Annotated in this window: 59 protein-coding genes and 1 pseudogene (2 of these 60 only partly in view); 35 read left to right on the top strand and 25 right to left on the bottom strand. The window is 49.4% G+C overall.

Features of this window, described 5'->3' with window-relative positions; translation table 11 throughout:
- The 9 genes from JC793_RS01280 to JC793_RS01240 form a co-directional block, all read left to right on the top strand.
- On the top strand, window positions 1–930 hold the 3' end of the coding sequence (locus tag JC793_RS01280) for an ABC transporter ATP-binding protein (protein WP_218427241.1). 999 nt of this gene lie to the left of the window's left edge; only the last 930 of its 1929 coding nucleotides appear in the window; its start codon lies beyond the left edge, outside the window; it ends in the stop codon at window positions 928–930.
- 872 nt (window positions 931–1802) lie between these two features.
- On the top strand, window positions 1803–2321 hold the full coding sequence (locus JC793_RS01275; RefSeq protein WP_218426220.1) for an Hcp family type VI secretion system effector: 519 nt from the start codon (window positions 1803–1805) through the stop codon (window positions 2319–2321).
- A 101-nt stretch (window positions 2322–2422) separates the two neighbouring features.
- Window positions 2423–4408: a type VI secretion system Vgr family protein gene (locus tag JC793_RS01270; protein ID WP_218427239.1), complete on the top strand. Its 1986-nt coding sequence runs from the start codon at window positions 2423–2425 to the stop codon at window positions 4406–4408.
- Window positions 4401–5336: a DUF4123 domain-containing protein gene (locus JC793_RS01265; RefSeq protein ID WP_218427237.1), complete on the top strand. Its 936-nt coding sequence runs from the start codon at window positions 4401–4403 to the stop codon at window positions 5334–5336. The genes JC793_RS01270 and JC793_RS01265 overlap by 8 nt, the downstream gene beginning before the upstream one ends.
- Window positions 5337–5360: 24 nt before the next feature.
- On the top strand, window positions 5361–5840 hold the full coding sequence (locus JC793_RS01260) for a hypothetical protein (protein ID WP_218427235.1): 480 nt from the start codon (window positions 5361–5363) through the stop codon (window positions 5838–5840).
- A gap of 188 nt (window positions 5841–6028) precedes the next feature.
- Window positions 6029–6673, top strand: coding sequence for a hypothetical protein (locus JC793_RS01255; RefSeq protein ID WP_218427234.1), 645 nt, complete (start codon window positions 6029–6031; stop codon window positions 6671–6673).
- A 431-nt stretch (window positions 6674–7104) separates the two neighbouring features.
- The gene (locus tag JC793_RS01250; protein ID WP_218427232.1) at window positions 7105–7596 is read left to right on the top strand and encodes a hypothetical protein; all 492 of its coding nucleotides are present in this window, start codon (window positions 7105–7107) and stop codon (window positions 7594–7596) included.
- Between the two features lie 70 nt (window positions 7597–7666).
- Window positions 7667–7930 (top strand): hypothetical protein, encoded by a 264-nt coding sequence (locus JC793_RS01245; protein WP_218427230.1) that lies wholly within the window; start codon window positions 7667–7669, stop codon window positions 7928–7930.
- A 60-nt stretch (window positions 7931–7990) separates the two neighbouring features.
- Window positions 7991–8260: a PAAR domain-containing protein gene (locus JC793_RS01240; RefSeq protein WP_218427228.1), complete on the top strand. Its 270-nt coding sequence runs from the start codon at window positions 7991–7993 to the stop codon at window positions 8258–8260.
- Window positions 8261–8550: 290 nt separating this feature from the next.
- Here JC793_RS01240 and JC793_RS01235 read toward each other — a convergent pair whose 3' ends face one another.
- A complete protein-coding gene (locus JC793_RS01235) occupies window positions 8551–9411 on the bottom strand; it encodes an SIS domain-containing protein (protein ID WP_218427227.1) in 861 nt (286 codons plus the stop codon).
- Window positions 9412–9676: 265 nt separating this feature from the next.
- Between JC793_RS01235 and murQ the strand changes: the two genes are divergently transcribed.
- Together murQ and murP are read left to right on the top strand one after the other, a co-directional pair.
- The gene (gene murQ, locus JC793_RS01230; protein ID WP_112548546.1) at window positions 9677–10588 is read left to right on the top strand and encodes an N-acetylmuramic acid 6-phosphate etherase; all 912 of its coding nucleotides are present in this window, start codon (window positions 9677–9679) and stop codon (window positions 10586–10588) included.
- 15 nt (window positions 10589–10603) lie between these two features.
- On the top strand, window positions 10604–12049 hold the full coding sequence (murP, locus tag JC793_RS01225; RefSeq protein ID WP_182105869.1) for a PTS N-acetylmuramic acid transporter subunit IIBC: 1446 nt from the start codon (window positions 10604–10606) through the stop codon (window positions 12047–12049).
- Window positions 12050–12119: 70 nt separating this feature from the next.
- On the opposite strand, the gene JC793_RS01220 is transcribed toward murP, so the two are convergent.
- The 3 genes from JC793_RS01220 to JC793_RS01210 all read right to left on the bottom strand — a co-directional run bounded on the left by JC793_RS01220 (window position 12120) and on the right by JC793_RS01210 (window position 13498).
- Window positions 12120–12473, bottom strand: a complete 354-nt coding sequence (locus JC793_RS01220) for a type II toxin-antitoxin system HicB family antitoxin (RefSeq protein ID WP_218427225.1) — start codon at window positions 12471–12473, stop codon at window positions 12120–12122.
- The gene (locus tag JC793_RS01215; protein WP_107679939.1) at window positions 12466–12744 is read right to left on the bottom strand and encodes a type II toxin-antitoxin system HicA family toxin; all 279 of its coding nucleotides are present in this window, start codon (window positions 12742–12744) and stop codon (window positions 12466–12468) included. The genes JC793_RS01220 and JC793_RS01215 overlap by 8 nt, the downstream gene beginning before the upstream one ends.
- A 151-nt stretch (window positions 12745–12895) precedes the next feature.
- Window positions 12896–13498 carry a LysE family translocator gene (locus JC793_RS01210; protein WP_046891955.1) on the bottom strand — a complete coding sequence of 201 codons (603 nt, stop codon included), beginning with the start codon at window positions 13496–13498 and terminating at the stop codon, window positions 12896–12898.
- 92 nt (window positions 13499–13590) lie between these two features.
- Between JC793_RS01210 and JC793_RS01205 the strand changes: the two genes are divergently transcribed.
- From JC793_RS01205 to JC793_RS01195, 3 genes are read left to right on the top strand one after another with little or no spacing between them, the layout of a single operon-like run.
- Complete coding sequence (locus JC793_RS01205; protein WP_107679937.1) at window positions 13591–14577, top strand: hydrolase; 987 nt, start codon at window positions 13591–13593, stop codon at window positions 14575–14577.
- Entirely contained in the window at window positions 14574–14792 is a 219-nt protein-coding gene (locus JC793_RS01200) for a YheU family protein (protein ID WP_046891934.1), read from the top strand. Before JC793_RS01205 ends, JC793_RS01200 begins: the two co-directional genes overlap by 4 nt.
- Before the next feature lie 21 nt (window positions 14793–14813).
- Complete coding sequence (locus JC793_RS01195; RefSeq protein ID WP_046891933.1) at window positions 14814–15689, top strand: phosphoribulokinase; 876 nt, start codon at window positions 14814–14816, stop codon at window positions 15687–15689.
- A 63-nt stretch (window positions 15690–15752) separates the two neighbouring features.
- On the opposite strand, the gene JC793_RS01190 is transcribed toward JC793_RS01195, so the two are convergent.
- Window positions 15753–16160, bottom strand: a complete 408-nt coding sequence (locus JC793_RS01190; RefSeq protein WP_015422409.1) for an OsmC family protein — start codon at window positions 16158–16160, stop codon at window positions 15753–15755.
- Between the two features lie 303 nt (window positions 16161–16463).
- Here JC793_RS01190 and crp point away from each other — a divergent pair, with 303 nt between their 5' ends.
- The gene (gene crp, locus JC793_RS01185) at window positions 16464–17096 is read left to right on the top strand and encodes a cAMP-activated global transcriptional regulator CRP (RefSeq protein ID WP_004240730.1); all 633 of its coding nucleotides are present in this window, start codon (window positions 16464–16466) and stop codon (window positions 17094–17096) included.
- A 67-nt stretch (window positions 17097–17163) separates the two neighbouring features.
- Here the strand turns inward: crp and argD are convergent, their stop codons facing one another.
- The 3 genes from argD to ppiA all read right to left on the bottom strand — a co-directional run bounded on the left by argD (window position 17164) and on the right by ppiA (window position 19906).
- On the bottom strand, window positions 17164–18384 hold the full coding sequence (argD, locus tag JC793_RS01180) for a bifunctional acetylornithine/succinyldiaminopimelate transaminase (RefSeq protein WP_218427224.1): 1221 nt from the start codon (window positions 18382–18384) through the stop codon (window positions 17164–17166).
- Between the two features lie 112 nt (window positions 18385–18496).
- Window positions 18497–19072 carry an aminodeoxychorismate synthase component II gene (locus JC793_RS01175; RefSeq protein WP_218427222.1) on the bottom strand — a complete coding sequence of 192 codons (576 nt, stop codon included), beginning with the start codon at window positions 19070–19072 and terminating at the stop codon, window positions 18497–18499.
- A gap of 267 nt (window positions 19073–19339) precedes the next feature.
- The gene (gene ppiA, locus JC793_RS01170; protein ID WP_046891930.1) at window positions 19340–19906 is read right to left on the bottom strand and encodes a peptidylprolyl isomerase A; all 567 of its coding nucleotides are present in this window, start codon (window positions 19904–19906) and stop codon (window positions 19340–19342) included.
- Window positions 19907–20462: 556 nt separating this feature from the next.
- On the opposite strand from ppiA, the gene yihA reads away from it, so the two are divergent.
- The 3 genes from yihA to JC793_RS01155 all read left to right on the top strand — a co-directional run bounded on the left by yihA (window position 20463) and on the right by JC793_RS01155 (window position 21859).
- The gene (yihA, locus tag JC793_RS01165; protein WP_046891929.1) at window positions 20463–21086 is read left to right on the top strand and encodes a ribosome biogenesis GTP-binding protein YihA/YsxC; all 624 of its coding nucleotides are present in this window, start codon (window positions 20463–20465) and stop codon (window positions 21084–21086) included.
- 170 nt (window positions 21087–21256) lie between these two features.
- Window positions 21257–21628, top strand: coding sequence for a Tse2 family ADP-ribosyltransferase toxin (locus tag JC793_RS01160; protein WP_046891928.1), 372 nt, complete (start codon window positions 21257–21259; stop codon window positions 21626–21628).
- 3 nt (window positions 21629–21631) lie between these two features.
- The gene (locus JC793_RS01155) at window positions 21632–21859 is read left to right on the top strand and encodes a hypothetical protein (RefSeq protein WP_046891927.1); all 228 of its coding nucleotides are present in this window, start codon (window positions 21632–21634) and stop codon (window positions 21857–21859) included.
- Between the two features lie 70 nt (window positions 21860–21929).
- On the opposite strand, the gene spfP is transcribed toward JC793_RS01155, so the two are convergent.
- Window positions 21930–21977: a small protein SpfP gene (spfP, locus tag JC793_RS19875; RefSeq protein ID WP_438361642.1), complete on the bottom strand. Its 48-nt coding sequence runs from the start codon at window positions 21975–21977 to the stop codon at window positions 21930–21932.
- 300 nt (window positions 21978–22277) lie between these two features.
- Here spfP and def point away from each other — a divergent pair, with 300 nt between their 5' ends.
- Entirely contained in the window at window positions 22278–22790 is a 513-nt protein-coding gene (gene def, locus JC793_RS01150) for a peptide deformylase (protein WP_046891926.1), read from the top strand.
- A 407-nt stretch (window positions 22791–23197) separates the two neighbouring features.
- Here def and polA read toward each other — a convergent pair whose 3' ends face one another.
- The 4 genes from polA to JC793_RS01130 all read right to left on the bottom strand — a co-directional run bounded on the left by polA (window position 23198) and on the right by JC793_RS01130 (window position 28249).
- Complete coding sequence (gene polA / locus JC793_RS01145) at window positions 23198–25996, bottom strand: DNA polymerase I (RefSeq protein ID WP_166706855.1); 2799 nt, start codon at window positions 25994–25996, stop codon at window positions 23198–23200.
- 346 nt (window positions 25997–26342) lie between these two features.
- Complete coding sequence (dsbA, locus tag JC793_RS01140) at window positions 26343–26966, bottom strand: thiol:disulfide interchange protein DsbA (RefSeq protein WP_046891924.1); 624 nt, start codon at window positions 26964–26966, stop codon at window positions 26343–26345.
- 18 nt (window positions 26967–26984) lie between these two features.
- A complete protein-coding gene (locus tag JC793_RS01135) occupies window positions 26985–27980 on the bottom strand; it encodes a serine/threonine protein kinase (protein ID WP_218427220.1) in 996 nt (331 codons plus the stop codon).
- The gene (locus JC793_RS01130; RefSeq protein ID WP_046891954.1) at window positions 27980–28249 is read right to left on the bottom strand and encodes a YihD family protein; all 270 of its coding nucleotides are present in this window, start codon (window positions 28247–28249) and stop codon (window positions 27980–27982) included. Before JC793_RS01130 ends, JC793_RS01135 begins: the two co-directional genes overlap by 1 nt.
- 300 nt (window positions 28250–28549) lie before the next feature.
- On the opposite strand from JC793_RS01130, the pseudogene mobA reads away from it, so the two are divergent.
- The 10 genes and pseudogenes from mobA to JC793_RS01085 all read left to right on the top strand — a co-directional run.
- Window positions 28550–29044 (top strand): annotated as a pseudogene (gene mobA / locus JC793_RS19480) (molybdenum cofactor guanylyltransferase MobA); the annotation flags it as partial.
- An 84-nt stretch (window positions 29045–29128) separates the two neighbouring features.
- Window positions 29129–29647: a molybdopterin-guanine dinucleotide biosynthesis protein MobB gene (mobB, locus tag JC793_RS19475; protein WP_243846948.1), complete on the top strand. Its 519-nt coding sequence runs from the start codon at window positions 29129–29131 to the stop codon at window positions 29645–29647.
- A 210-nt stretch (window positions 29648–29857) separates the two neighbouring features.
- On the top strand, window positions 29858–30160 hold the full coding sequence (locus JC793_RS01120) for an HdeA/HdeB family chaperone (RefSeq protein ID WP_004240743.1): 303 nt from the start codon (window positions 29858–29860) through the stop codon (window positions 30158–30160).
- A gap of 127 nt (window positions 30161–30287) precedes the next feature.
- Window positions 30288–30809 (top strand): isopentenyl-diphosphate Delta-isomerase, encoded by a 522-nt coding sequence (idi, locus tag JC793_RS01115; protein ID WP_218427216.1) that lies wholly within the window; start codon window positions 30288–30290, stop codon window positions 30807–30809.
- A complete protein-coding gene (locus tag JC793_RS01110; RefSeq protein ID WP_218427214.1) occupies window positions 30806–31207 on the top strand; it encodes a GNAT family N-acetyltransferase in 402 nt (133 codons plus the stop codon). The genes idi and JC793_RS01110 overlap by 4 nt, the downstream gene beginning before the upstream one ends.
- A gap of 630 nt (window positions 31208–31837) precedes the next feature.
- Complete coding sequence (ecpA, locus tag JC793_RS01105) at window positions 31838–32425, top strand: common pilus major fimbrillin subunit EcpA (protein WP_052927236.1); 588 nt, start codon at window positions 31838–31840, stop codon at window positions 32423–32425.
- 80 nt (window positions 32426–32505) lie between these two features.
- Complete coding sequence (locus JC793_RS01100; RefSeq protein WP_218427212.1) at window positions 32506–33183, top strand: EcpB family pilus assembly chaperone; 678 nt, start codon at window positions 32506–32508, stop codon at window positions 33181–33183.
- Between the two features lie 32 nt (window positions 33184–33215).
- On the top strand, window positions 33216–35762 hold the full coding sequence (locus tag JC793_RS01095) for a CS1-pili formation C-terminal domain-containing protein (RefSeq protein ID WP_166706850.1): 2547 nt from the start codon (window positions 33216–33218) through the stop codon (window positions 35760–35762).
- Window positions 35752–37398, top strand: a complete 1647-nt coding sequence (locus tag JC793_RS01090) for a hypothetical protein (protein ID WP_218427210.1) — start codon at window positions 35752–35754, stop codon at window positions 37396–37398. The genes JC793_RS01095 and JC793_RS01090 overlap by 11 nt, the downstream gene beginning before the upstream one ends.
- 15 nt (window positions 37399–37413) lie before the next feature.
- A complete protein-coding gene (locus JC793_RS01085) occupies window positions 37414–38085 on the top strand; it encodes a fimbrial biogenesis chaperone (protein ID WP_046891916.1) in 672 nt (223 codons plus the stop codon).
- A gap of 161 nt (window positions 38086–38246) precedes the next feature.
- Here the strand turns inward: JC793_RS01085 and cscK are convergent, their stop codons facing one another.
- Together cscK and JC793_RS01075 are read right to left on the bottom strand one after the other, a co-directional pair.
- Entirely contained in the window at window positions 38247–39170 is a 924-nt protein-coding gene (gene cscK / locus JC793_RS01080) for a fructokinase (protein WP_218427208.1), read from the bottom strand.
- A 159-nt stretch (window positions 39171–39329) separates the two neighbouring features.
- Entirely contained in the window at window positions 39330–40325 is a 996-nt protein-coding gene (locus tag JC793_RS01075; RefSeq protein ID WP_218427206.1) for a LacI family DNA-binding transcriptional regulator, read from the bottom strand.
- Between the two features lie 251 nt (window positions 40326–40576).
- Between JC793_RS01075 and JC793_RS01070 the strand changes: the two genes are divergently transcribed.
- On the top strand, window positions 40577–41836 hold the full coding sequence (locus JC793_RS01070; RefSeq protein WP_166706846.1) for an MFS transporter: 1260 nt from the start codon (window positions 40577–40579) through the stop codon (window positions 41834–41836).
- Window positions 41833–43266, top strand: coding sequence for a glycoside hydrolase family 32 protein (locus JC793_RS01065; RefSeq protein ID WP_218427204.1), 1434 nt, complete (start codon window positions 41833–41835; stop codon window positions 43264–43266). The genes JC793_RS01070 and JC793_RS01065 overlap by 4 nt, the downstream gene beginning before the upstream one ends.
- A gap of 57 nt (window positions 43267–43323) precedes the next feature.
- Here the strand turns inward: JC793_RS01065 and gorA are convergent, their stop codons facing one another.
- Together gorA and JC793_RS01055 are read right to left on the bottom strand one after the other, a co-directional pair.
- Entirely contained in the window at window positions 43324–44676 is a 1353-nt protein-coding gene (gorA, locus tag JC793_RS01060; protein WP_166706845.1) for a glutathione-disulfide reductase, read from the bottom strand.
- A 69-nt stretch (window positions 44677–44745) separates the two neighbouring features.
- Window positions 44746–45588, bottom strand: a complete 843-nt coding sequence (locus tag JC793_RS01055; protein ID WP_218427202.1) for a 23S rRNA (adenine(2030)-N(6))-methyltransferase RlmJ — start codon at window positions 45586–45588, stop codon at window positions 44746–44748.
- Window positions 45589–45777: 189 nt separating this feature from the next.
- Between JC793_RS01055 and JC793_RS01050 the strand changes: the two genes are divergently transcribed.
- On the top strand, window positions 45778–46167 hold the full coding sequence (locus JC793_RS01050; protein ID WP_046891949.1) for a DUF1090 domain-containing protein: 390 nt from the start codon (window positions 45778–45780) through the stop codon (window positions 46165–46167).
- A 46-nt stretch (window positions 46168–46213) separates the two neighbouring features.
- Here JC793_RS01050 and JC793_RS01045 read toward each other — a convergent pair whose 3' ends face one another.
- Window positions 46214–46606, bottom strand: coding sequence for a putative T6SS immunity periplasmic lipoprotein (locus JC793_RS01045; protein ID WP_348770432.1), 393 nt, complete (start codon window positions 46604–46606; stop codon window positions 46214–46216).
- A 258-nt stretch (window positions 46607–46864) separates the two neighbouring features.
- Between JC793_RS01045 and yhjD the strand changes: the two genes are divergently transcribed.
- The 3 genes from yhjD to JC793_RS01030 all read left to right on the top strand — a co-directional run bounded on the left by yhjD (window position 46865) and on the right by JC793_RS01030 (window position 49202).
- Window positions 46865–47857, top strand: a complete 993-nt coding sequence (yhjD, locus tag JC793_RS01040) for an inner membrane protein YhjD (RefSeq protein ID WP_052927207.1) — start codon at window positions 46865–46867, stop codon at window positions 47855–47857.
- Window positions 47858–47964: 107 nt separating this feature from the next.
- Window positions 47965–48171 (top strand): 2-hydroxymuconate tautomerase family protein, encoded by a 207-nt coding sequence (locus JC793_RS01035; protein WP_046891912.1) that lies wholly within the window; start codon window positions 47965–47967, stop codon window positions 48169–48171.
- A 2-nt stretch (window positions 48172–48173) separates the two neighbouring features.
- Window positions 48174–49202: a serine hydrolase domain-containing protein gene (locus tag JC793_RS01030; RefSeq protein ID WP_218427200.1), complete on the top strand. Its 1029-nt coding sequence runs from the start codon at window positions 48174–48176 to the stop codon at window positions 49200–49202.
- 218 nt (window positions 49203–49420) lie between these two features.
- On the opposite strand, the gene JC793_RS01025 is transcribed toward JC793_RS01030, so the two are convergent.
- The 7 genes from JC793_RS01025 to dppA all read right to left on the bottom strand — a co-directional run.
- Window positions 49421–51097 carry a M16 family metallopeptidase gene (locus JC793_RS01025; RefSeq protein WP_052927205.1) on the bottom strand — a complete coding sequence of 559 codons (1677 nt, stop codon included), beginning with the start codon at window positions 51095–51097 and terminating at the stop codon, window positions 49421–49423.
- A 163-nt stretch (window positions 51098–51260) separates the two neighbouring features.
- Entirely contained in the window at window positions 51261–51968 is a 708-nt protein-coding gene (locus JC793_RS01020) for a HAMP domain-containing protein (protein ID WP_107679917.1), read from the bottom strand.
- A 190-nt stretch (window positions 51969–52158) separates the two neighbouring features.
- The gene (gene dppF / locus JC793_RS01015; protein WP_147642632.1) at window positions 52159–53157 is read right to left on the bottom strand and encodes a dipeptide ABC transporter ATP-binding subunit DppF; all 999 of its coding nucleotides are present in this window, start codon (window positions 53155–53157) and stop codon (window positions 52159–52161) included.
- Window positions 53150–54133 (bottom strand): dipeptide ABC transporter ATP-binding protein, encoded by a 984-nt coding sequence (gene dppD, locus JC793_RS01010; RefSeq protein ID WP_107679916.1) that lies wholly within the window; start codon window positions 54131–54133, stop codon window positions 53150–53152. The genes dppF and dppD overlap by 8 nt, the downstream gene beginning before the upstream one ends.
- A 10-nt stretch (window positions 54134–54143) precedes the next feature.
- Window positions 54144–55046 (bottom strand): dipeptide ABC transporter permease DppC, encoded by a 903-nt coding sequence (gene dppC / locus JC793_RS01005; RefSeq protein ID WP_046891907.1) that lies wholly within the window; start codon window positions 55044–55046, stop codon window positions 54144–54146.
- A gap of 12 nt (window positions 55047–55058) precedes the next feature.
- Window positions 55059–56078 carry a dipeptide ABC transporter permease DppB gene (dppB, locus tag JC793_RS01000; protein WP_046891906.1) on the bottom strand — a complete coding sequence of 340 codons (1020 nt, stop codon included), beginning with the start codon at window positions 56076–56078 and terminating at the stop codon, window positions 55059–55061.
- 200 nt (window positions 56079–56278) lie between these two features.
- On the bottom strand, window positions 56279–57671 hold the 3' portion of the coding sequence (gene dppA, locus JC793_RS00995; RefSeq protein ID WP_107679951.1) for a dipeptide ABC transporter periplasmic-binding protein DppA. 221 nt of this gene lie beyond the right edge of the window; the window shows 1393 of its 1614 coding nt (coding positions 222–1614); the start codon falls outside the window, past its right edge; its stop codon occupies window positions 56279–56281.

Here is a 57671-nt window from a genome sequence, read left to right as displayed (position 1 = left end):
AACCTGGTGCCCGGTTCACGTATCGGCCTGCTGGGACGTAACGGTGCGGGTAAATCCACCCTGATAAAAATGCTTGCCGGTGAACTGGAGCCGTTGCAGGGTAAAATTGGTCTCGCCAAAGGCATTAAACTGGGTTATTTCGCCCAGCATCAGCTGGAATTTTTGCGGGCGGATGAATCCCCGTTACAGCATATGGTGCGTCTGGCGCCGGATCAGACAGAACAGCAGCTGCGCGATTATCTCGGCGGTTATGGTTTTAAAGGCGATCAGGTGACCGATAACACCGGCCGTTTCTCCGGCGGAGAAAAAGCACGTCTGGTGCTGGCAATGATTATCTGGCAGCGTCCGAATCTTCTGCTGCTCGATGAACCGACCAACCACCTGGATCTCGATATGCGTCAGGCACTGACTGAAGCACTGATCGAATTTGAGGGCGCGATCGTCGTGGTTTCCCACGATCGTCACCTGCTGCGATCCACCACTGATGATCTGTATCTGGTACACGATGGTCAGGTAGAACCGTTTGACGGTGATCTGGACGACTATCAGCGCTGGCTGGCGGACAGCCAGAAACAGATGCGCCAGAGTGCGGAACCGGCAGCGGAAAACGGTGAAGAAAAAAATACTGTCACCGCACAGGATCGCAAAGAGCAGAAACGCCGTGAAGCGGAATTCCGCCAGCAGACTCAGCCGCTGCGCAAAGAATCGGAAAAACTGGAAAAAACCATGAGCCGGTTATCAGATGCCATTGCCGCAGTTGAGGAAAAACTCGGTGACAGCGGCCTGTATGATCAGTCCCGCAAAGCCGAGCTGAACACCTGCCTTCAGGAACAGGCGCAGTTCAAAGCTGAACTGGAAGAGGCGGAAATGGCCTGGATGGATATTCAGGAAAACCTCGAAGCCATGACACAGGCGTTTGAAAATCAGTAAGTGATGAAGAGCGGCAGATGCCGCTCTCAGATCGTTAACTAACCCCGCTTTTCTGCGCGGGGTTTTCTTTTATGTGCGACTGAAGGTCACGATCGCGATATTTTTCAGTAACTTGTCATTTTCACCCGACGATGATTTCAGGTACATCCCAGCCTGCTATGACCCCGTATATCACCATAAAAAAATGATAAAGAAGTGCTGGCAGCGTCATCTTCTTAATGTTCTGCGCGGTGGCTGCCGGCAGGCACTGCATTAGCACTTTCATCAGACCACGGAACCCCGCAATAACTCAGCACACCTTCACCCCGGTGCACAGATATCAACTGAAGCAGATATTGCTGACGTTTTAATATATTAAAATAAAATAGTTATCTTTATATTTATAAAAACTGCAAATAAATCAGCATAATATTTCACTTTAACGCCTATGCTTTATTTTTCAGAACAAAAATACAACGGACTTTTCTTTTTTGTCAGTACTGTGATTTTTATTATTTCTGTTCAATGAGTTGCAGTGAATTTGTATTTTGTTACATATTTATTTTTGTGATCACAAGGTAAATTCCAATTTTCTTTTTTATTTTCATTGTGTTGAGTTTATATGTTAAAAAACATGAGTATTTGTGTTTTTTGTGATCTGATATATTTCACTGCATCAACCGACCATTCGTGCCCCTGCGGGTCAGATATCCTGTTTTTGCAACGATTTTAACTTAAGTGACTGATCCTGTGAGATACAGCTCCTCCTGCGGCCTTTACAGACCGGTAAGTGAAACTTATGATTTAAGCATTATCACCATGCGCACTGGCTGATGACGAAGTCACTCGTCCGGTAACGACTTGTTACCTGTTAATAAATAAGGAATTTTATCATGCCAACCCCATGCTATATCTCTATCGAAGGCAAAACCCAGGGCAATATCACTGCCGGTGCGTTTACCGCTGAATCCGTCGGCAATATCTACGTACAGGGTCATGAAGATGAGATGCTGGTACAGCAGTTTGACCATGTCGTTACCGTTCCGACCGACCCGCAGTCCGGTCAGCCATCCGGCCAGCGTGCGCACCGTCCGTTTAAATTCACCGTCGCGCTGAACAAGGCCGTTCCGCTGCTGTACAACGCCCTGGCCGCGGGTGAAATGCTGCCGAAAGTGCAGCTGAAATGGTACCGCACCTCGGTTGAAGGCAAGCAGGAGCATTTCTTCACCACCTCACTGGAAGATGCGACCATCGTCAACATCGACTGCAAAATGCCGCACTGCCAGGATCCGCAAAAAACGGATTACACCCAACTGATCGAAGTGTCACTCTCTTACCGCAAAATCGACTGGGAACACACCGTCGCAGGCACCTCCGGTGCTGACGACTGGCGTGCGCCAATCGAAGCGTAATGAATACAGCCCGGCAGGTATCAGATCGACCGGGCTGGTTTTCTTTTCTCTGCGGACACAAAAGCCATCGCTGTCCGTGACAGTTACTGTACGGAGGCGTTGTGATACCTTCCATTTCTGATCTGCTGCCGGGGCGTTCCGGACTGGTCTTTACCTGCAAAATCGGGCGATTGCCGGAAAACACCTTTCAGGTCACTGAATTTACACTTAATGAGGAAATATCCTCGTTATTTACTTTGTCGGTTTCCGTCGTCAGCCTGCTGCCGTCAGTCCGTTTTAAAGAATGTCTCGGTATGGCGGCCTCACTGACAGTGACCCGTAACGGCACCCGCATCCGTACTGTGCAGGGATTGCTGGCCTCCGCTGAACAGGGTAATACTGACGGCAACAAAACCTGGTATCACTTTCTGATCCGCCCTGAAATGTGGATTATGACGCTGAATCAGGACAGCCGTATCTTCCGGCAACAATCAGTTCCGGAGATTCTGGCCATTCTGCTGAAAGAAGCGCATGTCAAAAACGACCTGAAATTCTATCAGGACGAGTTACACCAAAAGCGGGAATACATTACTCAGAAGCGGGAATCTGCATATGAATTCTGGTGCCGTCTGGCCTTCGAGGAAGGAATTAATTTCTGGTTTGAGGACGGCCCGAAACTGTTTTACAGCGATAACCATCTCGGCATGACCGCCGGTATTCATCTGACCTACAACCCGCAGGCCGATACGGATATTACGGACAGTACCGCGTTCTCCTGGCGTTATGCTGAACAGTTGTGCGGTGACATTCAGATCCACAAAGATTACAACCCGCAGAGCCCGTCCTACCCGCTGCAACATCAGGTGACCGGCGAAGTGCATCAGCAGCACAGCACCTTTGAAAGTTACGGGCGTTTTCAGCAGGATGCGCCGGGCAAACCGTTCACGCAACTGCGCTATGAACAGTCACAGAATCACCGTCAGACCGGGACGGCTGGCACCAACTGTTTTGCCCTGAGACCCGGCAAGGTTTTCTCCCTGAAAAATCACCCCTCCGCCGACATGAATGCGGCCTGGCAGGTGATCAGCGTCAGTCATCACGGTGTACAGCCGCTGGCAGATAACAGCGGCGGTGAAGGAACCACATTCAGCAACACCGTGCAGTTTATCCCCGGCACACAGGAATGGCGCCCGCCGTTCCGCTATAAACCCACAGCAGACGGCGACGAGCTGGCAACAGTGGTCGGCCCGCCCGGCGAAGAAATTTACACCAATGAACAAGGCGCGGTGAAAGTCTATTTTCACTGGGATCGCCGGGGAAATCCGGATCATAGTGCCTCCTGCTGGCTGCGGGTAGCACACGGCTGGAATGGTGATGGTTACGGTTTTATGTCGATCCCGCGTATCGGTCAGGAAGTGATTGTTTCCTATCTGAACGGTGACATTGACCGGCCGGTTATTACCGGTTGTATGTATAACGGGCGAAACCGTCCCCCGCTGAATCTTCCGAAAGATAAAACCCGCACCATTTTCCGCAGTAAAACGCATAAAGGCGATGGGTTTAATGAATTACGGTTTGAAGATTTAGCCGGTCAGGAAGAGATATATGTTCACGCTCAAAAAAATCTGGCGATAAATGTACTGAATTCCCGGGGAGAGCGGATCAACTACGACAGAACAACCAGTATCGGGCATAACGATGAACTGGTCGTCGCCGGTAACCGTACGGTGACTGTTGAGGGAAGCCGGGCTCATAAAACAACAGGCAACTATCAGGAACAGGTTGATGGTGATAGCCACCGGATTCTGGCCGGAGATTGCGTGGAGCGTATACAGGGTGCTGTCAGTACCGATGCGAATGGTGACATCACGCTGCAAAGTAAAGGAAAAATAACGCTGAAGGTCGGCGGCAGTTTTGTGGTTATCCACAGTGGCGGTGTTGATATCAAAGGGCCGGTTATTAATCTGAACTCAGGCGGAAGCCCCGGTGATGTGTTACAGGCAACCAATCCTGCGGTGCTGAAAGCAGCTGCAGCCAGTGGTGCAGCCTTTGTGGCGCATTGTCCGCTGAATGAGGAGAAAACACCGGAGGAGACGGATAATGACTGACCCGGAAATCTGTTATGCGGTTATCGATGCGGCATCAGAGCCGGACGTATTTTCACTGCTGGATGAATACAATCCGCCGGCGTGCTGCCTGTACAGTGAGCCGCTGCAGCCGGAAATGGCGGATTTAGCCCCTTATCTGGTTGAGGTGTCGGATGATGTCCGGAAATGGCTGGATACCCGGCAGACGCCGTGGGGGATTTATCTTTATTCCGCGGTGGCGATGCGTGAGTTACGCCACCACCTGCGGAAATTCACCATGGTAATCATCCCGGGTCAGGAAAAACCAGTCTTCTGGCGTTTTTACGACCCGCGGAATATCCGGGAAATCTTAGCCACATTTGATGACTGGCGTTTACATACTTTTCTGGGGCCGGTGACCAAACTGGAAACCAGTTTGTGGGGGCATAAAAAATCTGACCGGTTTGAAAAACAGAGAAAACGTTATCCTGAACAGGCAGCCATGCGCGGCATGTTTATGAAATTTTCCGCTGCTGATTATGCAAAAATCAATACGGTATTTGAACAGAGGCTGGCAAAAAAAATGGCGGTTTATTTTTTAATGTATGAGGCAAACAGTGACAATAGCGGTGTTACGTTATCTGTCACTGAAATAATGAGCCGCACATTGACGAATGATCGTTTCGATTATGAACCGTTACCAGCGGGACTGTCACCGTCCGGCCTTGGGAGATACCTGGCCCTGTCTCAGGATATCATTGCTTTTTTTAACGGATTATCGGTTTCAGAGGAAGAGTCTTATCTGTATTTCTGCTATGCCCTGGCCTTTTTCAGGATAAAACGGTTCAGTGATATTCCGCCGGAGTGGCTGTCTTTTTTATCGGGATCAGAGGGTGACGGTAATTACAGAATCTGTAAGTTACTGATATCGTTATTCGATGCACTTCCTGATATCTATCATTCATCATGATGTGCTGACTTAACAGGGAATACCATGTCAAACACAAAAGAAAACAGAACGGCCAATATCTCAGGGGCGTGCCAGACGTGCAAAATTCCGCCGGCCTGCACACTGGAGGCAAAACTAAAGTTTAAGGACGAGGAAAAAATATACCGGCAGGATAAAAATTTTAATGTCCGTTTTTTCCATCTGATTGATTTATCAAGCGGTGTACAGTCTTCTGATGATAAACACCGCGAGGAAATGAGTGTTCCCGTTGAACTGACTGCTACTGCTAAAAAATGCATTTCCGGAAACCACAATTGCCCGATCGGCAAGGTTTATGCTGAACGTTTTTCCGGTCCGGTCATCAGTTTTGATAATGCCGCGCCTTATAAAGGAAGGCTGGCCTACCTGAAAAGATATAAAGGCCTTGAAAACGAAATATCCCCGCTGACTGACCTATTTGATTTGCTGGACATAAAAGCATTTTCAGACAGCGGCCGTTACCGGAGGAATACCGGCTGGTATTAACGGAGTGTAACGGGCGACCATTTCATACCATCGCACCGTATGATTTTGAGCAGTATAAGATATGGTATGAATTAAACAAAAAAGAACTGGCAAAGTCTCCGGAAAAAATCCTTTACCCGGTATTATCGTATGCCGGTAAACTGATAAACCCGGTCGGTACCTTTAAGGATATCTTATTTAAACAGGGAGTGAGACAACTTTGCAGAGCAAAGTTTATCATTGCGATTAACCGCTCCGTTGAAGCCAATATAACGCTGAAGTTCAGTAACAAACAGGAAGCCGGTGATGTCTCAACCGGCCAGTATATACAAAAAACGGGCGTCAGCATAACAGGTGAGTTGATATCCAAAGCCGGTGCCAGTGAAGTCTCACTGAAAACAGAATATGAATTAACACAATCGTATCAGAAGAATGCCGGTGATTTTAATTTACTGAAAAAAACTAATGATTTAATTAATCTTTTTGTGGAATCAGTATCAAAAGGCGATAAGGATAAAGATGCGTTTCCGATTCTGGGTTTTGAGCTTACTAAGCCGGTAATGAGCATAAAAGGGAAAAATGAACTGGTTCTGAGTAAAGAAAAGGAATTAATTTCCAGACTGTCGTGCGATGTCGGGCTAGACCCGCTGATTGGTCTCAAAATAAAACTGGATTTACTACAAAGTTTTATTTCTTTATTTCCGGCCCGGTATGGCGTTACAAAAGCCAGGGAAGTCCTGGCTGCCGATGAAAAAAAAAGTAAAAAAAGGGGAGGACGGCGCATTTTTATTAGCAAAAATCGATATTGTTTTAGAATTGGCTTCGAAGTTTACCTTTTCTTTCAAAACGGATGATACCGGAGACTGGGGATATATCAGTCCGATTCTCGGGTTTAATGTGAAAGTCAGCGGTACAGCCAGTCTTGAGGGCGGCGCCCGCTGGAACGGTCTCAGTGGTTTTTTCAATGCCGACGCGGCGATGTCCGCAAAATTTTACTTTGAACTGGACAAGGAAAATAACGGTAAGAAAGGCCTGAGAGCAATTTATTACCATGACGGATTATCCGCAGAGGTCACGACGGGGTATTCGGGCGGGTTTGCAGAAAGTGACGGCAATGAATCAGGAGCAAGAAGTGACAATACAACAATTACACCAAAATCAAAACCGGAAAAATGGGTTATTATTCCCAAACTTAAAAGAACAGAGTCGGAACATTTTATTAATTTTGGCGGTTAACCTTTTTTCAGTTTTTATCATATCCGGCCATGCCCGGGCAGGTGACATCATGAAAACAAACTACGCGGTATCATTCAACTCCGAAGCCGCTTTCTGTTGGATAAAAGTAAACGAAATATTGATCATGGATAGTCGGAAATCCTCAACAGGTACAATGTTTGCCGGGCAGACCATCAGCGGGCTACTGGAAAACGGGGAAAATACGATTACGGTTGCAATGTTGGATGAGCCGTTCAATCAGGATGGTTCCGGATTAACCCCCGATATGGCCTGTAAAGTCACGGTAGATAAATTATATCCCGGCAATAAGTCAGAACCAGTAATAACGACGGTATTACTGGTCAATAATGATAAACAAATTGTGCCTGATAACCCGGATGATAAATCAATTGTGAATTTCGGCGTGTCGAATCGTCATTTTGAGGATGGTGCAATAGAGGTGACAAAAAAAATTCCGCGCCGATGGCCTGCCGGACTGGCGCTGGACTACAGCCACACCGGTTACGGAACAGGATATCCCCAAAATCAAAGCGTTTTATGAAGAGCTTCACCGTGCGTTCAGACGACAGGACTTAGCAAAAATACGAAAAATGACCGGCGGAGCATGGGAGATGTTAGCAACCACGCAGGGCGGCACGCCGGACAGGATGTGGGATTCCATGGATTTTCAGCACTATTTTGATAATGGCTATAGAGCGGTTCCGGTTAACTGGGATAAATACGAATTACATACGTATAAAAATGATCAGCTCTTCCGGTATGAAGTCGGTTATTCCAGATTATCACCTATCAAGCTTGAAAATAAAGAAGGCCGCCGTTTTAACTACAATCCATACCTTTCTATCATTGATGGTAAGGTAACTGTTGTTCATTAACATAAAAGAGAGCCATTATTTTACATAATATAATGGCTCTTTTACTGAATAAGGAACTGTATGCCTTCTGTCATTCTTATCGGAGATACCGGTACCGGCCATGATAGCTATAAACCGACGAAAGTGATATCCGGCTCCCATACCGTCAGCGCGGATAGCAAAGGCATTGCCCGGCTGGGTGATTCTCTGGAATCTCACGGCAATCACAGCCGGACTATTGTCAGCAGTTCCGGGAGTGTTTTTGTTGACGGAAAACCCGCCGCGAGGAATGGTGATAAAATTAATTGCGGAGGTGTATTGGTGGGAGATTCAACAGTTAAGGTTGGATAGTAAAAACGACGATATGAGGCACACCAAACCGGAAAAATAAATGGATACGGAGTAGCGGAAATAGTCAGGTAAATTCAAAATCAATGACAGCATCTACTTCGCGGACGAGGTGATCTTCAGAAACCAATTCGTCAGGAGTCACTATTTCAGACTGATATTGCTGCGGGGCGGGTTCTTTAAGCATGGTGGTCAGCCCGTTTTTGCACTGACCTTATCAGATCAAAGTCCCGGCATCTCTGCCAGAGACGGTGTCAGCAATCTGAGAATAGCATTTCCGCTCTCTTTTCTTATCAGCCGTCCAGGCTGTTAATCATGGTGCGGGCATTAATCACCAGTTGCCGGGCCTGTTCTTCCCGCCGCTGTAACAGCGCCATAAACAGCAGATCCGTCACCGTATTCTGTGCTGTCCGTGAGGAAATGGACGAACTGCGCCACTCATTTTCCTCCGCGACCGTTTCCAGCACATAATCCGCCATTTTCGCCAGCGGTGACTGACGGTTGCCGGTAATCGCAATCAGCGTGGCATCCTGTTTTTTCGCCGTGGCTGCGGTGACCAGCATATCCTTGCGCTTGCCGCTGAATGACAACACCACCAGCACATCCTTTTCGGTCAGCGTCTGGGAAAAGGCGATCTGGATATGGTGATCCGCTTCCGCCAGTGTCATCAGCCCGATTTTCTGGAGCTTATAGGCCAGGTCTTTCGCCGTCAGCCCGGAGCCGCCGATACCGGCAACCTGAATGCAGCGGGCATGATCCAGACACGCGACAATCTCTGCCATCTGTTCAAGATCGATCCGTCGTGTGGTTTCCGTAATGGAATGCTGTTTTTCCTGCGCCAGTTTCTGGGCAATCACCAGCAGCGGGTCATGTGCCTCTATCCGGTTATGCAGCGCCTGCTGCTGATTAGCCGCCAGTACCCGGTTACGGCCAATCTCTTCACTGATAGCCACCTTCAGTGCCGGAAAACCCTTAAATCCCATTTTCTGACTAAACTTCACAATAGCAGACTGACTCACCCCCACCCGCTCAGCCAGTACCTGAGAGGAGAGTGTTACCGTCTCTTCCGGCTGTGCCAGGATAAAATCAGCAATATGCTGCTGATTCGCCGCCAGCTCTGCTTTTGCCCAGCTGATTTTTGTCAGGATCGCCATGCGTGTCTGTTTTCCTTATCCGGATAATAAAAAAGGAATAAATTATTTCAAAAATTAATGCCGAATTATTCCTGATAAACAACGGCTCTGAATAATAAAAAATACATTTATATTCAATGCAATACTTAAAAATAAAAGATGGCGGGATACAGAAATATTCCTGCTATACCATCATAGTTGAATAGATCGCTCTGTGATAACTCTCACATAAAAAGAATAATTAATTCTCTAGCATGCCGATTATATCTTATACAAAGGATCACGCATGAAGATTGACTTAACCTCTATGATTACCGAGAGCCGCAACCCGGCCAGCGCGGATATCGACAGTCTGCCGACACTGGATATGCTGCGGGTGATTAACCGCGAAGACCAGACCGTCGCGCTTGCCGTGGAAAAAACCCTGCCGCAGGTGGCACAGGTCGTGGATGCCGTCGCGCAGGCATTCCGTCTGGGCGGACGGCTGATTTATATGGGCGCGGGCACCTCCGGCCGCCTCGGGATACTGGATGCCAGCGAATGCCCGCCGACCTTCGGCACCCCGGCTGAGCAGGTGGTCGGTCTGATTGCCGGCGGTCATAAAGCCATTCTGAAAGCCGTTGAAAATGCAGAGGATAACCGCGAACTGGCCGTGAGTGATCTGAAAGCGCTGAATTTCAGTGAGAAAGATGTACTGGTCGGGATCGCCGCCAGCGGCCGCACCCCTTATGTACTGGGAGGCATGGAATACGCGCTGTCCCTCGGCGCAACAGTTGCCGCCGTCAGCTGCAACCCGGACAGTGAAATGAGCCGCCTGGCCGGTATCGCCATCACACCGGTGGTCGGTCCGGAAGTGATCACCGGTTCCTCCCGCATGAAAGCCGGGACCGCCCAGAAACTGATACTCAATATGATCACCACCGGAGCGATGATCCGCTCGGGGAAAGTGTACGGCAACCTGATGGCGGACGTGGAAGCGACCAACGCCAAACTGGTTGAGCGGCAAAAACGTATTGTGATGGCCGCAACGGAATGTGACAGAGCGACCGCAGAACAGGCACTTACCGCCTGTGACGGACACTGCAAAACCGCCATCGTGATGATCCTGGCACAGCTGAGTGCCGGTGACGCCAAAGCCCTGCTGGCACAGCATCAGGGGTTTATCCGTGACGCGCTGACCGGTGCGGCACACTCTTAACGCAAGGTAATCACCATGGCCAAAATCAGTCAGTCAACCATCATACAGATTCTGGATGCCATCGGCGGTCCGGGTAACGTGGCACAGAGCGGAAACTGTATGACCCGCCTGCGTCTGACACTGCACAACACACAGCTGGCGGATAAAATCGCTATCAAAAAAATTGAGGGCGTGCTGGGTGTGATTGAAAGTGATGAGCAGTTCCAGATTGTGCTGGGACCGGGAAAAGCACAAACCGCCGCAGAACTGATGCAGAAACATCTGGATGACTATGTTCCCGGCAGTGAACCTGACAGCCGCAGTCTGAAAGAAATTGCCGCCGATCAGAAACAGCATCTGAAAGAGAAACAAACGAACCCGGTACAGCGTTTTCTTGCCAAATTTGCCACGATTTTTACCCCGCTTATTCCGGGTTTTATCGGCGTGGGTCTGCTGCTCGGCTTTGCCACACTGTTTGAGTCGCTCTGGGTCACCGGAAATCCGGCCCCGAACAGCACGCTGGTTGAAGTACTCAGTTACATGAAGGTCTTCGGCAAGGGGCTGTTTACCTTTATGGGGATACTGATTGGTTATAACGCACAGAAAGCCTTCGGCGGTTCCGGCGTCAATGGCGCAATTATCGCGGCGCTGTTTATCCTCGGTTATGATCCACAGGCAACCAAAGGTTTCTACTCCGGTATGGAAACCTTCTTCGGCCATGGTATTGATCCGCGCGGTAACATTATCGGTATTCTGATCGCCACCATCACCGGCGCATGGGTGGAGCGGCAGGTACGGCGCTTTATTCCGGCAAACCTGGATATCATTCTGACATCCGCCATCACCCTGCTGATTATGGGTGCACTAACCTTTATTGTGATTATGCCGATCGGCGTCTGGCTGTTTGACGGCATGTCCTGGCTGTTTATGCATCTCAACGCCAATCCGTTCGGGGCGGCAGTTCTCGCCGGTCTGTTCCTGATTGCGGTGATGTTCGGTATCCATCAGGGTTTTATCCCGGTGTATACCGCACTGGTCGGCACTCAGGGTTTTAACTCCCTATTCCCGATCCTTGCCATGGCGGGTGCCGGTCAGGTCGGTGCGGCGCTGGCACTGTATATCCGCGCTAAAAAAGACTCGGTTCTGCGTAATCAAATCCGCGGGGCGATTATCCCGGGTTTCCTCGGCATCGGCGAACCGCTGATCTACGGCGTGACCCTGCCGCGCGTGAAACCGTTTATTACCGCCTGTTTCGGCGGTGCGGCGGGCGGGTTCTTTATCGGACTTATTGCCTGGTTCGGCTATCCGGTCGGGCTGAATACGGTTTTCGGACCATCGGGAATTATCGCGATTCCGGTCATGACATCCGACAGCGGTATCTTCATGGGGATGGCGGTCTATACCGGCGGGTTGCTCGTCGCCTATCTGGCCGGATTCCTGCTTACCCTGCTGTTCGGCAGTAAGAATGTGGATTTAAGCTGATTTCACTGTAGTGATACAAAAACAGACCGCAATGCGGTCTGTTTTTCATGATTATTCAAACAGGATAAAATCAGCGGGAAATAAGTGCCTGCTCCAGTAACTGAACAATAAACTGATTTTTTGAGACCGAATTCGCTGTTGTGGCAGCATTCAGCCGCGCCTCAAGCCAGCCCGGATAACGCAGCGTAAAGGCCTTTAATTTATCAGTCTCTTTAAAAGGCTCAATGCCTTCTTCAGTACAAGATTGTATAAACTCCGCCAGAGACACTGCACCTTCTTTTTTCAGGCCTTCAATGCTGTCAGATACAAAATCGCAATACCCATTTACATCCAAAAACTTACCGCGGAATGCCTTAATTTCATCCTCATAAGTTACGGATGCAGGGTGACCTTCGATAGTCATGATATTTGTGCTCTTAATCATGTTCCACCCCAATATGATTCTCAAACCACTCTTTCAGACCCGCCACCGCCCCTTTGTCCATCACATTTCCGGGATGGGGCTGATGAGTCAGGTACACGGACCCCATCAAAACAAACCTCCGGCGGGAACCGTTGCCGTTTTTCACTTTACCGCCAAGATTACCAATCAGGCTGCTGACATCATCCCATTTTATTCCTGACTTTGGTGGTGTTGTCAGTATATCAGCCATCGTTTTACGGTGCCTGGCACTCAGCGTGCTGACCTTAATCATTACTTATCCTGCCGGTATCATTCAATGATATCACTCTATGCAGGAGTAGCATGACGTCAACTCATGATATCACATGAAATAGTGAGGCAGATTATTGTGAGCCATTTTTCATTCAGCTTCTGTTTTTGTTCCGCAGGTTATATTATGTCGGCTATTCAAGCCAGATGAGCGGCACACAGGCGGCGGTGAGTAACCCCATCACAATGTTGAAGGTGAACCAGGTATTGCGGCTGCGCAGAAAACGGCCGATAAAGGCACCGAATCCGATCCAGATAAACCCGGCAACCAGATTCACTGAGACCATCACGATACTCATCACCCCGACAGACAGCATATAGGCGTCACCGCTCAGGCTGTAACTGCCGACAGCGCCCAGTCCCATCAGCCAGGCCTTGGGATTGATAAACTGTAACAGCGCGCCCTGATACCAGGTAACGGCTTTACTGACCTGAGGTTCATTAAGAGGCTGATAAGGTGCGGTGGCCAGTTTTTTGGCAAGCCACAGAAGGTAAAGACTGCCCGCAATTTTCATAGCAGTATGCAATTTCGGATAAATAAGTAAAATAGCCGCAACGCCAAAGGCGGAAAGGTATAATACCGTCTGCATACCGAGCATAATACCGGCCATCAGCACCAGTGTGCGGCGGAAACCGTACTGCGCACCGGAGGCAGTCAGCAGCAGATTATTAGGCCCCGGCGTGACTGCCGCAATAAACATAAAAACAGAAAGTGAGATAAAAAGGTGTGCAGTCATGAATAATCCGGCAACATGGTCATTTCCTTTACCGGAAATTACCAGCATGTTTTTCATTAAACAAGAGACGTTTTTTCATTACGAACCAAACTATGTCTAGTCATTTTCAACCGATTTCCTGGGCAACGAATCCGCACCTGCAAACACTGCTGCCCCGGATTTTCCGCCGGAAACCGGCGATAAAACCATTCTGGCAGCGCCTGACGCTGCCGGATAATGATTTTATTGATCTTGCATGGAGCGAAGACCCGGATACCGCACGCCACAAACCACGCCTGGTCATTTTTCACGGCCTGGAGGGCAGCTTCCGCAGCCCTTATGCGCACGGTATCCTGGCAGCAGCCGCCCGTCAGGGCTGGCTGGGCGTTGTCATGCATTTTCGCGGCTGCAGCGGCGAGCCGAACCGATCGAAACGGATTTACCACTCCGGGGAAACCGGTGATGCCCGTTATATGCTGAAGTGGCTGCAGGATACCTACGGCAAAGTGCCGACCGGTGCGGTCGGTTATTCACTCGGCGGCAATATGCTGGCCTGTTATCTCGCCGAGGAAGGTGAAAATGCAGCGGTGGATGCAGGTATTATAGTTTCTGCCCCGCTAATGCTGGAACCCTGCTCCTTCAAAATGGAAAAAGGGTTTTCCCGTTTTTATCAGTGGTATCTGCTTAAAGGACTGAAACGCAATGCCACCCGCAAGCTGGTGCGCTACCCGAATTCGCTGCCGACAAATCTGCTGCATATCCGTGCAATTAAACGTATCCGGGAATTTGATGACATTATCACCTCGCGCATCCACGGATTCCGGGATGCCTCTGATTACTACCGCCGGTGCAGCGCCCTGCCGAAACTCCCGGCCGTACGTAAGCCGATGCTGATCATCCACGCCAAAGATGATCCCTTTATGGCTCAGGAAGTGGTGCCGGATCTGTCACAGTTGCCGCCATGTGTGGAATATCAGATGACCGAACACGGCGGTCATGTCGGCTTTGTGACCGGCAGCTGGCGCCGCCCGCGCTTATGGCTGGAAGAACGCATTCCTGAATGGCTGGCACCGCATCTGACCGCGAAGGAGACAGAATGATTATTCCCTGGCAGGATATCGCGCCGGAAACACTGGAAAGTATCCTGGAAAGTGTGGTGCTGCGCGAAGGCACCGATTACGGCGAACATGAAAAATCACTCAGTGATAAAGTGGCGGATCTTTACACGCAACTCAAAAACGGCGACATTGTGATCGTCTGGTCGGAATTACACGAAACACTCAACATCATGCCGTCGGCAGAATTCCGCGGCTGATTCAGCCGGAGGAAATGCCGCATGTCACGGACCCACCCGATTATCGCCGTTACCGGCTCCAGCGGAGCCGGTACCACTACCACCAGTCAGGCTTTCCGTAAGATTTTCCAGCAGCTGGATGCGGTTCCGGCCATTATTGAGGGTGACAGTTTCCACCGTTACACACGACCGGAAATGGATGCCGCCATCCGTAAAGCCCGCGAACAGGGACGTCACATCAGCTATTTCGGGCCGGAAGCCAATGACTTTGCCCTTCTCGAAAGTACATTCCGTCAGTACAGTGAAAACGGCAGCGGTGAGCGCCGTAAGTACCTGCATACTTATGATGAAGCAGTGCCCTATAACCAGCTTCCCGGCACCTTTACCCCCCGTGAGGCACTGCCTGCCGGTACAGACGTGCTTTTCTACGAAGGTCTTCACGGCGGCGTGGTCACACCGGAACATAATATTGCCGGACACGTGGATTTGCTGGTCGGCGTAGTGCCGATAGTCAACCTGGAGTGGATACAGAAGTTAGTCCGCGACACCAGCGATCGCGGGCATTCGCGGGAGGCGGTGATGGATTCTGTCGTGCGTTCGATGGATGATTACATCCGCTATATCACCCCGCAGTTTTCCCGCACCCACATTAACTTCCAGCGGGTGCCGACGGTGGATACCTCGAATCCGTTTTCGGCCAAATCCATTCCGTCACAGGACGAGAGCTTTACCGTGATCCGCTTCCGCGGCCTGAAAAAAATCGATTTTCCCTATTTGTTATCCATGCTTCAGGGGTCGTTTATTTCCGCCTCAAATACGATTGTTGTACCCGGCGGCAAATTAGGACTGGCAATGGAATTAATAATGGCGCCCCTGGCAGAGCAATTATTACAGGGAAAACAAATAAACAAGCGATAAAAAAACCGGGTAATAATGTATTACCCGGTTTATGTTCAAAAATAAAAATAATCTTTCAAAAAATTATTCAATATTTTTCACTTCAAAACTATGTGTAATGTTAACACTTTCGCCTAACATTAATGAAACAGAACAATATTTTTCAGCGGATAATTGCACGGCACGCCCGACAACGTTTTCTGTCAGGTCACGGCCGGTTACAATAAAATGCAGATTGATGTGAGTGAATAAACGCGGCGCGGTTTCACGACGTTCAGCAGTAAGTTTTACATCACAATCAATGACTTGATTACGGCCTTTTTGCAAAATAGAGACGACATCAATGGCGCTGCAGCCGCCGGTTGCCATCAGTACCATCTCCATCGGGTTCGGGGCTTTTTCACCGGCATTACCGTCCATTGTAATCTGGTGTCCTGACGCGGATTCCCCTAAGAAAGTCATGTTCTCAACCCACTTTACACGCGCTTCCATTTTTATACCCTCATCATCAATATAATTCACGACAGACTACCCTTTCATTCACGGGCTGGCAATCTATCTCATAGTTTATTATGCTGAAGCGAGACAGTGGAAGACAGGACTGTTTTCCTGTGCTAAAAACACGGCAAGGATTTATCTATGGCTAAGATCAATATCTTTCCGTGTGGATTATTATACTATTTTAATAAACTAACTTGCCGGAAATTCAGCAAGTTAATATGATAAGCTAAGACTTTATATAATTGCAGAGCGTAAACAACGGTTTGCAATAACTAACAACAGAGGATAACGCGAATGGTTCTCGGCAAGCCACAAACAGACCCCACGCTTGAATGGTTTTTGTCTCACTGCCATATCCACAAATATCCATCCAAAAGCACGCTTATTCATCAGGGCGAAAAGGCAGAAACACTCTACTACATTGTAAAAGGTTCTGTTGCGGTACTGATCAAAGATGAAGAAGGCAAAGAGATGATTTTATCCTATCTCAATCAGGGTGATTTCATCGGTGAACTCGGATTATTTGAGGAAGGTCAGGAACGTACGGCGTGGGTACGGGCAAAAAGCGCCTGCGAAGTTGCAGAAATCTCGTACAAAAAGTTCCGCCAGCTTATCCAGGTTAACCCGGATATCCTTATGCGCCTTTCCGCGCAGATGGCAAGCCGCCTGCAAACCACATCAGAAAAGGTCGGAAACCTTGCATTCCTTGATGTGACAGGCCGCATCGCCCAGACATTACTGAACCTGGCAAAACAGCCGGATGCGATGACGCACCCGGACGGTATGCAAATCAAAATTACCCGTCAGGAAATCGGCCAGATTGTGGGATGTTCCCGCGAAACAGTCGGCCGTATTCTGAAGATGCTGGAAGATCAGAACCTGATCTCCGCACACGGTAAAACCATCGTGGTATACGGCACCCGTTAATCCGGACAGCCTTTATCACCAAAACAGGCGCAATTGCGCCTGTTTTTCTTTTCTGAATTTTGCCTTTTTACTGCATTTCCCGGAAGTCATTCAGGGTCTTTGCCAGTCGTTTCATTCCCTCATCCACATCGGCTTTTTCAATAATCAGCGACGGCGTAAAACGCAGGACATTGCTACCGGCATTCAGCAGCATCAGGCCATTTTTGGCCGCGAGTCCCAGCAGTGTTTTTGACTGATCGCGGAAGATACCTGTCAGTTCGGCACCTATCAGCAACCCTTTACCGCGGATTTCCGCAAACGCGCCAAATGTGCTGTTCAGGGATTGCAGAGCATCAGCAAACCACCGGTGACGTTCATTCACTCCTGCCAGCAGCGCCGGGTCATTAATCAGATCAAAGGCGGCATTGCCGACAGCGCAGGCCAGCGGATTGCCGCCATAGGTGGTACCGTGGGTACCGGGCACCATGACCTGAGCTATCTCCTGTTTTGTCAGCATCGCACTGATCGGAAAACCACCGCCCAGCGCTTTCGCAGTGGTCAGAATATCCGGCTCAATGCCGTAATCCATATAGGCAAACAGTTTTCCGCTGCGCCCCATCCCGCTCTGCACTTCATCAAAGATCAGCAATGCCTGATGTTTATCACACAGATCACGCACTTCCTGCATAAAAGCAGGAGTGGCAGGCGTGATCCCCCCCTCACCCTGGATAGGTTCCAGAACCACGGCACAGGTGTGATCGTCCATCACCGCTTTGACAGCATCGGGATCGTTGAAAGGTACATGAATAATATCTGCCGGTTTCGGCCCGAAGCCATCGGCATATTTTGGCTGACCGCCGACAGAAACAGTGAAAAATGTCCGGCCGTGGAAGCCATGGTGAAAAGCAATAATCTTGGTTTTATAAGGATGATGACGGGTCAGTGCATAATGACGTGCCAGTTTGAATGCGGCTTCATTCGCCTCCGCGCCGGAGTTGGCAAAGAAAACCCGTTCCGCGAACGTGTGTTTTATCAGCTTCTGCGCCAGTGTCAGTGCCGGTTCATTGGTGAAAATATTGCTGACATGCCAGAGCGATTCACTCTGGGCTTTCAGTGCCGCGACCAGCGCCGGATGACAATGCCCCAGTGCCAGTACGGCAATACCACCGGCAAAATCGACATATTCGGTGCCGTTCTGATCCCATACACGGCTTCCCTGTCCTCTGACAGGAATAAAATCAGCCGGTGCATAAATTGGCAGCATTACTTCATCATAAGTGCCGCGCGTTACCGCATTCTGTTTTGTCATCGTTCCTTACCTGATCTACCCACAAGTGAAAATATAATCACCAAATATGAATAAAAAATCAAATTAAAACGAATGAAAAAACAGAACCGGGGATAAAATAATCGATAACTGATTAGTATTTCAGGAAATTATTCAGGAGTTCATGCCCCTGTTCACTGAGAATACTTTCCGGATGGAATTGCACACCTTCAATCGGCAGGGTTTTATGGCGGATACCCATGATTTCATCCACATTACCGTCGTGCAGGCTCCATGCCGTGACTTCAAAAGAGGCCGGCAGTGTTTCCGGGGCAATCACCAGTGAATGGTAGCGGGTGACGGTCAGCGGACGGTTCAGCCCTTTGAACACCCCCTGCTGATTATGATGGATTGCGGTGGTTTTGCCGTGCATGACTTTACGTGCCTTCACCACCTGTGCACCAAACGCCTGACCGATAGCCTGATGCCCGAGACAAACCCCGAGGATCGGGATCTCACCGGCGAAATGGCTGACGGCATCCAGTGAAATACCGGCTTCAGACGGCGTACAGGGACCCGGTGAGATCACCAGGTGAGACGGCGATAATTGCTCAATATCACTGAGGCAGACAGCATCATTTCGTTTAACCTGTACATCTGCACCTAACTCACAGAAGTATTGATACAGGTTATAAGTAAATGAGTCATAATTATCGATAATTAATAGCATGATTAATCTATATCCAACTGATATATTTATCTTTTTTATTTTCAAACTGCTGCGTCAGGCACACGTTGACAGCGCCCGGCAACCACAGGGGATTGCACAGTCAGCTTCATGAAGCGGGCTATAATACCACAGCCGGACAGAGAAAATAGCCCGAATGCGGCATGGTACCGCAGAGGCAGATATCGTCGGATTCAGACTATCAGGGAGTTTGACATGCTTACGGGGAATATCCGGAAATATTCCCCTTAGTCTGCACGAAAATACGGTTTATTTTACGATAGTTGCAGAAATAATTTTGACCGGTGTTGACGGCACATTCTGGTAAGGACCGATATTTTCAGTCTTCACTTTTGAGATTTTATCGACAACATCCATGCCGTTCACGACTTTACCAAACACGGCATAGCCGAAATCACGCTGGCCGTGGTCGAGGAATGCATTATCCGCCACGTTGATAAAGAACTGGCTGGTTGCGCTGTCTTTATCTGCGGTACGCGCCATCGCAATGGTTCCGCGCAGATTACGCAGGCCGTTATCCGCTTCATTTTTGACAGGCGGACGGGTCTGTTTCTGATTCATATCCGCCGTAAAGCCGCCGCCCTGCACCATAAAGCCCGGGATGACGCGGTGGAATGTTGTATCGTCATAGAACTTATCTGAGACATACTGTTTAAAATTTTCCACAGTTTTCGGCGCTTTTTCATTATCCAGCGCAATTTCAAAATCACCTGCGGTGGTGGTAAATTTAACATGCGTCTGCTCCGCCGCGAACGCCAGCGAAGTTGCACTGAGGGTACAGGCTGCCACAAATGACACTAAAACTCGTTTTAACATTCCCAATTCCTTTCAACGAAATAAACTTACACTAATCTTAACGATTTTAATGGGCAATGGCGCGAAGTGCCACCGATTTACTTTAATTTACTTTCACGGCAGGGATGAAGAATTAATATAAGAATTTTTCACGTATTTGTACTGATGATATTTCGCTCACGGCCCGTAATTAAGCAAAATACGGCGAAATTTTTCATCCTGCTGATACATTTATTGCATTTAACGTGTAAATATAAATATCACACTGATCTTTATGGATAATTTTCATTTATTGATAAAAAACTCAACTTATGCCAAATAAAAAATAACATCCGGTCTTGTAACCAATAATAAACCGCCCTGATTTTTTATCTTTTTACGCGTAAATATCAGTGTCTTTTCTGCCGGAAACACTTTGTTTTCTCCGGATTATATCCGCTGCCACCCCCTATCCTATTATTGTTGTCACTTTTTTCATTTCTGAAAATAAACAGGCGCAGTAATCTGTCTGCCGCAGTTCTTAAACAACATGCATTAGGCTATAATCATCCCGGTTTCGACCTGAGGAGAACAGATTTTGACCATTAAAACGCACAACTACCAAGTGACCCATTTTGTCATCAGCGCACCGGATATCCGCCATTTACCGGAAGATACGGGGATCGAAGTGGCGTTTGCCGGTCGCTCCAATGCCGGAAAATCCAGTGCACTGAATGCACTGACACAGCAAAAAAGCCTGGCACGGACCAGTAAAACACCGGGACGTACCCAGCTTATCAACCTGTTTGAAGTCACTGACGGCTGCCGTGTGGTTGACCTGCCGGGCTATGGATACGCTGAAGTTCCGGAAGCGATGAAACGGAAATGGCAGGCCGCACTGGGCGAATATCTGCAAAAGCGCAACTGTCTGCGCGGTCTGGTGGTACTGATGGATATCCGTCATCCGCTTAAAGACCTGGATATGCAGATGATTGAGTGGGCAGTGGCAATGCAGGTGCCGGTACTGGCATTACTGACCAAAGCCGACAAACTGGCCAGCGGCGCACGCAAAAAGCAGCTGATGGCGGTTCGCGATGCTCTGGCAGAACTGAGTGACACCGGCGATATTCAGGTGGAATACTTCTCTGCCCTGAAAAAAATCGGCATTGATAAGTTACGTCTGAAACTGGACACCTGGTTCAGCGAAAGCGACGCAGAGTGATCCCCTCCCGAAACAGATGGTTATTACTGACCATCTGTTCTTTTCTGTAATCATCATCCCTTAGCCAAAAGACCGAAAAAAGCCGCTCTGCCGGCGATAATCTGTCCGGCCTCTCTCTTCCCTGCTATACACAATCTGATGATATGTTCACAAACATAAGGATGTGTTTTATGCGGGAAAAAACATTATATATTTTGGCCGACGATTTATACCGTATGGGCAACAGTAGTTCGTCCCGGCTGGCAAATGTCAGAAGGAGCGATATTAATACCAGAGAAATTGGTGAAACGGATTTCATTGTTGCTGATAATAACGGTGTGAGTGTATTTACCAAAGAAGGTCTGGATGAGTGTCCGCTGACCGGGTGGGTGTGGGAGTTAAAAGCAGGTACTATCCTGCCTGCCGGCCTGACTATTGTTAAACGGGGTTCAAAGGGCCATCATATGATTGTGCCGGCGGAAAATATGCCGCTGACAAAATATATCAGCCTGCTGGAAAGTGTGGCCATGTTCTGTGAAAAACAATATATGAAGAGAGCATAACAGATGCGGGTACTCGAACTCAAAATCGACAGAAGCACATTTAACTTACTGTGGAAATCACTCCATGCCAGGGAAGAAGCACTCCTTCGCAGAGTTGAGGAATACGGGGAAGATTCAGATGAAGGCGCTGATGCCCTGAATGATATCATGGCACTCCGCCTTTACCGGAACGAACTCCGGGAAGATGCCGAACCGGTTTTTGATGCGAATGCCTTTCTCACTGACGATTAACCTTTCCCCGCCTTTATTCAGGACAAAAAAATGCTCCGGTCAGAAGTTGTCTGACCGGAGCAGCTAATATTCAGCTAAATCCGATTACGTGAAGTAAAAGGTCTGAAAGATAGAACATCTTACCTCTGTACCCTACACAAATAACTTTACAGCAAATTTACGGACAAAAAAACCTTTTTTGTAATTTTTTTTCAGATTACGCACGATTCAGCTTGTCATAAAACCGTAAAATTCATCTCAAATGTTCTTTAATTACATATTTATGCGATCTGGATCTATAGGCAGTCCGGACCTGTCCGCACAAAATAGCAACAAAACAGCACAAATGATGCCGTTTTAATACCATACTGTTATGATAGTCTGAGCGTATCCGGGAGTACGCCTCCCCATTATTCCGAATTATATTAGTGAGTTAGCTATGGCATTACTGACATTACGGCATTTTCCTGATCCCTGCCTGCGGGAAACGGCCCAACCGGTCACGGTTTTTGATGACGACCTGAAAACATTTGTTACTGATATGACAGAAACCATGTATGCCGAACGGGGCATCGGCCTTGCTGCGCCGCAGGTGGGCGTCTGTAAACGTGTGATTATCGTTGATGTCTCTGAAAACCGGGATCAGCCGATGGCGCTGATTAATCCTGAGTTTATTCAGTGTGACGGAGAAATGATGATGATGGACGGTTGCCTGTCCCTGCCGGAGAGTTATACGGAGACACAGCGCTATTCTTCAGTCACGGTCCGCTATCAGGATGTGAACGGTACAGAACACACTCTTGAGGCAGAGGGATTACAGGCAGGTTGTCTCCAGCATGAAATCGACCATCTCAACGGTAAGCTGTTTATCGACCATCTCTCGCCGCTGAAGCGCCAGCGCATTGAGAAAAAAGTGAAGAAAACCCTGAAAATGCGGGAAGAAAACGCATAACAGGAAAATCCCCCGGAGCACAATCCCTTTACGTTATAGATTTAGTTTGTGGCTGAAAAATGATACCGGATGCTAAGGCTAAATCATTCGGTTTGCAGCAAGCAGAAGGAACCAGAGCACAATGCCTTTACGCTATAGATTTCGGTCTGTGGTAAGGCGGCAAAGGAAGAAATCCGGGGAGCATACATCAGTATGTGACCCGGATTTCTGAGTGCGGCCAACGCAGTCACGGACTGAAAGATGACGCGTAATCCAACAAACACGATTCAGAGCACAATGCCTTTACGCTATAGATTTCGGTCTGTGGCAAGGCGGCAAAGGAAGAAATCCGGGGAGCATACACCAGTATGTGACCCGGATTTCTGAGTGCGGCCAACGCAGCCACGGATTGAAAGATGACGCGTAAATTAGTGGGCTTCGTCCCAATTGGCACCGACTCCCGCTTCCACTTTCAACGGCACATCCAGTTTCATCGCTGCTTCCATCAGCCCGCGGATCTTCTCTGCCATCTCTGCCTGCTGTTCTTTTCTGACTTCAAACACCAGTTCATCGTGCACCTGCATAATCATCAGTGCATCGATGTTCTCTTTTTGCAGCCAGTCATCCACGGCGATCATCGCTTTTTTGATGATATCCGCTGCGGTACCCTGCATCGGGGCGTTGATCGCCTCGCGCTCAGCAGCCTTGCGGCGCATACCGTTACGGGAATTGATTTCCGGCAGCCAGAGACGGCGGCCTTCCAGTGTTTCCACGTATCCTTTTTCTGCCGCATGTTCACGGGTGCGGGCCATATACTCCAGCACGCCCGGATAGCGTTCAAAATAGAGATCCATATAACGCTGTGCTTCACCACGCGGGATGCCCAGCTGGCGCGCAAGACCAAATGCGCTCATGCCGTAAATCAGGCCGAAGTTAATCGCTTTCGCGCTGCGGCGCTGATCAGACGTTACTTCTTCCAGCGGCACACCAAACACTTCTGCGGCAGTTGCGCGGTGGATATCCTTGCCTTCGGCAAAAGCTTTCAGCAGCCCTTTATCCTGTGACAGATGCGCCATGATACGCAGCTCAATCTGCGAATAGTCCGCCGCCATAATGCAGTAGCCGTCACGGGCGATAAACGCCTGACGGATACGGCGTCCCTCATCCGTCCTGACAGGAATATTCTGCAGATTCGGGTCACGGGAAGACAGGCGGCCGGTTGCCGTCACTGCCTGGTGATAAGAGGTATGCACACGGCGGGTTTTCGGATCCACCATCAGCGGCAGTTTATCAGTATAAGTGGTTTTCAGTTTGGACAGACTGCGGTGCTCCAGGATCACACGCGGTAACTCGTGGTTATCCGCCAGCTCTTCCAGCACTTCCTCATTGGTTGACGGTGCGCCGCCCGGGGTTTTCTTCACCACCGGCAGATTCAGTTTTTCAAACAGAATGGCCTGTAACTGCTTCGGTGAAGAAAGATTGAATTCTTCACCGGCGATGGCAAATGCCTGTTTTTCCAGCTCATCCAGACGGGCTGTCAGTTGTACTGACTGTGCCGCCAGCACATTGGCGTCGATCAGAACCCCTGTCCGTTCCATACGGGAAAGCACCGGCACCAGCGGCATTTCGATATCCTGATAGACATGCAGCAGGGATTTTTCCGCCTCCAGCTGCGGATAGAGCGCCTGATGCAGCAGCAACGTGATATCCGCATCTTCCGCCGCATAATTAGCGGCTTCTTCCAGCGGGATCTGATTAAACGTCAGTTGCTTTTTACCTTTCCCGGCGATCTCTTCAAATGTCGTGGTTTTATAATTCAGATGGCGATCGGCCAGGCTGTCCATATCATGACGCCCGGCAACACTGTTGAGCACATAGGATTCCAGCATGGTGTCGAAAGCGATACCGCGCAGCTCCACATCGTAATTTTCCATAATCCCGCGATCAAACTTCAGGTTCTGACCGATTTTACGGATTTTTTCATCTTCCAGAATCGGTTTCATCACCCGCAGCACCTGCTCAGTCAGCAGCTGATCCGGCGCATCCAGGTAATCATGGCCGATCGGCACATAAGCGGCATGACCTGCTTTTGCAGCAAATGACATCCCGACCAGACGCGCAGAAAGGTTATCCAGACTGTCGGTTTCGGTATCAAAGGCAAATTCACCGGCTTCACGCAGGATATCCGCCCAGCGGTTCAGTGCCGCTTCATCGAGGATAGTTTCATAGTTTTCATTGCTGATTTCCGGCACAGCCACCGGTGCTGCCGGAGGTTGTGCTGCGGCGGCGGCACTCACCGCTGCTTTTGATGGCGCACTGCGGGTGCTTTTCTTCGCCAGCCAGCCTCCGTTTTCCAGATCACTTATCCAGCGTTTGAATTCATACTGCGTGAACAATGCATGCAGCTTATCCAAATCCGGCTCTGACAGCACAAGGGTATCCCAGGTACGATCGAGCTCCACATCGGTTTTGATGGTCGCCAACGTGTAAGAGAGATACGCCATCTCTTTGTTGGTTTCCATCTTCGGCGCGAGGGTTTTGGCACCACGGAAGCTCAGCCCGGCAATTTTACTCAGATCTGTATAGATATCATCCAGACTGCCCAGCCCCTGTAACAATGCCTGCGCCGTTTTCTCACCGACGCCCGGCACGCCCGGGATGTTATCGGAGGAATCGCCCATCAGCGCCAGATAATCGATAATCAGTGACGGCGGAACACCATACTTGGTTTCCACTTCCTCCGGCCCGAGAATGGTGTTATTCATGGTATTGATCAGCGTGATATCCGGCGTCACCAGCTGTGCCATATCTTTATCACCGGTGCTGATCAGTACCGCACGGCCTTCGGCTGCCGCCTGTTTCGCCAGTGTCCCGATAACATCATCGGCTTCCACACCGGAGACAGATAACAGCGGCATGCCCATCGCGATAACCATGTCATGCAGCGGCGCTATCTGCTCACGCAGGTCATCCGGCATCGGCGGACGATGTGATTTATAGGCTTCGAACAGTTCATCGCGGAACGTTTTACCTTTGGCATCAAATACCACGGCAACATGGCTGGGTTCATACTGCATCACCAGGCTGCGCAGCATATTCAGCACGCCGTACATGGCACCGGTCGGTTGCCCGGCACTGTTGGTCAGCGGGGGGAATGCGTGGTAAGCACGATAGAGGTACGATGAACCATCGACTAAAATCAAGGGGTTGTCTGCAATCTGAGCCATAATTGCCTTCACAGTATTAAATGGAGTCTTGCGGGTAGCATGCCACAGACTGCGGCATCCGACGACTATTATCGGCCGCAGCCGTTAATCTTCCCGCACATCAGAACAGGACGGGTACGCCGGTAAAATAAAAAATAACAAACTGTGGATAACTTTGTGGGTAAATTTATGAACCCTATGTAAATCACTGTCTGCAGCGTGATATACCTGAATCTCGTTCAAAAAAATCAATAGGTTATAAACGAATAGCGCAAGATAATCTGCCGCTGTAATCACTTGATTAATGTGGATAGTAAAAAAGCAATGGCGTTACCGCCATTGCTTCCGGGAGATACAGATTCTGAGATTAGTTCTGCTTAAGCAGATAATTGACCGTATCAGAGAACGCTTTACCGTATTCATTCACATCTTTGACTTCCAGACCGGCGTTGTTGATCTGGTATTTGCCTTTCACAAAGACGGCCGGAACACCGCGTAATTTGTAATCTGCCGCCGCTTTCTGCTGCTTGGCGATCAGCGATTTCACAAAAATGCTGTTAGCGGCGGAGTCATAATCCTCACCGGTCACACCCGCTTTGATAAAGGCTTCACGGACATCAGCAGGGGTTTTGATTGTGCCGGTTTTCTGAATGCCTTCAAACAGGATCGGCGTGACTTTATCCTCAACGCCCATCGCCATTGCCACAGCCCAGGCTTTGGTCATTTCAGGACCCATCGGGCCACCGAGGAAATCAACATGATAGCGCTCATGTTTCGCGCCTTCCGGCAGGTTTTTGCTGATGGATTCCGGCACTTTGAAGTTTTCTTCAAACTGGTAGCAGTGCGGGCAGTAGAAGGAGAAAAACTCCACCACATCCGGCTGATTTGTTACCGGTGTGCTCAGCTCGTTATACTGCTTTCCGGCCACCGGGTTTGCAAAGACACTGAATGACATCGCAAATCCGATCAGCGCTAACCAAAGTTTCTTCATCTTTATCTCTCCTGAAAATCAATAAGGCAGATAACGTGTCAGCGGAGGCTCCGCCAGCACAGCTATCTGTTCAGTCATCAGTGATTGCTGCTGTGACCAGAAATCACTTTCCGCCATCCATGGAAAAGCTTTAGGAAAAGCGGGATCCTGCCAGCGGCGTGCCACCCAGGATAAAAAATGAACCATGCGCATGGCGCGCAGCGGTTCAATCAGTGCCAGCTCGCGCGTATCAAAGTCACAAAACTCCTGATAGGCATCGAGCAGAATGTCCAGCTGATAACGGCGCGAGTCGGTATCCCCGCTGAGCAGCATCCACAGATCCTGCACTGCCGGGCCGTTGCGGGCGTCATCGAAATCCACCAGCCACGGCTCATCACGCCATAAAATATTACCGGGATGACAATCCCCGTGCAGACGGATGGAATGCCAGTCATCGTGCCAGCGGGCAGATGTCTCGCGGATCAGAGTATCCAGCGTCTGTATAAAATCGCTCCGCCGCGCCGGCGGGATCAGCGGACACTCCGCAAGAATCTCACGCGGTGTCAGCAGATATTCCTGCAATCCGATCGTCGGCCGGTGCACAAAACAGCGCTCCCGGCTTATCTGGTGCAATCTGCCGAGCAGACGTCCGGTGCTTTCCAGCTGATCAAGATTATCCGTTTCATACGCCCGCCCGCCGACCGACGGGAACAGTGCAAACAGATAACCGTCCTGTGACAGCAGCGTATCACCGTCAAACGCCAGCGGAGCCGCAACCGGCAGCCCGGCGTGTGCCAGTGTCAGCGTCAGCTCGTGCTCCTCACGGATTTGAGCCTCATTCCAGCGCGCCGGACGATAAAATTTCACCACATAGCGGGTGCGGTTTTCATCGGTAAACTGATAGACACGGTTTTCATAGCTGTTCAGCTCGGTCAGACCGGAATCTAACCAGATACCGTAACGGCTCAGACTGTCGATCAGGCGATCAGGCCGGAAATCCTGAAAAGTGAAAACCGGCGGAGTCGTCGTCTGCATTACTCTTTGATGATGCCGCGGGCACGTAACAGCGCCGTTTTAAAATCGTCTTCGTAATCTTTTTTCAGACCCGGAATCGCGTCTGTTGCATCAGAGCCGCGCATTTTCAGGTGATAAATAAGAATATCATCGGTCAGATCTGACAGTTCGCCCTCAAACCCGGCTTCATCCGCCAGTTTCTGCAGCATCTGCATCAGGTTCAAATCAGAATGTTGCTGCCAGACCGGCTGCAGGAGTTCGATAACCTCATTAAGGCGATGACATTTCATAATAAATTCCTTATAAGCAAGATCGTAACACATTACCAATTATCCGCCGCTCCGGAAAGAACAGGACTGTCAGGATGCGTAAATATTGGCTGTCTGTAATAACTGCGGCATATTATCCGTGATTATCACAACCATTGCATTGTTATTTGCGGACACAGATATTTGCGGACACAGATATTTGCGGACATAGGTATTCGCGGACATAGATATTTGCGTACATCGATATTCGCGCTCACTATACCGGAATCCTTGTTAAGATAAGTTCAGAATATTTATCAGAGATTGTCAGAGAAACTGAAAATGATGATACAACTCAGCGGCTGTATTCTTGCCGGCGGCCGGGCCACCCGGATGCAGGGACGGGACAAAGGCCTGGTATTACTGGGCGGGCAGCCGCTTTATCAGCACAGTGTAAAACGGCTCGCTCCGCAGACAGATGATATTTTTATCAATGCCAACCGCAATGCCCGGGATTATCACGCCACCGGCCTGCGGGTAGTGGCGGATACACTGCCGGACTTCCCCGGTCCGCTTGCCGGGATGCTGGCCGGGCTTGAAAATGCCCTGCACGACTGGGTGCTGTTTGTGCCCTGTGATGTGCCGCAGTTCCCGGCGGATCTGGCGGAAAAACTCTGGCAACAGAAAGGCGATGCCCTGTGTGCCTATGCCTGTGATCACCAGCGGGCGCATCCGGCCTTTGCGTTGTGTCACCGTTCGCTGATCACCCCGCTGAAAGAATACCTTACCGGCGGCGATCGCAAACTTCTCTTGTTTATGGATAACATCGGCGCAAAAGCCGTCACATTTGATGCAAATCCCGGCGATTTTATTAATCTCAATACCCTCGCGGAGTGCCGCGAATGGGAAAAACAGCACCGGCTGCCGCATCCGGTTCCGCTGCTGGCTGTCACCGCCTACAGCGGCACCGGTAAAACCACCCTGCTGAAAAAACTGATCCCGCAGCTGCGGGAAAGCGGACTGCGTATTGGCCTGGTTAAACACACTCATCACGATATGGATGTCGATACCCCGGGAAAAGACAGTTATGAGCTGCGAAAGGCGGGAGCTTACCAGACCCTGGTGGTCAGTCAGGAGCGGTTTGCGCTGATGACAGAAACGCCCGGCGGTGCGGAGCCTGACCTGATGCAACTGGCCGCCCGCTTTGATACGCGGGAGCTGGATCTTATCTTGGTGGAAGGGTTTAAAGGTGAATCCGTGCCGAAAATCGCCCTGTTCCGCGATGTGACTGACCGCCCGTATCAGACATTACTGGATGAGTTTGTCATTGCCTTTGCCTCTGATAAGCCACGGCAGGATGTCACGGTGCCGCAACTGGATATCAACAATGTCACTGCCATCCGCGACTTTATTGTCAGCTGGCTGGAAAACAATCCGTAACCGCCACTCATATCGGGACTGACATAAAATCGTGTTACCCGGCCCGATATGAGTTTCATCTGCATGCTCATACTTTTTATCCTGAAAAAACCATTTAATCTTATTATTTGCGTTTTAAAAACGGAGAAATATTGAATATGACGTTATTTGATCTATTCTGAAAACGTATTTGTTGTATTTCCCGAAACAAAAAAATGAGGTTTATTTATCATGAAAAAGTATTTCGTCACCGCGTGTCTGGTTGCTGCAAGTGCATTTTCCTCAGTGGCTCTCGCTGAACCTGCTGATATTCAGGTTCCGGATAAAATGACCTGTAAAGAATTCGTGAATCTGAACCCGCAAAGCTGGGCGCCGGTTGCCCTGTGGGTGATCAGCAAAGATACACAATACCCGGGCGGTGACTTCGTGGCACTGTCAGAAAAAGGGATTGCGGAAGCACCAAAAATTGTTGAATTCTGTAAGAAATTCCCGGAAGGCACACTCCAGGATTACCTGGCTGCCCGCAATAAATAATCCCCCCGAATAAATAATGAAGCGCCGGAGATATATTCCGGCGTTTTTATGCCACTATTCCGGCAAACTTTCCGCTGCATATTTGCTACAGTATATCTTTCAGCCGCTTTACCGGATAAAAGATATAATGAGTGATGAACTGATTCTGGTCGATGAACATGATAATACCGTCGGGTACGACGAAAAACTCCGTGTTCATCAGCTCGGGTTACTGCACCGTGCATTTTCTGTGTTTCTGTTTAACGATGCAGGTGAACTGCTGATCCAGCAGCGTGCGCTCAGCAAATACCATTCCGGCGGATTGTGGGCTAACAGCTGCTGCAGCCATCCCCGGCGCGGGGAATCGCTGGCGCAGGCCACACAGCGTCGTTTGCAGGAAGAGTTAGGTATCGCCTGTCCGTTACAGCCGGCCGGTCATATCATTTACCGCGCGGAAGTCCCGCCGTCACTCATTGAGCACGAGTATGATCACCTGTTCACCGGTAACTATAACGGAACATTTTCCCTGAATCCGCAGGAAGTGGCCGCCGTGCGCTGGATATCCCTCACCGAACTGAAAAAAGAGTTACAGAGCCATCCGCAGCAGTTTGCCGAATGGTTTAAAGTCATCGCCGGAAAATTTCCGCCATTACAGATAGCAATCTCATGACACTGATTACTGAAGAACGCGTACCTTCCGCACAGGAGTACTGTGCGCTGCGTATTAAAGCCGGATTATCGGCAAAATCACTGAAAGCCGCAGAGGTCGGGCTGCCTAACAGTTTATATATGGTGACGATCCGTGATGCCGGAACGCTTATCGCCATGGGACGCGTAGCCGGTGACGGTGCCTGCAATTTTGAGGTTGTTGATGTTGCCGTTGACCCGGCGTATCAGGGAGCAGGACTCGGCCGTCAGATAATGGCATGTATCGATAGATATCTGGCATCTGCCACACTGGAAGGCTCCTATGTCTCGATGATCGCCGATAAACCCGGTTTCTATGAAAAACTCGGCTGGAAATCTGTCGGCCCGGCATCAGAGGGGATGTCGAAGAAGTTCAGGTGATTATCTTCGCTCTCAGGTGTTGTAATAACAAATAATAAAATTCCGGAATATGAATAAGCGTTTTACAGCACCTGAAATAGCGGCACGTTTCTGAATCTGTTAATCATAAATTGATGTGATGACCTGCAAAAAATACAGCCTGATACGCATCATTACAGAAAAATTAATGTATTAATTTAATGTCAATTACTTAACCGGTTGTTTTATATGAGGCGTTCTGTATACTACCGGCGGATGACAGAAGATAAAACATATCAGCTCCTGTTATCTTCTGAATATTTCTGCGTTGTTAACACGCCATCAAAAATGTATAAACCTTTCATTTACACTAAAATATATCGGTAATATCAAAAACCAAAACAATCATGTCATGTTCATCTGATCGATACTTAATCGCGTATTCGCCATAGTGATTTTATTTCTGTTTACTTATAATAAATATACGTAGATACTTTTAACTAGAGTATATTCAGATGTTATTCCATCTGCGTCTGGTTATTTTTTAAAAATCATATTGCACAGGTTAATTAACCAAACACATCTGAATCTATATCAGTATATTAGTCATTATTTGTTTTATATCCGTTAATAATGGCTAATCAGTTTTATACATTACTTTCGGAATATATTATGAAAAAGCATTTAATCGTTGCTGCTTTAATCGCGTCCTTTTCAGGTATCAGTGCAGTGCAGGCAGCGGATGTTACAGCTCAGGCAGTAGCAACCTGGTCTGCAACCGCCAAAAAAGATACCACCAGTAAACTGGTTGTCACACCGTTAGGCAGCCTGTCATTTCAGTATGCTGAAGGTGTGAAAGGTTTTAATACCCAGAAAGGTTTATTTGATGTTGCTATTGAAGGTGATACTACCGCAACCGCATTTAAACTGACCTCCCGTCTGGTCAGCAATACATTAACTCAGTTAGATAACTCAGGCTCCACGCTGACTGTCGGCGTCGATTACAACGGCGAAGCGATTGAGAAAGCGCAGGATACAACTCTGATTGATACCAAGACAAGTAAACTGGGCGGCAATCTGAGCGCACTGTCCCAGGGCTATAAAACGACCGGCCGTACTACCGCACAGGATGCATTCACATTCTCCATCATCGGCGGCACAACTGACGGAACAACTCCGGCAACTGACTATTCCACATTACCGGAAGGTATCTGGAGTGGTGATGTCAGTGTTCAGTTTGATGCAACCTGGACCAGCTGATATCCCGCTGACAGCCTCGTTATCTTTTTAAGGGCAGATAACTGCCCTTCTATATATTCATATTATGCCACGGAGTTATTATGAAAAAGTATCTGGCTGCCTTCAGTTTGCTGGCAGGCATAATATCACCATCCTACGCTATTGATGTCGGCGATATTTCAACCTTTATTTACAGTGATAAAGACAGTGTCAGTAAAGAAATTAAAAATACAACTGACAGCGGACGACTGATTAATATTTCTGTTGAACGAATCTCATCACCACTGGAAGACGGACGGATTATCCCGAAAGAAAGTAATGATGAATTATTATTGTCTCCGGCAAGTTTATTATTACCGGCTGACTCAAAAGAAAATATTCGTTTTTTCTATCATGGTCCGAAAGATAACACTGAGCGTTATTATCGTATTGTCTGGTTTGATCAGGCGCTGAGTGATGCACAGAGCAATAATAATAACCGCAGTGCAATTGCCACCGCTTCTGCACGCGTCAGTACAATTCTGGTGGTTTCTCCGCGGAATATAAATTACGGCTACCGTTATGATAACGGCAAACTGACCAATACCGGGAATGGTACGCTGCGCGTGATTGCCTATGGCCCGTGCCTGAAACCATCAAAAGACAATCCGGGAAACGAGTGTAAAGAAAATTATTATTTAATGCCGGGTCGTGACCGGACATTTTCTGCTGTTGATGTGACCGATAAAAAAGGCCGCGTTGCATTATGGCAGGCTGAGCAATTTATTTCCGTTAAATAAACTTCCGTTTTTATTAATTACAGGCATCCTCTATGAACAGGTATATTAATCAGACTATTGCGGCATTTCTTACCGCAGGAATAGTTACTGTTATACCTGTATCCGGATATGCCGGTAAACCATCATCCTCTGCTATCCGGGTCGGTGATGTTGTTATTCCTCAGGCATTTGGTAATGCACTGCGCGACGGAATGAGTATTCCGCTGTTTATCCATCTGGACGATAATAAAGACAAAAATTCTGATATTCGTATTGGTACTGCCTTTCTCTGGCTGGACGGCGATAAACTGACAATACGTAATATCGAACCGGATAATGATAACTCACTGCTTAATACCGATACCCATAAGCAATTAACCGCTTTAAGCGAACAGCCGTTTAATGATGAGCTTCGTATTCCTGTTTCGTCAGACAGCGAATTATATCTGGATCTCAAACAACTCAATTTACAACTGGTGATCAGCAAATCTGCATTAGGTACAGTTATGCAGTCCAGAAGCTCAGATATCGGTGAATCCGGTGTCAGTCAGCTCAGCAGCACCCTGAATTATAACCTCGGCGTTTATAATAACCGTGCCCGCAACAGCTCAAGTAATACATCCGGTTATCTGTCCCTGGAAAATATCACAGCATTACTCGAGCATCATATTATCCTGAATGGTGCACTTTACGGTCTCGGCAGCGGGCATAATACCAGTACGCTCTACAAAGCCTTATATGAACGTGACTATAATGGTCACCGCTTCGCGGCCGGTTTACTCGACAGCTGGAGTCTCCAGTCTCTCGGGCCGGTCACCGCGATCCCGTCAGGAAAAGTGATGGGATTTTCATGGGGAAACCGGGCCGATTCAACCATTTTTGATAATAACCAATCTGTCACCCCGGTGGTGGTTTTTCTGCCTGCGGCCGGTGAAGTTTATCTCTACCGTGAAGGCCGGTTACTGAGTATCCAGAATTTTGATATGGGTAACCATGAGGTAGATACCCGATCACTGCCTTACGGCAGCTATGATATTGATGCGGAAGTGATGGTTAACAGTAAAATAATCGAAAAAAGAAGCTACCGAATCAATAAATTATTCACCCGTAATGGCAATAATGCACCGTTCAGCTGGCAGTTCTGGGGCGGCAGTCTGAAGATGGATCGCTGGTATCCCGGCGGCAAACAGACCTCAGATAAAATCACCGCTGAACATACTGTTGTTGAACGCGAAAAAATCACGTCTCTTGCCGGGATTTCCGGCTCCGGCTCTTTCGGGGTTTTCAGCTGGTCAGCAACCGCCTACGGCTATGACAAAAATGCCATTCTGGAAACACAGGCATCCGTTCCGGTCTCCGATAAAATTAATATCAATATCCAGAATATGGTTGCCAATGACGGCTCACACAGCAATATTGCCAATATCAGTGCAACATTGCCGGGCGATTTCAGCTCTGTCTGGATAACCAGAGAAAAAACCAATATCGGGGATCGGATACGCCGCAGTGATGTTGACAGCCTCTCTGTCGGGGGAACGATAAATCTGGGCGCAGCCTGGTCACCGCTGGGTACACTGACAGCAAGTTATACTGATGATAAAACACATGAAAACCGTTATTACACCGTAGATTATAATCAGAACCTCTATTCGGGTTCATGGGGTAATCTGAGTATGCGGGTCGGTATGCAGGCCTATAACAATACGAATAATAACAATACCGGAAAATATGTTTCACTGGATTTTTCATTGCCGCTCGGGAATTGGTTCAGTGCAGGTATGACTCATCAGCGTGGTTATACTATGGCTAACGTCTCCGCCCGGAAGCATTTCGATGACGGCGCGGTACGTACTCTCGGTGTGAACGCATCACGGGCTGTTTCCGGTAATACCGGCGATGATAAAACACTCAGTGGTGGTGCATATGCGCAATTTGATACCCGTTACAGCAAAGGTACCGTCAATATCAGCAGCGGAGCCGACGGATACGTCAATACCAGTCTGACAGCCAGCGGCTCTGCCGGCTGGAATGGTAAATATATTGGCGCCAGCGGTATGACAGACGGTAATGCCGGTCTTATTTTTAATACCGCCATCGATAATGACGGTTTATTAAGTGCCGATGTTAACGGCCGCAGAGTGGAACTGAAAAACGGATATAACTACCTGCCGGTATCGTCCTATGCTCAATATGATATTGAAATCATGAACAGCAAGAAGTCCACCGCCAGCTATAATATTGCCGGTGGCCGGAAAACAAAAGTAACCCTCTATCCGGGGAATGTCGCTGTTATCGAACCGGAAATAAAACAGATGGTTACGGTATTTGGCAGATTCAGAGCGGAAGATGGCACATTACTCACCAATGCACATATTAATAATCATATCGGCCGGACACGTACTAACGAGGCAGGTGAATTTGTGATGGATATTGATAAAAAATTCCCGGTTATTGATTTCAGTTACGGCAATAATCAGAACTGTGAAGTTGAACTGAACTTAACCGGCAGCAACGGCGCAATCTGGGTGGGTGATGTGGTCTGTACCGGTCTGAAAACATATGCGCAAACACAATCATCAGGGAAAAATTATGAAGGTTAATCATTTTGTTACTTCACTGATACTGGTCATTGCCATACTGGGCAGCACCCCGTTTTTTGCTTCTGCGGCAATCACCAAAAATCAGCTCCCTGATGGTGCGGAAAGGCAGTTTGCTTTTATCGAAAATAATACAGATAACAACTATTTTGTGACCCCTCTCGGTCCCCGTGATCCGCGAATGGGTGGTGCAAACCGATGGACCGGGCTGAAATATCAGGGTTCCGGCACCGTTTACCAGCAAAGCCTGGGATATATCGATAACGGATATAATACCCCTCTCGTTGCCGGCTACCGGTTTGATATGTGGCTGGAAAATACCCCGATCAGGAATCCTCTGCTCGGACTTCGTTGTATCAACTGGTATGCAGGCTGCAATATAGAAACCAGTCTGATCCCCCCGCAGACAACTGACAATAAAGGTTTTTATGGCGCGGTTGTCACCAGCGGCGGTGCAAAATGGATGCACGGCATGATGGCCGACCCGTTTTATGAATATCTCAAAGGTATGGCGGTCGGCGATATGCTGAATATGGAGATCAATACCTGCCAGACTCCTGATCAGTATGATGCCACCCGGGGTGAGCGTTGTATTGATCAGAAAACCGGTACATGGAATGCTGCCGTCATGCACCACCGGAAAGGGGCACATATGTCACTGCATAATACGAATTCGCTCTCCGAAGTATTTATTAACAGTGATGGTATTCCGCTGATTGGTGAAGGAAACAGTGACTGTAAGGTTATGACCATTGGCCGGAAGAGCGGGCTTGCCTGTAAAATGGTGAACTACACCCTGCAAACCAGCATGAGTAACGTGACAATCCACATCTTCCCGGCGATTAACAATGCCGCACTGGCCTCTGCAATTGCTGCTGATGACATGCAGTTCAGCCTGAATGGTTCAAACTGGAAATATGTACTTAATAATGCGTATTACTACACATTCAATGATCTTAAATCCGCAGATTCTGTCTATATTTTCATGTCGAGTGATTTTTTTAAACAGATGGTAAAACTGGGGATCGCGGATTCAAATACCCGTGACTTATTTAATATCCGTTTTCAGAATACAGAGTCACCGGAATCCGGCTGGTATGAATTTTCCACATCAACGGCGCTGATTATAAAGCCACGCGACTTTGGCGTCAGTATTATATCAAAAGAGTATGAGCTTCATCCGCACCGTGAGGGGAAAGTTGAACATATGGCCCCTCCGCTCGATTTCGAATATATTGTGACAACCAGCGGACGGACGAAAGCAGACCAGGTTTTAATTAATGTCACCGGCCCGTCACAATCACTGGGCGGAAAAAGTTACTGTATATTTTCCTCTCCGGACAAAAACGTCAACGTTCCGTTTCCGGGCTACCTGAGCTTTATAACGCAAAACGGAAAACAGGTGAAAGACGCCGGATGTAACGGTACCTGGTATGATATGACAGATGCATTATGGACAGCTACTCCGTGGACAGACATCTCCGGTGATCCGGGATTTCTGAATAAAACCACCGTTATGTTCAGCATTCCGATGGATAATAAAATATCGGAACGAACCGTGGAAAATAACGGCTGGTTTGGTGAGGTCAGTGCATCCGGCGAAATACACGTGCAGGCAACATGGCGTAACGTTCAGTAACTGAAGGAGAATTCTGTGCTACGGTATTTAACTTTCATTATCGCGCTTGGTACCGTATCACTACCTGCGGCGGCGATTTACATCGGGAATATCACGTTCACACTGCCGTCAGATCAGAATTTCACATCAAAAAATGTTCTGAATAATAACCAGAGCGCACGGATCTATCAGGTCAGTATTATCGGGATAGACAGCCCCGGTGAATCAGAAACCCGGACCAGACCCGCTGATGGTGAATTACTGTATGCACCGAAAGCAATGGCTCTGAGCGCCGGACAATCTGACTATTTTAAATTTTTCTACCATGGCCCGCAGGATGATAAAGAACGTTATTACCGTGTTTCATTCCGGGAGATCCCCCCGGAAAACCGGGCCGGACAAAATACCACCGGCGGAAAAATCAATATCGCGCCGGTCATCATTATGGATTCAATTCTGGTAGTACGTCCGAGAAAAATTCATTTCAGTTATGACTGGGATAAAAAAAATCATACGCTGACCAACAACGGAAATACCTATTTTAAAATACTGCTGAAAAATGGCTGCCACTCATCAGAAGAAGACAGCGACAGCTACTATTTACGTCCCGGCGAGGTATTACGCAGCCCGGCACTGCAACGTTCCGGTGAGAAATATATTCTTTATAATGAGAAATTTATTTCACTCTCTGAGGAATGCAATAAATAGCAGCAGTTAAAAAACTGACGATAAGCTACGGCTAAAAAAGCGTTTACCGGTAAATAATGGCATGCGATGAACGTTCCCTTCCCTCACAGATATATTTAAAAGGAACGTTCATCCGGCTCTGTTATACAAAACCCGGCAGAAGAATTACAAACTGATTTTATTTAAAGACTATTCAGCAACTCCCGCCGGTAAGGTAATGCAGTCATAGCCCCTTTCGCTGTTGTCGCCAGTGCACCGCAGACCTGAGCCTGCCTGATTATCGTACTGAGTACCTGCTCATCCTCCGCCAGTCCGTATATTGCAAGACCTGCCAATAAACCGGCCACAAATGCATCACCGGCTCCGGTGGTATCAACAGTAACAACAGGTGTTGCCGGGAAATGCTGTGTTTTTCCGTCCCAATATACCATTACTCCCTGTTTTCCCAGAGTTACCAGTAATAGCTCAGGAGAATACTTCGCCGCCAGCAGATCAATTCCCCGCTGAATATTCGTTTCACCACTGATAAAAAATAGTTCTTCCTCTGATAATTTTACAACAGATGCAAACGTCAGTGCTTTATGCAGACAATCCCGCAGTAATGTTTCATCCTGCCATAAATCGGTACGGATATTGGGGTCAAAGCTGACACGCCCCCCTGCATCACATATCTGAGCCATCGCCTGAAATGCTGTACTCCGGCATGGTTCAGCGCTTAGTGCAATAGAGCAGACATGAAGCCATTCATTTTCATGAAATACCGGTAAGTCTTCCTGCTCCAGAAAAAGATCAGCCGAAGGACGAACCATAAACGTGAATGTCCGCTCACCATACTCATCAAGTTCCACCACAACAACTGATGTCCGGTGGCAGGGGTCACGGATCATATACGCTGTATCCACTTTTTCATTTGTCAGCGTCCGGTACATAAAACGACCAAACGGATCATCCCCCACCCGGCCGATAAAACCACTTTTCCCGTCAAGACGAGCAATACCGGCTGCCACATTGGCCGGAGCGCCTCCCGGAAGCTGCAACAGATAACCTGGTTTATCCGTTAATAAATCAACAACGGCATCACCTAAAACCCATACTTTTGATGTCATAATTAACTCCGCTGACAATTTCAAATCAAGCTAAAACGATTAAGCTACCACACCAAAAGATACAGCCCCGATAAATACGGAATAATAGTAACGCTATTCAGGGAGAATCTTACGGCATAAACTATGCGGAATACCGGCGCATTTTCCGGTTACAGCTATTCACACTGAGGCCCGGTTCAGCCACGGCGAAGAAATACAAACTGTATCATGGTGCGTTTCACCGTTAATAATATGCAGGGCACTCTGCCTTCCTATTTCATAATGCGGCAATTGCACTGTTGAAAGTGGCGGAATAAACAGCCCTCCGATCCCGACCATATTGTCATAACCGGTCACAGCAACATCAGCAGGAATATTCAGTCCGCAGGCCAGTAAAATCTGATATACAATAAACGCGATTCTGTCATTTCCGCAGATAACAGAATCAAACTCCGGTTTACCATGACGGATATACCTGCGCACCACATCCGGAATATCGGAATAATGTTCATCAGATAAATAATGATGCAGTAAGTTTCCGGTATCCACACCATAATCCCGGAAGGCACGCGTCAGACCCCTTATACGGCGGGCTGTCGCCGGATGTTCAGCCGGCAGGTACAGGCACAGGGGCCGCCGGCGGCCTGCATTCAGCAATGCACTTACCGCATCATATTGTCCGCTTTCATCATCTGGTACATAAGACGCTGTCGATGTATTAACACTTTCACAATTCGCCAGCACCAAAGGAACTTTCAGCATCCGCCCTGAAATTTCGACCTGCCGCAGACCCATTGTGGTAAAAATTATTCCGTCCGGGCGATGCGAGAGCAAAAGATCCGCAATGGATTCCGGATTATCCTCTGCCAGCATATTGACGATATAGCTGTTCCAGCCGTACGAGCGTGCCGTTTCCTCAACAGATAAAATAATATCAACACAGAATGGTGATGTTGCGGTATCCAGTGCTAACACACCTATCGTCCGCGGCCCCTGCCCTGAACGGGTGCTGCGTATCATCCGCGCCGATAAATCCGGCGTGTAGCCGGTTTTACGAATGGCATCCTGAACACGAGCTAACGTTTCTTTTTTTAGTTTATCCGGCTTGTTGATAGCTCTTGATACGGTCATCATAGAAACTTCAGCCAGCTTCGCCACATCCTTCAGAAATACCATCCTTCCTCCCCGATTACTCTGGCTGCTTTCCTAATCCCGGAAATAACGGTCACACCCGACGACCGGAGAGAGTATAGCAACCAATAATATAATTATTTATTCCACCTATCAGAATAACGTGACATTAATCACAAAAACCCAGTGTTAACATTAACATTAGTGATTAACATCCGGTTATCACCTTATTCGGGTTTTCGTAAAACAGTATTGACATTAAGAATATGACCAATCCAACGAAAGAGAATCTGCCCATGAGTAATAAAATACGTATTAATCGCTATGCTTACATGACTCTGAGCGGCCTGTTATTCACATTCTTCTGGACATGGTCATCAGTGTTTTCTTTGGTATCACTCTGGCTCAGCCAGAAAGTCGGTCTGAAGGGAACAGATACCGGTATTATTTTTTCCGTTATCAGTCTGACAGCATTTTGCGCTCAGCCACTGTACGGATTCATTCAGGATAAGCTCGGTTTACGTAAAAACTTACTGTTGTTTATCGGCTTACTGCTGCTTATCAGCGGTCCGTGGTTTATTTTTGTCTGTACCCCGCTGTTACGGTGGAATATTGTTTCCGGTGCTATCAGTCTGGGTGTTTACGTCGGGGCAACTTTTTTCGCAGGCATAGGAGCACTGGAGTCTTATACTGAACGGGTCAGCCGCATTGCCGGATTTGAATATGGCCGTGCCCGCATGTGGGGCTCTCTTGGCTGGGCTGGTGCCACATTTTTAGCAGGGATATTATTTAATATCGATCCTAATCTGAACTTTGCAATGGGATCTGTTTCTGCGGTCCTGTTTCTGATTTTATTATGGACGCTGCGGGACGTACGGCCCCACGCAATGAATGAACTTGAATTCGGAAAAAGCAATGCACTGACATACTCAGATGCCTTTGCTCTGCTTCGTATGCGTTCATTCTGGTCACTGGTTATATTTGTCTGCGGGGTCAGTGTCTATAATGTGTATGATCAACAGTTTCCGGTATATTTCGCTTCCATGTTCACCGATGTGAATGAAGGAAATGAAATGTTCGGATACCTGAATTCCCTTCAGGTTTTTCTGGAAGCAGGCGGAATGTTCCTCGCACCTTTTCTGGTAAACCGCGTCGGAGCCAAAAATGGCCTGCTTATCAGCGGATTTGTGATGGCGTTACGCATTTTCGGATCAGGGCTTGCAGCGGATGCTGTCACTATTTCACTGATGAAATTACTGCATGCCGTAGAACTTCCTATCCTTTTGATTTCACTATTTAAATATATCACAACTGTATTTGATAAACGCTTATCAGCAACGATTTATCTGGTCGGATTCCAGTTTATTTCCTCACTATGTGCGGCGATTCTGTCCCCGCTGGCAGGGTACGGTTACGATACCCTGGGCTTCGCCGATACCTATATGATCCTCGCCTCCATCGTTCTGATCATGACGATAGTATCAGGACTGCTGCTTAAGCAAACCGGCACACCCGGAACCCGCCACATCACCATTGAAAAACGGACGGTAATATGATGAAACAACAACTTCTGGACGCGCAATCAGCACTTGAACAACTCCGCTCCCGGCGTGGTGACGAATTCTATCCTGACTTTCATCTTGCCCCGCCGGCCGGATGGATGAATGATCCGAACGGGCTTATCTATTTTAACGGATATTATCACGCCTTTTATCAGCATCACCCGGTTAATGCAGACTGGGGGCCAATGCACTGGGGGCATGCAACCAGCAAAGATATGATCCGATGGCAGCACGAACCGATAGCGCTGGCTCCCGGAGCAGAATATGACCGTGATGGCTGTTTTTCCGGTTGTGCTGTTGATGATAACGGTGTGTTATCACTCATTTATACCGGACATGTCTGGCTTAGTGATGAAGGAGATGACAGTGCTATCCGCGAGGTTCAGTGTCTGGCGACAACAACTGACGGGATACATTTCCGGAAACAAGGCGTTGTTCTGACACCGCCTGATGGCATCATGCATTTTCGCGATCCGAAAATCTGGCGTGAAGATAATGTATGGTGGATGGTCCTGGGGGCCCGTGATGCCTCAGATACAGGACAGGTATTACTGTATCGCGGAACGTCACTGAGAGAGTGGCAATTCGATCGTGTTCTGGCTCATGCCGGTTATGGCAACAGTTATATGTGGGAATGTCCTGATTTTTTCCGCTGCGGTGAACATCACTATCTGATGTTTTCACCACAAGGCATGCAACCTGACGGTTATCAGTACCGTAATCGTTTCCAGAGCGGTACTATCCGGGGACACTGGCAGCCCGGTACTGTATTTGCGCAAACACAGAAATTTCAGGAGCTGGATCACGGACATGACTTCTATGCTCCGCAGTCTTTTACCGCGCAGGACGGACGCCGTATCGTCATGGCATGGATGGATATGTGGGAATCACCAATGCCGTCAAAACAGGAAGGCTGGGCCGGATGTATGACACTGCCGCGGGAATTATTCGAACGGGATGGCCGGTTATGTCAGCGCCCTGTCCGTGAAACCGCGTTATTACACCGGGAAAGTACCCCGGTAACCAGCGGTATACTACATGGCAAAAAGGTATTAGCTGAAAATATCGGTGCGACAGAACTGGAAATAACCTGGAATACCGCAGAGAGTCATGCTGAACGTTATGGCATACGACTGGGCAATGCCATGGAATTATATGCCGATAATCAGCAAAAACGCCTGATACTGTGGAGATATAACCCCGGCGACAATTCAAACAGTTACCGCAGTATTGCATTACCGGAAGGAGAGCAACTGACACTCCGTGTATTTATTGATCGTTCCTCTGCGGAAGTCTTTGTTAATGACGGGGATGCAACGCTGTCCAGCCGGATTTATCCGCAACCGGGTACCCGCGAACTCGCCTTATTTGCCGACGTGGGAAGTGCTGTAATATCCGCAGGCACTCTGCGGAAACTGGGATAATCTGAAAAAACGCAGCCGGTAATCCTGCTTCCCGGATAATCCGGCTGCGGTTTTCTGTCAGCGCATGGTCACAAACTCTTCCGCTGCTGTCGGGTGAATGGCCACGGTGTTATCGAAATCTTTTTTGGTTGCACCCATTTTCAGTGCAACCGCAAAGCCCTGCAGGATTTCGTCCATACCGTAGCCGATGCCGTGGATGCCGACGATTTTCTCGTCTTTACCCGCACACACCAGTTTCATTTTGCATGGCTGGCGGTGGCTGGTGACCGCGGTATACATCGCAGTGAAAGAGGATGTGTAGCATTTCACATTGTCTGCGCCGTACTGCTCAATCGCCTGCGGTTCAGTCAGACCCACGGTACCGATAGCCGGGTGGCTGAAAACAACGGTCGGGATATTGGTGTAATCCAGGTGTTCATCCGGTTTGTTGTTGAACAGACGCTCAGAGAGACGGCGGCCTGCGGCAACCGCAACCGGTGTCAGTTCAACCGCACCGGTGTTATCACCCACCGCGTACAGGCCCGGAACCGAGGTGTTCTGGTATTTATCCACCTGAATATAACCACGGTCATTCAGTTGCACGCCGGTCACATCCAGATTGATATTATCTGTTGCCGGTTCACGGCCGATAGCCCAGATCAGGCAATCCACAGTCTGTTCGTGGCCGTTTTCCAGTTGCAGGGTCAGGCTGCCGTCCGTATTTTTCACAACGGCTTTCGGTACAGAGTTGGTGTGCAGTGACGGCCCTTCGGTGTTCATGACTTCAACCAGCGTTTCGGTGATCAGCGGGTCAAAGTTACGCAGCGGCGCATGTTTGCGGACAAACAGGTGTGTTTCGCTGCCCAGTGCATTCAGCACCCCGGCCAGCTCCACAGCGATATAACCCGCACCGACAACCGCCACACGCTGCGGCAGAGCTTTCAGTGCAAAGAAACCGTCAGAATCAATCCCGTATTCCGCACCCGGAATGGACGGCGGAACCGGACGGCCGCCGGTGGCGATCAGTATATGGTCCGCCGTGTACGTTTCGCCGTTCACTTCCACAGTATGCGCGTCTTTAAAGCGGGCAAACCCGGTGATCACGTCCACTTTGTTATTGCCGAGAACGCGCTCATAAGACTGGTGAATACGATCAATATATGCAGAACGGCTTTCCAGCAGTTTGTCCCAGCTGAAGTGGTTGATGGTGGTATCAAACCCGTAATCCGGGCCGTACTGGCGGATGGCTTCTGCAATCTGCGCACCGTACCACATCACTTTTTTCGGGACACAACCGACGTTAACACACGTGCCGCCGAGCGCCTTTGCTTCAATCAGGGCACATTTCTGCCCGTACATCGCAGCCCGGTTTACAGACGCAATACCGGCACTGCCGCCGCCGATTGCAATATAATCGTAATGTTTGCTCATAGTTGGCTCGTTCCATTTATCAGTCAATACATAAACACCCGCTGCTGTCATACCCGCAGCGGAAACGAATTATTCCGGTGTGATCCATTCAACCAGTGTATGCCCTGTGCCTTCCGGCACCAGGACTTTATGCAGCCACGGCAGGAGAGATTTCATCTGCGATTCCAGCTTCCACGGCGGGTTAATCACGATCATACCGGATGCGGTCATACCGCGCTGATCACTGTCAGGACGCACCGCCAGTTCGATTTGCAGAATTTTGCGGATACCGGTTGCCTGGAAGTCTTTTACCATCCGCTTGATCTGCTGGCGCAGCACCACCGGATACCAGACCGCATAAGTGCCGGTGGCAAAACGGCGGTGGCCTTCCTGAATCCCTTTAACAACGGCCTGATAATCACTTTTCAGTTCATACGGCGGGTCAATCAGCACAAATCCGCGCCGGGATAACGGCGGTAACTGTGATTTCAGTTGCTGATAGCCATCTTCCCGCACCACACGGGCACGATTATCACGGCTGAATTCATTACGCAGCAGCGGGAAATCAGACGGATGCAGTTCGCTGATATTTAACTTATCGTAGTCACGCAGCAAATGTGCGGCGATCAGCGGAGAGCCCGGATAAAAACGCAGATCACCGCGCGGGTTCAGTGCACTCACTGCTTCAAGATACGTTTTCAGTTCTTCCGGTACCGATTCCTGCGCCCAGATGCGGGCGATCCCTTCCAGGTACTCCCCGGTACGCTCCGCGTGCTCGCCACTGAGCTGATAACGCCCGGCACCGGCGTGCGTATCCAGATACAAAAAAGGTTTGTCTTTCTCTTTTAATGATTCAATGATCAGACTCTGGACGGTGTGTTTTAACACATCCGCATGGTTGCCGGCGTGAAAGCTGTGGCGGTAACTAAGCATACAAGGGCCTCAGATGGTCGGGTGTGAACCACCCGGAACAAGAATATCAGTACAGATTGAAGTACTCAGTATAACCTGATTTCAGCAGGAAAGAACCAATGCCCTTTCCTCATCTGTGCGGCGTGATAATGAACCATTATCATTACAGGTAGTCATAAAATGACGACTAATATAAAAAACGAGGTAAACATGACACGTTTTACAACTGCCGTTCTGGCACTGGGAACATTACTGGTAAGCACCTCCGCACTGAGTGCGCAGAATGGCTGTGATATCAAAAAGAGCAAAATTCAGGAGCAGATCAGCTATGCCAAAGCACACGGCAACACACACCGGGTGCAGGGGCTGGAGCGGGCTTTGCAGAATGTAAATACTTACTGCACACCAAACAGTCTGCGTAATGATGCCCGTGATGAAGTCAGCGACCGGACAAAAGAAGTCGCTGAGCGCAAAGCGGATTTACAGAAAGCCGTTGATAAAGGTGATATCAGTAAGATTGCCAAACGCGAACGAAAACTGGCCGAAGCCGAAGCGGAATTAAAAGAAGCGCAGGCAGAACTGGACACATTATTAAAGTGATAACACCGCTGCCGGTTTTTTTGAAAATAAAAACCGGCAGGCGCGGTTAAATTTCGGTTGCTTTTAACCCGCCAAAATAATTTGTCAGATGAAAACGGATTTCAAAATTTCGTGTTCCGGGGTGAATATTCAGACGGCGCTGAATCTCTGACCCGACAGTTATCAGCGCCGTATAAGCATAACCGCTCCGGAAAGGATAATTTTGCGTTGAAATACAGTGTCCCCGGCTGACAGCAGACTGTTCCGGAGTAAAAGTCTGTGTTAAAAGACGTTTATTCACACTGCCGATCTCATTAATATCCAGCCGGATAATTTTTTCATCTCCCTGCGGACGGATCAGCAGACAGACCTGATCTGAAACAACCATGACTTGTGCCGGTAAATACGGCCCTTCGGGTTTATAAACACATCCGGTGATAAACAACGGAATAATAAGCATCAGAAAAGAGAGATTCTTTTTCCTGTTATTACGGAAAAAAACACATTTATTATTCATATTATGAACACATTATAAGGTGATATTTAATTAATTGTTTTAAGCGCTAATACGCTGATTAATTACATATTATTATCCCTGTTAATCAATCGGTAAATTCTGAAGCCGGTTATATCCGGTTCCGGTCAGAGCCTGAATTGTTCATCCGGTTAGTCCTGTAGTAAACTTAAACGGAATCAATTTCCGAACAAGCGAGGATACATGACCCGGGAACACGACACACCGGAAGATGACAACAGCACATCATCATTAAAACCCCTGCGGAAGAATTTTGATGAAGGGATAAAACAGGGAAAAAAAGCCCTGAAATGGAGTGTGAAAGCCGGAAATTATATCCGCAATATTCCGTTTATTGCTCATCTGATCCGCACAGCAACCCGCTTTAATGACAGAATGGGCAGCCCGTTCGGTGCAGCGATTACCTATTTCTCGTTTTTATCCATGATCCCTATTCTGATGGTCTCTTTTGCCGCCGCCGGTTATGTGCTGGCCTTCAATCCGGAGCTGCTGACCCGGCTTATCCGCGGTGTTGCCAACAGTATCAGCGATCCGACACTCGCCGGCACCATTGAGCGCAGCATTGATACCGCTATCCGCCAGCGTGCGACGGTCGGGTTAACCGGTCTGGCGCTGGCTCTCTATTCGGGGGTGAACTGGGTGGGTAATCTGCGGATGGCTATCCGTGCGCAATACCACGACCAGTGGGAGCCGGATATTGAAGTGAAAGAAAATATGTTCCTGCGCTATCTGCGCGATTTCCTGGCGCTGATCGGCCTGCTGGTGGCGCTGGTGGTCACCCTGTCCCTGACATCTATTGCCGGTGCCGCTCAGGCCCGGATTGTCGCGTTTCTCGGCCTGGATGCAATTGAGTGGCTGCGTCCCGCCTGGACGGCAATCGGCCTGACAATCTCTATCCTCGCCAACTATCTGCTGTTTACCTGGATTCTCTGGATACTGCCGCGGATGAAGCTGAACCGCAAATCACTGCTGAAAGGCACGCTGCTGGCCGCGATCGGGTTTGAGATCCTGAAAACCATTATGACCTGGCTGCTGCCGAATATGGCGGCTTCCCCGTCCGGTGCCGCATTTGGTTCTGTTATCGGGCTGATGGCCTTTTTCTATTTCTTCGCGCGGCTGATCCTCTTTTCTGCTGCCTGGATTGCGACTGACATCCAAAAAAATAAAACCGCCTGAGATTTTGGCTGCAATATGGTATGAATATCAGTCAGTGTAACGGATACTGAACCGTTACCGGCTGATATTCAGACAGTTGCAGACCAACACATCTATCAGGAGTCACTATGCCATTCATCAATATCCGCATCACCAAAGAGGGTGCGACCGCAGAACAAAAACAAAAACTGATTGAAGGTGCCACACAATTACTCGTTGATGTGCTGGGGAAAAATCCGGCCTCAACTTTTGTGATTATTGATGAGGTGGAAACCGACAACTGGGGTGTCGGCGGGCAGACCGTGACAAAACTGCGCGCCGGTGCGAAGAAATAATCATGCCGGTACGAAATTTGTCAGCCCTGTTACAGGATGTTCAGCCGGAAGGTTTTGCCACGGCATTTTACTTCACCGGTGCAGGTTGTGACCTTCCGGACGGAGCAGCACACGGCGGGCTGAGCAAACACGACAGCACACCGGTCACACCGGATACCCCGGTGCGGATCGCCAGCAATACCAAAACCTTTACGGCAGCGGCAGTATTGCGCCTGTATGAACAGCAGAAACTCAGTCTCAGTTCACCTGTCGCACCACTGCTTTCCCCGCAGTATGTCCGCAGGCTGACAGAGGCGGGTTATGATCTGAACGCCATCACCGTACTGCATCTGCTCAGTCACAGCAGCGGGCTGTATGACCATGCTGATGAAAAATATATCCGCGACGTACTGGCTGACCCGGGGCACCTCTGGACACGGGATGAACAGATCCGCCTGTATGTCAGCCGGGGTTATCCGCTGATGAAACCGGGTCTTTGTTATCTGTATTCTGATACCGGATATCTGCTTTTGGGGGATATTATTGAGCGGGTCACACAGCTGCCGCTGGCACAGGCTGTCCGGCAGTTGCTGCGCTTTGATATGCCGGGCATGGGCTCCGCTTACTGGGAACTGGAAGAACCGGTCCCGGCCGGTCTTCCGCCGCGGGCACATCAGTATCTCGGCAATACCGACGGGGATACCATCAGCCCGACAATGGATCTTTGGGGCGGCGGCGGGCTGATTATGTCCGTAAGCGCCCTCGCCGTTTTTATGGCGAATTTGTTTGAGGGACGTATTTTTGATAAACCGGAAACCCTTGAAATCATGATGAAACAAGGCAGCCATGACGGTGCGGAAGAGTACCGTTGCGGTGTGATGGTCACAGAGCGGGACGGGCAGACGCTCTGGTATCATTTGGGATTCTGGGGAACCGCCGCTTATTATCACCCGCAGAAAAAAATTGCGGCGGCGGGATTTGTGAATAACCGGGATACCCGGCCGTGGCTGATGAATCTGCTGGAAAGCAGCTTGTGTCAGGACGATGAATAGTCATAAAAAAAGGGTATCTTACAGATACCCTTGAGATTGCTGACAAAGCAGGATAAAACGTGGTTTTTCCTGCTTTGTGTTATCAGTCGAAAATCAATAAATTGATTTTCCTGGTTTATTTTTTACAACCTCTGTCGGTCGTCGCCAACCCCTGCGGGTTTGGCAACGGCCTGAAGGGTATCTTTCAGATACCCTTTTATTTCATATCGTTACCAAATTCAGGCACTGACACCGTCGGTGTTATTATCTGCCGCCGGTGGCTCGGTATTACCGTTTTGCCCGCCTTTTTTAGCCGGAGCCTGAACCGGTGCTGCCGGTTTCACCGCCGGTGACGGCTCTGCTGCCTCCGGGGTTACTGCCTGTGCTTTAGCCTGCTCTGCTGCGGCTTTCTCTGCCGCTGCCTTTTCCGCAGCAGCTTTTTCAGCCAGTTCGGCATCAGCCGCAGCCTGTTTTTCCGCCGCTGCAACGGCTTTCTCCGGATGCATTATCTTATCAAACTGCGCGCGCAGCTGATCCACATTCATTTCTGTCTCGCCTTTAGGCTGAGTAAAGAAGAATGCGGTATCCTGCTCTAAAATCGCATGAATTTCGGTATTCAGAACTTCCGGTGTCAGGTTATTCAGAAATGCCTGACGCAGACGCTGATACTGTTCCGGCGGAATATCAATGATATTACTCTGCTGGGACATCAGACGCTGGTTGATCAGAATATCGCTGGTGGTACGGGCATAGATAGCAAACAGCTGCTGAAGCTGGGCCTGTTTCATGGCAATCAGAGCATTGAAATTCTCCGCAGAAATACCTTTCTCTTTCAGAACAGCGAGTTCACCCGCCAGCTCCGGAACAATCCCCGGCATTTTTTCATTCGGTGCACGCAGGCTGAGCATGCAACTGGCACGCTGGTACTGCATCCGGCAATCCATGTTCATCGCCATGAATTTTTCATTTTTCCTGCCGATGCCCTGCTGTAATGAACCGAAAATTGCTTCGCGGGCAAGGTCATTTAACCAGTAACGGTTCAGTGCCTCCGAATCTTTGACAGAAGACCAGTTCAGATCCCAGACCAGTGCCAGCATGTCGTCTTTCTGGTTTTCATTTACGGCATGGACTGAGCGCGGTTTCATCCGCGGCAGTGTGGCCACACTGACCGGTGCCTGACGTTTGCCTTCCAGGGAACCGAATGCTTTGCTGATACCCTCTTCCAGCGCACGTTTATCAACCGGGCCGGCGACATACAGTGTCGCCATATCCGGCGTGTACCAGCGCTGATAGAAGTTACTCAGCGCTTCGATATCAATTTTTCCCGCAGGCGGCGGCACCGGGTCAAACCCCTGCAGAGTGGTGCCTTTTATCCGGGCGCGCCAGATAGGATCATTGATATTCGGCGGATAGGTGGCGACAGGTGAATCCGGTGCGGCCAGAGCGGCGGCAACGGTTTCCTGATTAAAAATTCCGTGACCGGAGACATCCGCCATCCAGCTCAGTGCCGCTTTCAGCACCTCCGGATTATTATTCGGCAGGCTCAGGTTATAAAGTGTGAAATCATAAGAAACAATCGCCGGCGGCAGTGGCATATCCGGGCTGATCCCGTTACGCAGCAGGTTAGATAACTGCTGTGTGTTCAGGCTCTGACTGTTGAACATAACCACTTTCGGAATGAGATAAGCAAACCCTTTTTCAGCCGGTTTTTCCATCATGGAGCCGGTCTGAACAGAAAGACGCATCTGAATACGATCATTCGGGCGTTGTGGCGTCTGAAGCAACTGCCAGCTGAATCCGTTTGCCAGTTTCCCCTGCTGCCATGCAGGGTCCGGCTGCAGAGCTTCTGCGTGTAACTGAGATGTGACGGCAATCAGGACGCCACCGAGTAAAACACGTAAATAAGAGCGTTGCATGCTAACCTCTTTTAATATGAATCCCTGGTATGCCTTCTTCTGAGGTTTACCACTGATGCCGGAAATACTGCTATGTCAGACGATACGCACAGGCAAAACTGACCGGCTTCCGGGACGTCCCTTTGATTCGTCTGGGTTTAGACAGCAAACCGTCCGGGAAGTTTTATGATGACCCTGATTTATGTTTGTTCACCTGGTTCCGGTACCCCTTCGCCAGCAAACCGAGTTCATCATCCTCATGATATGCCGAACAACTGAGCTGCTCCGCAGGCTCATCACTGTTCAGTTCACAGGCCATATTACGCAGCGGCCGCACGATCAGGCGGTTAATACACCAGCTTATTGCGATCACCAGCACCAGTGCCAGTAACAGATAACTGGTCACCATCAGTGCCACGATATTCATCGCGAAGTGGTATATGCGGTTATCATCCACCTGAAGAATGAGATAACCCTGCGGGGGTTTCCCGGTATGTGCCACGCCGTAAGCGTAAAGCGGCACCTGAATTTCAACCGGTATCCCGAAAATCATTTTTGCTGCGCCGGGAATAGGACGGTGTGTGGCAAAATCCAGGCTTATCACCTGAACATTTTCCGGCGTCATCACAATCGCGCGTCCTAAAATCCCGCTGGCCCGTAATGTTATCAGCGTCGATTTTACAGCGTTTAAATCTGACCCTAACAAAGCATCTGCCAGCGGTTTCCTGACCTGTACTGACGAGTTATAAAGCTGATTAATGTAATCCGCTTTTCGCTGTTGTATCAGATGTGATAACAGAAGCGTCATAAAAAGTGCGATAGTCACCAAAGTCACCGCAGCGACAACTGACATCTGTTTGATAGTCAGTGACTTTCTGACTTTTACACGCATATTCCACGCCTTTCGTTACAATTCAGTTATCACATCTTTCGTCGTACGCAGTGATTATACGTCATCATTATGCTTTGTGCTGATCTAATCTCACCCCTCAGACAGCAAAAAGCGATAACGGAGCCCTCCATTATCGCTGTTTGTGTTCAGTTAAAACATATTTTTCTGTAATTTCCGGTAAAACAGAATGTTATGCAGATGTTTTTGCCTGTTCTTCCCTGTCCGCCGCAAAACAGGCAATCAGCTGTCCGCCGTAGGATTTCAGCTCCGGGCGGAACTGGGTGCAGGTGCCGAACGCATGACGGCAGCGGGCGGCAAAAGCGCATCCCGGCGGCGGATTCAGCGGGCTCGGCAGTTCACCGGTCAGTTTTATCCGCTCGCGGCGCTGCGCCGGATTCAGCCGTGGTGTTGCGGATAACAATGCCTGTGTGTAAGGATGGCGCGGATTCTCAAAAATCTGCGCTTTAGTGCCTTTTTCCACACAACGCCCCAGATACATGACCATCACATCATCCGCGATATGCTCCACCACGGATAAATCATGCGAAATAAACACATACGACAAGCCCAGCTCATCCTGGAGATCCATCATCAGATTCAGCACCTGAGCACGGACTGACACATCCAGCGCCGATACCGGCTCATCGGCAATCACCACATCCGGGTCCAGCATCAGACCCCGGGCAATCGCAATACGCTGGCGCTGACCGCCGGAGAACATATGCGGATAACGGCTGTAATGTTCGGTTTTCAGACCGACTTTCGCCATCATCGCCAGCACCTTCTCTTTTCGCTCCGCCGCACTGAGTGATGTGTTGATAATCAGCGGCTCTTCCAGAATCTGCCCGACTTTTTTACGCGGATTGAGCGAACCGTACGGGTTCTGGAACACAATCTGAATTTTCTGCCGCCGCAGTTTCTCCGCATGTTTATCCGCCACCAGCAGATCCTGCCCCTGATAAAACAGTTCCCCGCCGGTCGGTTTTTCAATCATGGTCAGCAGACGACCGAGTGTCGATTTACCGCAGCCGGACTCCCCGACCACTGCCAGGGTCTTTCCCCGGTTCAGATCAAAAGATACGCCGTCAAGGGCTTTCACCATCCGTTCCGGTGAGAAAAAACCTTTTTTCACCGGATAATATTTTTTCAGATCACTGACATGTAACAGAGGCTGTGTGGTTTCACTCATGGCCCGGTCTCCCTTCATCATCCAGCGGGGTATGACATTTCACCTGACGCGCCCCGACAGTACGCAGTTCCGGTTCCGTGCTGCGGCATAAATCCGTGGCATACGGACAGCGCGGGTTCAGCAGACAGCCTTCCGGCCGGTCATATTTTCCGGGCACAACGCCCGGCAGTGATGCCAGCCGGCTCTTGTTACCGGCAAATTCCGGCAGCGCCCGTAACAACGCCTGAGTATACGGGTGACGCGGCGCGCGGAAGATATCCGACGCCTTACCGGACTCCGCCACCTGCCCCGCATACATCACAATAATGTGATGAGCGGCTTCCGCCACCAGCGCAAGGTCATGGGTGATCAGCACCAGCGCCATGTTTTCCTGCTGCTGCAATTCCAAAAGCAATTCAATAATTTGTGCCTGAATAGTCACATCCAGCGCCGTTGTCGGCTCATCCGCAATCAGCAGCTTCGGACGGCAGGCTATCGCCATGGCAATCATCACCCGCTGGCTCATCCCGCCGGACAACTGATGCGGATACACATCCAGCCGCGATTTCGGATCAGGGATACCGACCAGTGTCAGCAGATCGATAGTCCGCTGTAACCGGGTTTTCCGGTTGCCGCCCTGGTGAACTTTCAGGGCTTCCATAATCTGATACCCCACGGTATAGCAGGGATTGAGGCTGGTCATCGGATCCTGGAAAATCATCGCCACATCCGCACCCACCAGCTCGCGCCGTTCTTTTTCTGAGATGGTCAGCAGATGGCGGCCGTCAAATTCCAGGTTCTCCGCCATCACACGGCCCGGAAAATCAATCAGCCCCATAATCGCCAGTGAACTGACGGATTTACCGGAACCGGATTCACCGACAATCCCGAGCACCTCGCCTTCCTCAACCTGATAACTGATCCGGTCAACGGCGCGGAATGGCATCTCTTTTTCACCGAAGTGAACAGATAATTTATCAACTGTTAATAACGCCATGTCTGCACCTCTACTGCTTAAGCTTAGGATCAAGGGCATCACGCAATCCGTCGCCCATCAGGTTAAACGCCAGTACCGTCAGTAAAATCGCCAGGCCCGGGAAGGTCACCACCCACCACGCGCTTTGCGTAAACTGTAAAACATCGGACAGCATGGTTCCCCACTCCGGTGTCGGCGGCTGTGCGCCCATCCCGAGGAAACCTAATGCTGCCATGTCCAGAATAGCGTTGGAGAAACCCAGCGATGCCTGCACAATCAGCGGTGCCAGACAGTTCGGCAGAATATTGACAAACATCTGGCGCACCGGGCCTGCCCCCGCCACCGCAGAGGCGGTCACATAGTCACGGCTCACTTCCGTCAGCACCGCCGCGCGGGTCAGACGGATATAGTGCGGCAGTGCCACAAAAGTCAGTGCCAGCGAGGCGTTAACAATCGACGGGCCGAAAATCGCCACCAGCACCAGCGCCAGCAGCAGGCTCGGCAGTGCCAGCATAATATCGACGATACGCATGATCAGAGCATCAACCCAGCCGCCGAAATACCCGGCCGCCAGACCAATCACCACACCCAGCAGCAGCGATAACGCCACCACCAGACAGCCGACCAGCAGTGAAAGCCGGGCACCGTACATCAGGCGTGACAGAATATCGCGGCCGATATCATCAGTACCGAGAATAAACTGCCATGAACCACCCTCCTGCCAGACCGGCGGCTGTAATAAATGGTCACGGAACTGCTCATCCGGCAGATGCGGGGCGAGCAGCGGGGCAAAAACAGCGATCAGCAGCATCGCCAGGATATAAATCAGACCGATCAGCGCGCCTTTATTGCGCCGGAAGTAGTGCCAGAATTCACGCAGCGGGGAAAGCGGCTCAGGCGCGCGGGTCACGGTAGTATTTGTCGTCTCAGACATTGTGCGCTCCTGTTATTTTTTATGACGAATACGCGGGTTAACGACGCCGTAGAGTAAATCCACGCACAGGTTAACCAGAATAATCAGAATGGCGATCAGCAGAACGCCGCCCTGCACAACCGGATAGTCGCGACGCTGAAGAGCATCAATCAGCCAGCGGCCGATACCGGGCCAGGAAAAGATAGTTTCGGTCAGAATCGCGCCGGCCAGCATTACGCCGACCTGTAAGCCGATAACGGTCACCACCGGCAGCAGCGCGTTGCGCAGTGCATGCACCACAATCACACGGAGGCGGCTCAGCCCTTTGGCACGGGCGGTACGGATATAGTCCTCACCCAGCACTTCCAGCATCGCCGAGCGGGTCATACGGACAATCACCGCCAGCGGAATAGTACCGAGCACAATGGACGGCAGAATAAGATGCATCACGGCATCATGGAAATCGCCGTCCTCACCCCAGATCAGAGTATCAATCAGCATAAATCCGGTCAGCGGCTGGCTGTCATCCAGGAACACGCTGTCTGATAAGCGCCCTGACACCGGTGTCAGATCGAGATTCACCGACACCAGCATGATCAGCATGATGCCCCACCAGAAAATCGGCATCGAATAACCGGTCAGGGAGATCCCGATAGCGGTGTGATCAAAGACCGAGCCCCGTTTAACTGCCGCCAGCACCCCGACAGGGATCCCGACCGAGATAGCGAAAATCATGGCGCAGGCCGCGAGTTCCAGCGTGGCTTTAAAGCGGGGGACAAATTCATCCCATACCGGCTGGCGGCTCTTCAGAGAGAGGCCGAGGTCACCGTGCAGGACACCATTGATATAATGAAGGTACTGTTTCCAGTATGGCTGATCCAGCCCCAGAGCCGCCATCAGCTGTGCGTGGCGTTCAGGGGAGATCCCCCGCTCACCCGCCATGATAGTGACCGGGTCTCCCGGGATCAGATGAACAAATATAAACGTCAGTAACGTAATACCGATAAATGTCGGTATTACCATCCCGACACGCCGGAGGATAAATTGCAGCATATCCCTGTTTCTCTTGTAATGGCCGCTGACAGCGCTCAGGTCATAAGACCGGACGAAAGGGAGGACTTTCCCTTTATACTCACACGATGAATAATATTGTTTTAATTATGTGTTCTGCGTCGTCCGTGCAATGCGGTTCGATACAGGGTTGCCGCCTCCGGGAGGAGGCGGCAGACCGGTAACACTGATTTCCGGTTTACTTATTTTTCGATAGAGACATTGTCAAAGTGGTGTTTACCCAGCGGGTCCACCACATAGCCTTTCACTTCTTTGCGAACCGGCTCAAACACGGTGGAGTGGGCAACGATCAGCGCAGGTGCCTGATCTTTCATCACCACCTGAGCCTGTTCATACAGCTTGGCGCGCTCTTTCGGGTCAGCCGTGGTGCGTGCCGGCTGAATGATGTTTTCAAAGGACTGATCACACCATTTCGAGTAGTTCGACCCCTGCTCTTTGGCCGCACAGCTGAAGAGTGTGGCGAAGAAGTTATCCGGATCCCCGTTATCACCGGTCCAGCCCATCATGACGGTCTGAGGCTCACCCGCTTTCGCGCGCTTGAGGTACTCACCCCACTCATAGGTCACAATCTTGGCTTTCACGCCGACTTTCGCCCAGTCTGCCTGGATCATCTCAGCCATACGGCGGGCATTCGGGTTATACGGACGCTGAACCGGCATCGCCCACAGGTCGATCTCAAAGCCGTTTTCCATGCCCGCTTCTTTCAGCAGTGCTTTGGCTTTTTCCGGATCATACGGATAGTCTTCGATACCGTTGTTATAACCCCACATGGTCGGCGGGATCAGGTTTTTTGCTTTCTGGCCAGCACCCTGATAAACCGCGTCAATGATGGCATCTTTATTAACGGCCATATTCAGTGCCTGACGGACTTTGACGTTATCCAGCGGTTTTTTCGTGACGTTATAGGAGAGATAGCCGACGTTCAGGCCCGGCTGCTCTTTCAGGACAATATTTTTATCCGCACGCATACGCTCCAGATCAGCCGGATTCGGATACGGCATCACCTGGCACTCATTTTTCTGTAATTTAGCGTAGCGGACAGAAGCGTCCGGGGTGATGGAGAAGACCAGACGGTCAATTTTCGGTTTACCGTTCCAGTAATCATCATTAGCTTTATACAGGATACGGGAGTCTTTCTGGTACTGCTGTAACACAAATGGCCCTGTACCGATCGGGTTCAGATCCACTTTCTCCGGCGTACCGGCTTTCAGCATCTGATCAGCATATTCTGCGGAGAGAATTGAGGCGAAGTCCATCCCGAGGTTGGCCAGGAATGGCGCTTCAGAGCGGCTCAGCTGAAAACGGACGGTGTTGTCATCGACTTTCTCAACTTTGTCGATAATTTTGTCCATATCCATACCGCTGAAATATTCATAACTGCCGCCGGATACTTTGTGATACGGGTTATCCGGGTTTTTCTGACGATCGAAAGTAAAGATCACATCATCCGCATTTAAATCGCGGGTTGGTTTAAATTCCTTGCTGCTGTGGAATTTCACCCCTTTCCGCAGGTGGAAAGTATAGGTTTTCCCGTCTTCGCTCACTTCCCAGGATTCAGCCAGACCCGGCTCCAGC

Source organism: Morganella morganii, from assembly GCF_019242955.1.
GTDB lineage: Bacteria > Pseudomonadota > Gammaproteobacteria > Enterobacterales > Enterobacteriaceae > Morganella > Morganella sibonii.
This window is presented reverse-complemented; position numbering and strand designations above follow the sequence as displayed.

Coding starts and splice junctions, on each gene's coding strand:
- ppiA (WP_046891930.1), bottom strand. CDS start 19,906: ATGTTAAAACGAGTTTTAGTGTCATTTGTGGCAGCCTGTACCCTCAGT.
- JC793_RS01120 (WP_004240743.1), top strand. CDS start 29,858: ATGAAAAAGTATTTCGTCACCGCGTGTCTGGTTGCTGCAAGTGCATTT.
- gorA (WP_166706845.1), bottom strand. CDS start 44,676: ATGAGCAAACATTACGATTATATTGCAATCGGCGGCGGCAGTGCCGGT.
- dsbA (WP_046891924.1), bottom strand. CDS start 26,966: ATGAAGAAACTTTGGTTAGCGCTGATCGGATTTGCGATGTCATTCAGT.
- JC793_RS01250 (WP_218427232.1), top strand. CDS start 7,105: ATGAAAACAAACTACGCGGTATCATTCAACTCCGAAGCCGCTTTCTGT.
- JC793_RS01200 (WP_046891934.1), top strand. CDS start 14,574: ATGATTATTCCCTGGCAGGATATCGCGCCGGAAACACTGGAAAGTATC.
- JC793_RS01175 (WP_218427222.1), bottom strand. CDS start 19,072: ATGCTATTAATTATCGATAATTATGACTCATTTACTTATAACCTGTAT.
- JC793_RS01025 (WP_052927205.1), bottom strand. CDS start 51,097: ATGCAACGCTCTTATTTACGTGTTTTACTCGGTGGCGTCCTGATTGCC.
- JC793_RS01065 (WP_218427204.1), top strand. CDS start 41,833: ATGATGAAACAACAACTTCTGGACGCGCAATCAGCACTTGAACAACTC.
- JC793_RS01205 (WP_107679937.1), top strand. CDS start 13,591: ATGTCTAGTCATTTTCAACCGATTTCCTGGGCAACGAATCCGCACCTG.
- dppC (WP_046891907.1), bottom strand. CDS start 55,046: ATGTCTGAGACGACAAATACTACCGTGACCCGCGCGCCTGAGCCGCTT.
- JC793_RS01050 (WP_046891949.1), top strand. CDS start 45,778: ATGACACGTTTTACAACTGCCGTTCTGGCACTGGGAACATTACTGGTA.
- murQ (WP_112548546.1), top strand. CDS start 9,677: ATGAAGATTGACTTAACCTCTATGATTACCGAGAGCCGCAACCCGGCC.
- polA (WP_166706855.1), bottom strand. CDS start 25,996: ATGGCTCAGATTGCAGACAACCCCTTGATTTTAGTCGATGGTTCATCG.
- JC793_RS01035 (WP_046891912.1), top strand. CDS start 47,965: ATGCCATTCATCAATATCCGCATCACCAAAGAGGGTGCGACCGCAGAA.
- cscK (WP_218427208.1), bottom strand. CDS start 39,170: ATGACATCAAAAGTATGGGTTTTAGGTGATGCCGTTGTTGATTTATTA.
- JC793_RS01090 (WP_218427210.1), top strand. CDS start 35,752: ATGAAGGTTAATCATTTTGTTACTTCACTGATACTGGTCATTGCCATA.
- JC793_RS01155 (WP_046891927.1), top strand. CDS start 21,632: ATGCGGGTACTCGAACTCAAAATCGACAGAAGCACATTTAACTTACTG.
- JC793_RS01070 (WP_166706846.1), top strand. CDS start 40,577: ATGAGTAATAAAATACGTATTAATCGCTATGCTTACATGACTCTGAGC.
- JC793_RS01220 (WP_218427225.1), bottom strand. CDS start 12,473: ATGATTAAGAGCACAAATATCATGACTATCGAAGGTCACCCTGCATCC.
- JC793_RS01245 (WP_218427230.1), top strand. CDS start 7,667: ATGTTAGCAACCACGCAGGGCGGCACGCCGGACAGGATGTGGGATTCC.
- JC793_RS01095 (WP_166706850.1), top strand. CDS start 33,216: ATGAACAGGTATATTAATCAGACTATTGCGGCATTTCTTACCGCAGGA.
- JC793_RS01210 (WP_046891955.1), bottom strand. CDS start 13,498: ATGACTGCACACCTTTTTATCTCACTTTCTGTTTTTATGTTTATTGCG.
- JC793_RS01160 (WP_046891928.1), top strand. CDS start 21,257: ATGCGGGAAAAAACATTATATATTTTGGCCGACGATTTATACCGTATG.
- JC793_RS01110 (WP_218427214.1), top strand. CDS start 30,806: ATGACACTGATTACTGAAGAACGCGTACCTTCCGCACAGGAGTACTGT.
- dppB (WP_046891906.1), bottom strand. CDS start 56,078: ATGCTGCAATTTATCCTCCGGCGTGTCGGGATGGTAATACCGACATTT.
- JC793_RS01135 (WP_218427220.1), bottom strand. CDS start 27,980: ATGCAGACGACGACTCCGCCGGTTTTCACTTTTCAGGATTTCCGGCCT.
- JC793_RS01195 (WP_046891933.1), top strand. CDS start 14,814: ATGTCACGGACCCACCCGATTATCGCCGTTACCGGCTCCAGCGGAGCC.
- JC793_RS01275 (WP_218426220.1), top strand. CDS start 1,803: ATGCCAACCCCATGCTATATCTCTATCGAAGGCAAAACCCAGGGCAAT.
- JC793_RS01265 (WP_218427237.1), top strand. CDS start 4,401: ATGACTGACCCGGAAATCTGTTATGCGGTTATCGATGCGGCATCAGAG.
- JC793_RS01045 (WP_348770432.1), bottom strand. CDS start 46,606: ATGCTTATTATTCCGTTGTTTATCACCGGATGTGTTTATAAACCCGAA.
- JC793_RS01100 (WP_218427212.1), top strand. CDS start 32,506: ATGAAAAAGTATCTGGCTGCCTTCAGTTTGCTGGCAGGCATAATATCA.
- def (WP_046891926.1), top strand. CDS start 22,278: ATGGCATTACTGACATTACGGCATTTTCCTGATCCCTGCCTGCGGGAA.
- JC793_RS01190 (WP_015422409.1), bottom strand. CDS start 16,160: ATGGAAGCGCGTGTAAAGTGGGTTGAGAACATGACTTTCTTAGGGGAA.
- idi (WP_218427216.1), top strand. CDS start 30,288: ATGAGTGATGAACTGATTCTGGTCGATGAACATGATAATACCGTCGGG.
- JC793_RS01240 (WP_218427228.1), top strand. CDS start 7,991: ATGCCTTCTGTCATTCTTATCGGAGATACCGGTACCGGCCATGATAGC.
- dppD (WP_107679916.1), bottom strand. CDS start 54,133: ATGGCGTTATTAACAGTTGATAAATTATCTGTTCACTTCGGTGAAAAA.
- JC793_RS01130 (WP_046891954.1), bottom strand. CDS start 28,249: ATGAAATGTCATCGCCTTAATGAGGTTATCGAACTCCTGCAGCCGGTC.
- JC793_RS01055 (WP_218427202.1), bottom strand. CDS start 45,588: ATGCTTAGTTACCGCCACAGCTTTCACGCCGGCAACCATGCGGATGTG.
- JC793_RS01075 (WP_218427206.1), bottom strand. CDS start 40,325: ATGGTATTTCTGAAGGATGTGGCGAAGCTGGCTGAAGTTTCTATGATG.
- murP (WP_182105869.1), top strand. CDS start 10,604: ATGGCCAAAATCAGTCAGTCAACCATCATACAGATTCTGGATGCCATC.
- JC793_RS01030 (WP_218427200.1), top strand. CDS start 48,174: ATGCCGGTACGAAATTTGTCAGCCCTGTTACAGGATGTTCAGCCGGAA.
- argD (WP_218427224.1), bottom strand. CDS start 18,384: ATGACAAAACAGAATGCGGTAACGCGCGGCACTTATGATGAAGTAATG.
- JC793_RS01215 (WP_107679939.1), bottom strand. CDS start 12,744: ATGATTAAGGTCAGCACGCTGAGTGCCAGGCACCGTAAAACGATGGCT.
- ecpA (WP_052927236.1), top strand. CDS start 31,838: ATGAAAAAGCATTTAATCGTTGCTGCTTTAATCGCGTCCTTTTCAGGT.
- JC793_RS01260 (WP_218427235.1), top strand. CDS start 5,361: ATGTCAAACACAAAAGAAAACAGAACGGCCAATATCTCAGGGGCGTGC.
- yhjD (WP_052927207.1), top strand. CDS start 46,865: ATGACCCGGGAACACGACACACCGGAAGATGACAACAGCACATCATCA.
- dppF (WP_147642632.1), bottom strand. CDS start 53,157: ATGAGTGAAACCACACAGCCTCTGTTACATGTCAGTGATCTGAAAAAA.
- crp (WP_004240730.1), top strand. CDS start 16,464: ATGGTTCTCGGCAAGCCACAAACAGACCCCACGCTTGAATGGTTTTTG.
- JC793_RS01235 (WP_218427227.1), bottom strand. CDS start 9,411: ATGGCGATCCTGACAAAAATCAGCTGGGCAAAAGCAGAGCTGGCGGCG.
- JC793_RS01020 (WP_107679917.1), bottom strand. CDS start 51,968: ATGCGTGTAAAAGTCAGAAAGTCACTGACTATCAAACAGATGTCAGTT.